53 protein-coding genes and 1 pseudogene (2 of these 54 running past the window's edge) are annotated in these 55,455 nt (G+C 64.3%); 23 read left to right on the top strand and 31 right to left on the bottom strand.

Annotated features, from left to right (window positions below; all coding sequences use genetic code 11):
* Positions 1-313, bottom strand: partial view of a LysR substrate-binding domain-containing protein gene (locus tag AC1DJH_RS15870; RefSeq protein ID WP_472125937.1) — the 5' end (the start) only. It extends 590 nt beyond the left edge of the window; the window shows 313 of its 903 coding nt (coding positions 1-313); the start codon lies at positions 311-313; the stop codon falls past the left edge of the window.
* A gap of 108 nt (positions 314-421) precedes the next feature.
* Between AC1DJH_RS15870 and AC1DJH_RS15865 the strand changes: the two genes are divergently transcribed.
* The 5 genes from AC1DJH_RS15865 to AC1DJH_RS15845 are packed head-to-tail and all read left to right on the top strand — an operon-like array spanning position 422 to position 6,608.
* On the top strand, positions 422-1,393 hold the full coding sequence (locus AC1DJH_RS15865; protein WP_478186309.1) for a tripartite tricarboxylate transporter substrate binding protein: 972 nt from the start codon (positions 422-424) through the stop codon (positions 1,391-1,393).
* A gap of 14 nt (positions 1,394-1,407) precedes the next feature.
* Positions 1,408-3,552, top strand: coding sequence for an acetate--CoA ligase family protein (locus tag AC1DJH_RS15860; protein ID WP_472125933.1), 2,145 nt, complete (start codon positions 1,408-1,410; stop codon positions 3,550-3,552).
* The gene (locus AC1DJH_RS15855) at positions 3,549-4,337 is read left to right on the top strand and encodes an enoyl-CoA hydratase/isomerase family protein (RefSeq protein ID WP_478186295.1); all 789 of its coding nucleotides are present in this window, start codon (positions 3,549-3,551) and stop codon (positions 4,335-4,337) included. The genes AC1DJH_RS15860 and AC1DJH_RS15855 overlap by 4 nt, the downstream gene beginning before the upstream one ends.
* A 5-nt stretch (positions 4,338-4,342) precedes the next feature.
* On the top strand, positions 4,343-5,782 hold the full coding sequence (locus AC1DJH_RS15850) for an aldehyde dehydrogenase family protein (RefSeq protein ID WP_472125927.1): 1,440 nt from the start codon (positions 4,343-4,345) through the stop codon (positions 5,780-5,782).
* Between the two features lie 13 nt (positions 5,783-5,795).
* Complete coding sequence (locus AC1DJH_RS15845; protein ID WP_472125924.1) at positions 5,796-6,608, top strand: enoyl-CoA hydratase; 813 nt, start codon at positions 5,796-5,798, stop codon at positions 6,606-6,608.
* A gap of 24 nt (positions 6,609-6,632) precedes the next feature.
* Here the strand turns inward: AC1DJH_RS15845 and AC1DJH_RS15840 are convergent, their stop codons facing one another.
* A complete protein-coding gene (locus AC1DJH_RS15840; protein ID WP_472125921.1) occupies positions 6,633-8,273 on the bottom strand; it encodes an alpha-amylase family glycosyl hydrolase in 1,641 nt (546 codons plus the stop codon).
* Between the two features lie 32 nt (positions 8,274-8,305).
* On the opposite strand from AC1DJH_RS15840, the gene AC1DJH_RS15835 reads away from it, so the two are divergent.
* Positions 8,306-9,970, top strand: a complete 1,665-nt coding sequence (locus AC1DJH_RS15835; RefSeq protein ID WP_472125919.1) for an alpha-amylase family protein — start codon at positions 8,306-8,308, stop codon at positions 9,968-9,970.
* A 523-nt stretch (positions 9,971-10,493) separates the two neighbouring features.
* On the opposite strand, the gene AC1DJH_RS15830 is transcribed toward AC1DJH_RS15835, so the two are convergent.
* Positions 10,494-11,960, bottom strand: a complete 1,467-nt coding sequence (locus tag AC1DJH_RS15830; protein ID WP_478186294.1) for an aminotransferase-like domain-containing protein — start codon at positions 11,958-11,960, stop codon at positions 10,494-10,496.
* Positions 11,961-12,324: 364 nt separating this feature from the next.
* Between AC1DJH_RS15830 and AC1DJH_RS15825 the strand changes: the two genes are divergently transcribed.
* Positions 12,325-12,561, top strand: coding sequence for a hypothetical protein (locus tag AC1DJH_RS15825; protein ID WP_478186293.1), 237 nt, complete (start codon positions 12,325-12,327; stop codon positions 12,559-12,561).
* Positions 12,562-12,752: 191 nt separating this feature from the next.
* On the opposite strand, the gene AC1DJH_RS15820 is transcribed toward AC1DJH_RS15825, so the two are convergent.
* From AC1DJH_RS15820 to AC1DJH_RS15790, 7 genes are all read right to left on the bottom strand, one after another.
* On the bottom strand, positions 12,753-13,091 hold the full coding sequence (locus tag AC1DJH_RS15820; RefSeq protein WP_478186292.1) for a hypothetical protein: 339 nt from the start codon (positions 13,089-13,091) through the stop codon (positions 12,753-12,755).
* 585 nt (positions 13,092-13,676) lie between these two features.
* The gene (locus AC1DJH_RS15815) at positions 13,677-14,105 is read right to left on the bottom strand and encodes a DoxX family protein (RefSeq protein ID WP_472126215.1); all 429 of its coding nucleotides are present in this window, start codon (positions 14,103-14,105) and stop codon (positions 13,677-13,679) included.
* A 42-nt stretch (positions 14,106-14,147) separates the two neighbouring features.
* The gene (locus tag AC1DJH_RS15810) at positions 14,148-16,397 is read right to left on the bottom strand and encodes a xanthine dehydrogenase family protein molybdopterin-binding subunit (protein ID WP_478186291.1); all 2,250 of its coding nucleotides are present in this window, start codon (positions 16,395-16,397) and stop codon (positions 14,148-14,150) included.
* Positions 16,394-16,855: a (2Fe-2S)-binding protein gene (locus tag AC1DJH_RS15805; protein ID WP_307611284.1), complete on the bottom strand. Its 462-nt coding sequence runs from the start codon at positions 16,853-16,855 to the stop codon at positions 16,394-16,396. The genes AC1DJH_RS15810 and AC1DJH_RS15805 overlap by 4 nt, the downstream gene beginning before the upstream one ends.
* Positions 16,852-18,516, bottom strand: coding sequence for a GMC family oxidoreductase (locus AC1DJH_RS15800; protein WP_472126206.1), 1,665 nt, complete (start codon positions 18,514-18,516; stop codon positions 16,852-16,854). The genes AC1DJH_RS15805 and AC1DJH_RS15800 overlap by 4 nt, the downstream gene beginning before the upstream one ends.
* A gap of 183 nt (positions 18,517-18,699) precedes the next feature.
* Positions 18,700-19,524, bottom strand: coding sequence for a pirin family protein (locus AC1DJH_RS15795; RefSeq protein ID WP_478186290.1), 825 nt, complete (start codon positions 19,522-19,524; stop codon positions 18,700-18,702).
* A gap of 63 nt (positions 19,525-19,587) precedes the next feature.
* Positions 19,588-20,505, bottom strand: a complete 918-nt coding sequence (locus AC1DJH_RS15790; protein WP_478186289.1) for a LysR substrate-binding domain-containing protein — start codon at positions 20,503-20,505, stop codon at positions 19,588-19,590.
* A gap of 218 nt (positions 20,506-20,723) precedes the next feature.
* On the opposite strand from AC1DJH_RS15790, the gene AC1DJH_RS15785 reads away from it, so the two are divergent.
* From AC1DJH_RS15785 to AC1DJH_RS15775, 3 genes are all read left to right on the top strand, one after another.
* Complete coding sequence (locus AC1DJH_RS15785) at positions 20,724-21,581, top strand: SDR family NAD(P)-dependent oxidoreductase (RefSeq protein ID WP_472126198.1); 858 nt, start codon at positions 20,724-20,726, stop codon at positions 21,579-21,581.
* Positions 21,582-21,583: 2 nt separating this feature from the next.
* Positions 21,584-22,327, top strand: coding sequence for an SDR family NAD(P)-dependent oxidoreductase (locus AC1DJH_RS15780; protein ID WP_478186288.1), 744 nt, complete (start codon positions 21,584-21,586; stop codon positions 22,325-22,327).
* Positions 22,328-22,661: 334 nt separating this feature from the next.
* Positions 22,662-22,865: an antitoxin VbhA family protein gene (locus AC1DJH_RS15775; RefSeq protein WP_472126192.1), complete on the top strand. Its 204-nt coding sequence runs from the start codon at positions 22,662-22,664 to the stop codon at positions 22,863-22,865.
* Between the two features lie 77 nt (positions 22,866-22,942).
* On the opposite strand, the gene AC1DJH_RS15770 is transcribed toward AC1DJH_RS15775, so the two are convergent.
* The gene (locus AC1DJH_RS15770; RefSeq protein WP_472126189.1) at positions 22,943-23,167 is read right to left on the bottom strand and encodes a hypothetical protein; all 225 of its coding nucleotides are present in this window, start codon (positions 23,165-23,167) and stop codon (positions 22,943-22,945) included.
* 302 nt (positions 23,168-23,469) lie between these two features.
* Here AC1DJH_RS15770 and AC1DJH_RS15765 point away from each other — a divergent pair, with 302 nt between their 5' ends.
* From AC1DJH_RS15765 to AC1DJH_RS15755, 3 genes and pseudogenes are all read left to right on the top strand, one after another.
* Positions 23,470-23,646 (top strand): hypothetical protein, encoded by a 177-nt coding sequence (locus AC1DJH_RS15765; RefSeq protein ID WP_478186287.1) that lies wholly within the window; start codon positions 23,470-23,472, stop codon positions 23,644-23,646.
* A 2-nt stretch (positions 23,647-23,648) separates the two neighbouring features.
* On the top strand, positions 23,649-23,909 hold the full coding sequence (locus AC1DJH_RS15760; protein WP_478186286.1) for a LexA family protein: 261 nt from the start codon (positions 23,649-23,651) through the stop codon (positions 23,907-23,909).
* A 32-nt stretch (positions 23,910-23,941) separates the two neighbouring features.
* A pseudogene (locus tag AC1DJH_RS15755) lies at positions 23,942-25,240 on the top strand (Y-family DNA polymerase).
* A gap of 104 nt (positions 25,241-25,344) precedes the next feature.
* On the opposite strand, the gene AC1DJH_RS15750 reads toward AC1DJH_RS15755, so the two are convergent.
* The 3 genes from AC1DJH_RS15750 to msuE are packed head-to-tail and all read right to left on the bottom strand — an operon-like array spanning position 25,345 to position 28,095.
* Positions 25,345-26,457: a methionine synthase gene (locus AC1DJH_RS15750; protein WP_236749287.1), complete on the bottom strand. Its 1,113-nt coding sequence runs from the start codon at positions 26,455-26,457 to the stop codon at positions 25,345-25,347.
* A 28-nt stretch (positions 26,458-26,485) separates the two neighbouring features.
* On the bottom strand, positions 26,486-27,469 hold the full coding sequence (locus AC1DJH_RS15745) for a DUF1852 domain-containing protein (protein ID WP_478186285.1): 984 nt from the start codon (positions 27,467-27,469) through the stop codon (positions 26,486-26,488).
* A gap of 44 nt (positions 27,470-27,513) precedes the next feature.
* Positions 27,514-28,095: an FMN reductase gene (msuE, locus tag AC1DJH_RS15740; RefSeq protein WP_086914295.1), complete on the bottom strand. Its 582-nt coding sequence runs from the start codon at positions 28,093-28,095 to the stop codon at positions 27,514-27,516.
* 123 nt (positions 28,096-28,218) lie between these two features.
* Between msuE and AC1DJH_RS15735 the strand changes: the two genes are divergently transcribed.
* A complete protein-coding gene (locus AC1DJH_RS15735; protein ID WP_478186284.1) occupies positions 28,219-29,136 on the top strand; it encodes a LysR family transcriptional regulator in 918 nt (305 codons plus the stop codon).
* Between the two features lie 40 nt (positions 29,137-29,176).
* On the opposite strand, the gene AC1DJH_RS15730 is transcribed toward AC1DJH_RS15735, so the two are convergent.
* The 5 genes from AC1DJH_RS15730 to AC1DJH_RS15710 are packed head-to-tail and all read right to left on the bottom strand — an operon-like array spanning position 29,177 to position 35,472.
* Complete coding sequence (locus AC1DJH_RS15730; protein ID WP_478186283.1) at positions 29,177-30,037, bottom strand: isocitrate lyase/PEP mutase family protein; 861 nt, start codon at positions 30,035-30,037, stop codon at positions 29,177-29,179.
* A gap of 14 nt (positions 30,038-30,051) precedes the next feature.
* Positions 30,052-31,245, bottom strand: coding sequence for a 2-methylaconitate cis-trans isomerase PrpF (gene prpF / locus AC1DJH_RS15725; protein ID WP_472126180.1), 1,194 nt, complete (start codon positions 31,243-31,245; stop codon positions 30,052-30,054).
* Between the two features lie 23 nt (positions 31,246-31,268).
* Entirely contained in the window at positions 31,269-33,896 is a 2,628-nt protein-coding gene (acnD, locus tag AC1DJH_RS15720) for a Fe/S-dependent 2-methylisocitrate dehydratase AcnD (protein ID WP_478186282.1), read from the bottom strand.
* Positions 33,897-33,916: 20 nt separating this feature from the next.
* Positions 33,917-35,080, bottom strand: a complete 1,164-nt coding sequence (prpC, locus tag AC1DJH_RS15715) for a bifunctional 2-methylcitrate synthase/citrate synthase (protein WP_472126177.1) — start codon at positions 35,078-35,080, stop codon at positions 33,917-33,919.
* On the bottom strand, positions 35,077-35,472 hold the full coding sequence (locus AC1DJH_RS15710) for an acyl-CoA thioesterase (RefSeq protein WP_086914300.1): 396 nt from the start codon (positions 35,470-35,472) through the stop codon (positions 35,077-35,079). The genes prpC and AC1DJH_RS15710 overlap by 4 nt, the downstream gene beginning before the upstream one ends.
* A 120-nt stretch (positions 35,473-35,592) precedes the next feature.
* Here AC1DJH_RS15710 and AC1DJH_RS15705 point away from each other — a divergent pair, with 120 nt between their 5' ends.
* A complete protein-coding gene (locus AC1DJH_RS15705) occupies positions 35,593-37,005 on the top strand; it encodes a short-chain fatty acyl-CoA regulator family protein (RefSeq protein ID WP_086928896.1) in 1,413 nt (470 codons plus the stop codon).
* A 149-nt stretch (positions 37,006-37,154) separates the two neighbouring features.
* Here the strand turns inward: AC1DJH_RS15705 and AC1DJH_RS15700 are convergent, their stop codons facing one another.
* Positions 37,155-38,564: an amidase gene (locus AC1DJH_RS15700; RefSeq protein ID WP_478186281.1), complete on the bottom strand. Its 1,410-nt coding sequence runs from the start codon at positions 38,562-38,564 to the stop codon at positions 37,155-37,157.
* A gap of 193 nt (positions 38,565-38,757) precedes the next feature.
* On the opposite strand from AC1DJH_RS15700, the gene AC1DJH_RS15695 reads away from it, so the two are divergent.
* Entirely contained in the window at positions 38,758-39,312 is a 555-nt protein-coding gene (locus AC1DJH_RS15695; RefSeq protein WP_478186280.1) for a TetR/AcrR family transcriptional regulator, read from the top strand.
* A gap of 100 nt (positions 39,313-39,412) precedes the next feature.
* Here the strand turns inward: AC1DJH_RS15695 and AC1DJH_RS15690 are convergent, their stop codons facing one another.
* On the bottom strand, positions 39,413-40,348 hold the full coding sequence (locus tag AC1DJH_RS15690) for a LysR family transcriptional regulator (protein ID WP_478186279.1): 936 nt from the start codon (positions 40,346-40,348) through the stop codon (positions 39,413-39,415).
* A gap of 205 nt (positions 40,349-40,553) precedes the next feature.
* Between AC1DJH_RS15690 and AC1DJH_RS15685 the strand changes: the two genes are divergently transcribed.
* Positions 40,554-41,327, top strand: a complete 774-nt coding sequence (locus AC1DJH_RS15685) for an SDR family oxidoreductase (protein WP_478186278.1) — start codon at positions 40,554-40,556, stop codon at positions 41,325-41,327.
* A gap of 274 nt (positions 41,328-41,601) precedes the next feature.
* Here AC1DJH_RS15685 and AC1DJH_RS15680 read toward each other — a convergent pair whose 3' ends face one another.
* From AC1DJH_RS15680 to AC1DJH_RS15670, 3 genes are all read right to left on the bottom strand, one after another.
* Positions 41,602-42,456: a hypothetical protein gene (locus AC1DJH_RS15680; protein ID WP_478186277.1), complete on the bottom strand. Its 855-nt coding sequence runs from the start codon at positions 42,454-42,456 to the stop codon at positions 41,602-41,604.
* An 835-nt stretch (positions 42,457-43,291) separates the two neighbouring features.
* Positions 43,292-43,564, bottom strand: a complete 273-nt coding sequence (locus AC1DJH_RS15675; RefSeq protein ID WP_478186276.1) for a hypothetical protein — start codon at positions 43,562-43,564, stop codon at positions 43,292-43,294.
* Between the two features lie 79 nt (positions 43,565-43,643).
* Complete coding sequence (locus AC1DJH_RS15670) at positions 43,644-44,468, bottom strand: helix-turn-helix domain-containing protein (protein WP_478186275.1); 825 nt, start codon at positions 44,466-44,468, stop codon at positions 43,644-43,646.
* Positions 44,469-44,581: 113 nt separating this feature from the next.
* Here AC1DJH_RS15670 and AC1DJH_RS15665 point away from each other — a divergent pair, with 113 nt between their 5' ends.
* Positions 44,582-44,950, top strand: a complete 369-nt coding sequence (locus tag AC1DJH_RS15665; protein WP_478186274.1) for a nuclear transport factor 2-like protein — start codon at positions 44,582-44,584, stop codon at positions 44,948-44,950.
* Positions 44,951-44,977: 27 nt separating this feature from the next.
* Here AC1DJH_RS15665 and AC1DJH_RS15660 read toward each other — a convergent pair whose 3' ends face one another.
* Positions 44,978-45,313, bottom strand: a complete 336-nt coding sequence (locus tag AC1DJH_RS15660; protein WP_478186273.1) for a hypothetical protein — start codon at positions 45,311-45,313, stop codon at positions 44,978-44,980.
* A gap of 123 nt (positions 45,314-45,436) precedes the next feature.
* Positions 45,437-46,129 (bottom strand): response regulator transcription factor, encoded by a 693-nt coding sequence (locus tag AC1DJH_RS15655; RefSeq protein ID WP_478186272.1) that lies wholly within the window; start codon positions 46,127-46,129, stop codon positions 45,437-45,439.
* Between the two features lie 130 nt (positions 46,130-46,259).
* Here AC1DJH_RS15655 and AC1DJH_RS15650 point away from each other — a divergent pair, with 130 nt between their 5' ends.
* The 4 genes from AC1DJH_RS15650 (at position 46,260) to AC1DJH_RS15635 (ending at position 50,383) form a co-directional block, all read left to right on the top strand.
* A complete protein-coding gene (locus AC1DJH_RS15650; RefSeq protein WP_478186271.1) occupies positions 46,260-48,290 on the top strand; it encodes a sensor histidine kinase in 2,031 nt (676 codons plus the stop codon).
* 165 nt (positions 48,291-48,455) lie between these two features.
* Entirely contained in the window at positions 48,456-49,481 is a 1,026-nt protein-coding gene (locus tag AC1DJH_RS15645; protein WP_478186270.1) for a tyrosine-type recombinase/integrase, read from the top strand.
* Positions 49,482-49,593: 112 nt separating this feature from the next.
* Positions 49,594-50,055: a hypothetical protein gene (locus AC1DJH_RS15640; protein ID WP_472115333.1), complete on the top strand. Its 462-nt coding sequence runs from the start codon at positions 49,594-49,596 to the stop codon at positions 50,053-50,055.
* Positions 50,056-50,110: 55 nt separating this feature from the next.
* Positions 50,111-50,383, top strand: coding sequence for a hypothetical protein (locus AC1DJH_RS15635; protein WP_478186269.1), 273 nt, complete (start codon positions 50,111-50,113; stop codon positions 50,381-50,383).
* A gap of 36 nt (positions 50,384-50,419) precedes the next feature.
* Here AC1DJH_RS15635 and AC1DJH_RS15630 read toward each other — a convergent pair whose 3' ends face one another.
* Entirely contained in the window at positions 50,420-51,067 is a 648-nt protein-coding gene (locus tag AC1DJH_RS15630) for an ATPase (protein WP_478186268.1), read from the bottom strand.
* Positions 51,067-51,414, bottom strand: a complete 348-nt coding sequence (locus tag AC1DJH_RS15625) for a type II toxin-antitoxin system prevent-host-death family antitoxin (protein ID WP_435442227.1) — start codon at positions 51,412-51,414, stop codon at positions 51,067-51,069. Before AC1DJH_RS15625 ends, AC1DJH_RS15630 begins: the two co-directional genes overlap by 1 nt.
* Positions 51,415-51,594: 180 nt before the next feature.
* Between AC1DJH_RS15625 and AC1DJH_RS15620 the strand changes: the two genes are divergently transcribed.
* Positions 51,595-51,825, top strand: coding sequence for a hypothetical protein (locus AC1DJH_RS15620; RefSeq protein WP_478186267.1), 231 nt, complete (start codon positions 51,595-51,597; stop codon positions 51,823-51,825).
* 40 nt (positions 51,826-51,865) lie between these two features.
* On the opposite strand, the gene AC1DJH_RS15615 is transcribed toward AC1DJH_RS15620, so the two are convergent.
* The 3 genes in view from AC1DJH_RS15615 to AC1DJH_RS15605 are tightly spaced (at most 7 nt apart) and all read right to left on the bottom strand, a layout consistent with a single transcriptional unit that may run on beyond the window.
* Entirely contained in the window at positions 51,866-54,319 is a 2,454-nt protein-coding gene (locus AC1DJH_RS15615) for a PepSY domain-containing protein (protein ID WP_478186266.1), read from the bottom strand.
* Positions 54,320-54,326: 7 nt separating this feature from the next.
* The gene (locus AC1DJH_RS15610) at positions 54,327-55,052 is read right to left on the bottom strand and encodes a hypothetical protein (protein ID WP_478186265.1); all 726 of its coding nucleotides are present in this window, start codon (positions 55,050-55,052) and stop codon (positions 54,327-54,329) included.
* 2 nt (positions 55,053-55,054) lie between these two features.
* On the bottom strand, positions 55,055-55,455 hold the final stretch of the coding sequence (locus tag AC1DJH_RS15605; RefSeq protein WP_478186264.1) for a TonB-dependent siderophore receptor. 2,092 nt of this gene lie beyond the right edge of the window; the window shows 401 of its 2,493 coding nt (coding positions 2,093-2,493); its start codon lies beyond the right edge, outside the window; its stop codon occupies positions 55,055-55,057.

The raw sequence follows: 55,455 nt of genomic DNA, 5'->3' as shown, positions 1-55,455 counted from the left end.
GTTGCCGCGAGAGCGAAGGCAGCACGCCCACATGCACGGTGCCGGTCAGCACGCCGGCCGCCTCGCTCGCGGTGGTGTCGAGCTGGTGCACCTGGTCGAGCACGCGCTTGACCTCCGGGTACATGCGCTTGCCGAAGTCGGACAGCGTCATGCCGCGCCCGGTGCGCTCGAACAGCCGCCCGCCCCACGCGGCCTCGAGCATGGAAATTTGCCGGCTCACCAGCGACTGCGCGGTGTCCGACGCAATGGCCGCGCGCGACAGCGACTGCATGTCCGCCACGAGCAGGAAAGTGTCCAGCTGCTTGAGTTTCATGGTTTCACTTTAATGGAAACCTGAAATCCATTCATTCTTCTTTCTGGAAACGAGCGCGCGTCCTAACCTCGGCGTTGCAAACCATAAAAGGAGACAAGCTTGAAACTCATGCACTCGCTGTGCGCGGCGCTGGCCCTGCCGCTGCTGCTGGCCTCGCCCCTGTCGCACGCCCAGGACACGGCCTACCCCAGGCAACCCGTTACCCTGGTCGTGCCGTTCCCGCCCGGCGGCCCGACCGATTCGATGGCTCGGCTGCTGGCCCAGAAGCTCGGCGACAGGCTGGGGCAGCAGGTCATCATCGACAACCGGGGCGGCGCCGGCGGCGGCATTGCCGCCGAACTGGTGGCGCGCGCACCGGCCGACGGGCAGATGCTGTTCTTCGGCACCACCGGCACGATGGCCATCAACCCCAGCCTGTACAGGAAGCTGCGCTACGACCCGGTGAAAGACTTCGCGCCGGTCAGCCTCATGGCCACGACCATGAACGTGCTGGTCGTCAGCCCGCAGGTGCCGGCGAAGAACCTGGCCGAACTGGTCGCGCTGGCCAAGGCGAAGCCGGGCGAGCTCACCTACGGCTCCGCCGGCAACGGCAGCTCCAACCACCTGTCGGGCGAGCTGTTTCGCAGCACCGCGGGCATCCAGATCAATCACATTCCGTACAAGGGCTCCGCGCCCGCGCTCATCGACCTGCTGGGCGGGCGGCTGTCGATGATGTTCGACACCATCGCCCAGCAAACGCAGAACCTCGCCGCCGGCAAGGTGCATGCGGTGGCCGTGACGGGGCCCAGGCGCTCGCCGCTGCTGCCCAACGTGCCGACGGCGCAGGAGGCCGGGCTCAAGGGCTTCGACGTGGCGATCTGGTACGGCGTGCTGGCGCCGAAGGCCACGCCCGCGCCGGTCATCGACCGGCTGCAGCGCGAGATCGCCGCCATCATGGCCGCCGACGACATGAAGAAGCGCATGGAGGCCGACGGCGCCGAGGCGCGCAGTACCACGCCGGGCGAGTTTGCCGCGCTCATCAAGAGCGACACCGCCAAGTGGGCGCCGGTGGTGAAGAACTCCGGCGCCAGCCTCGACTGAATCGCACGCTCCCCATGAATTCCATGCTCGATCCTCGCCTGAAGACGGCGTTCTCGCCGCAACGCATCGCCGTCGTCGGTGCCACCGAAGACCGCAACAAGGTCGGCGGCCGGCCCCTGCACTACCTGCAGCGCTTCGGCTTCCGCGGCGCCATCTACCCGATCAACCCGAAGCGCGAAACGGTGCAGGGCTTGCGCGCGTACCCCTCGCTCGACGCGCTGCCGGAGGCGCCCGACGTGGCGATCGTGGCGGTCGGCCAGGAGGCCGTGGCCGGCGTGATCGACCAGTGCGCCGCGCGCGGCGTGGCCGCGGCCATCGTCATGAGCTCGGGCTTCGGCGAGACCGGCGCCGCCGGCATGGCGCTGCAGCATGCGCTGGTTGCGCAGGCGCGCCGCCTCGGCGTGCGCCTGGTCGGGCCCAACGCGCAGGGCGTGGCCAACTTCCAGACCGGCGCGGTGATGAACTTCAGCACCATGTTCATGGAGGTCGCGCCGCAGGACGGGCCCGTGGCCATCGTCAGCCAGAGCGGCGCGGCCAGCGTGATGCCGTATGCGATGTTGCGCGAGCGCGGCGTGGGCGTGCGCTACCTGGTCGCCTCGGGCAACGACGCCGATGCCTCGGTGTGCGAACTGGCGCTGGCCGCCGCTGCCGACCCCGACATTCGCGTGGTGCTGATGTACATCGAGTCGTTGGGCGACCCGGCGATGCTGGCCGAGGTGGCGCGCGTGGCCGGCGCGCGCGGCGCGGCGGTAGTCGCGCTGAAGTCGGGCCGCAGCGCGCACGGCGCGAAGGCGGCCGCGTCGCACACAGGTGCCATCGTCAACGACGACGTGGTGGTCGACGCCTTTCTAGAGCGCCACGGCATCTGGCGCGCGAGGGACGTGCACGGCCTGGTCAACGCCGTCGAGCTGTACCTCGCGGCGCCGCCGCGGCCTGCCGAGCGGCTGGTGGTCATGAGCCATAGCGGGGCGGTCGGCGTGCTGTGCGCGGACGCGGCCGAGTCGCTGGGGCTGCCGCTGGCGGAACTGGGCGCGCCGGTGGTGAAGGCGCTGGCCGCGATCATGCCCAGCTTCGCGACGGCGCAGAACCCGGTCGACCTCACGGCGTCGCTGATGACCAAAGGGGGCATGTACGCCGACACGCTCGGCGCGCTGGCGGCCGACCCGCAGGCCGACATGTTCCTGGTCGGCGTGCCGGTGGCCGGCGAGGGTTACGACGTGCCGGGCATGGCCCGCGACACGGCGCGCTTCGCGGCATCGCGCGGCAAGCCGACGGCGGTATCGGCGCCGCAGGCGTCGGTACGCGAGGCCTTCCGTGCCGCCGGCGTGCCGGTGTTCGCGCACGAGACCGATGCCATCGACGCGCTGCACCAGTGGAGCCGGCACGGCGCGCTGCTGCGGCAGGCGGCGGCGCGCAGCGCCCTGGCTGGCGCCGTGGCAACGGTGCCTGCATTCCCCGCGATGCATCCAGCGGCCGGGGGCGACGAGCCGCTGCTGAGCGAGGCCGACAGCCTGGCGCTGATTGCCGAAGCCGGCATTCCCACCGTGCCCTACCGGCTGTGCCGCAACGCCGACGAGGCGGTGCAGGCATGGCGCGCCCTGGGGCCGGACGTGGTGGTCAAGGCCTGCTCGGCGCGCATTCCGCACAAGAGCGAGCACGGCCTGGTCTTCGTCGGCCTGCAGACGGCCGAAGCGGTCGTCGATGCCTGGACCCGCTGCACGCAAAAGGTCGCGGCCATGGGCGTGCCGCTGGACGGCGTGATCGTCGCGCAGCGCGTGCGCGGCCGCCGCGAGTTCGCGCTCGGCGTCCGGCAAGACCCGCTGTTCGGCACGGTGGTCATGGTGAGCGACGGCGGCAAGTACGTGGAGGCGCTGCGCGACTTCGTCGTGCTGCTCCACCCGTTCTGCGAGGCCGACGTGCTCGCCAAGCTTCGCAGCCTGCGCATCGCGCCCGTGCTGGCCGGTGTTCGCGGCGAGAACCCGGTCGACCTGCAAGTGGTGGCCCGCGCGGCGGTGGCGCTCGGCGCGCTGGCCGCCGCGCACCCGAAGGCGATCGCGTCGATCGACCTGAATCCGTTGATCGTCGGCGACGAAGGGCAGGGCGGCTGGGCCGTCGACGCGGTGATCGAGCGCGCCGGCACGCAAGGAGCATGGGCATGAATGACACGGTTCTTGTACAGCAGCGCGACGGCATCGCCGTCGTCACGCTCCACCGCCCCGCGGTGATGAACGCGGTCGACCCCGAGCTGCGCCAGGGCCTCACCGACGCGCTGCGAGCGCTCGACGCCGACCCCGCCGTGCGCGCGCTGGTGCTCACCGGCAGCGGCGAGCGCGCCTTCTGCGGCGGCCAGGACCTGGACGAGTCGGCCACCATCGACACCCACACGCTGGCCGGCTGGCTCAGCCGCCAGCATGCGATGTACCAGGCGGTGCGCGACGTGACCAAGCCGATCGTGGCCGCGCTGAACGGCACGGCGGTCGGCGCGGGCTTCCAGATGGCGCTGATGTGCGACCTGCGGGTGGCGCATGCCACGCTGCGCATGGGGCAGCCCGAGGTCAGGGCCGGCCTGGCGAGCGTGGTCGGCTCGTACCTGATGTCGCTGCAGATCGGCCATTCGCTCAACCAGCAGCTGTCGCTCACCGGCGAGCTCATCACCGGGCAGCGCGCCTTCGAGCTGGGGCTGGTCAACGACCTGGTCGAGCCCGCCCAGGTGCTGCCGCGCGCGCTGGAGCGCGCGAGCGCCTTGGCCGCATTGCCGGGCGCCGCGCTGCGCACGACCAAGCAGCGCTTTCGCGAACGCACGCAGCCGGGCTTCGAGGAAGCCTGCAGCGCGGGCATTCGCTACCAGCTCGAGTGCTACTCGACCGGCGAGCCGCAGCGCGTGATGCGCGAGTTCATCGCGCGGCGCGACGCGGCCCGCACCCCGACCCCCCCCAACGAATGACCCGCATGACAAGACACACCCACCTCTTCATCGGCGGGGCCCTGGTGCCCGCGCACGGCGAGCACGACCTGCCCGTGCTCGACAGTTTCACGGAGGCGAGCTTCGCCTCTTACCGCAGCGCGTCGGCGGCCGACGTCGACGCGGCAGTGGCCGCCGCGCGCGGCGCGTTCGAAAGCTGGGCCGCGACGCCCGTGGTCGAGCGCATCGCCGCCGTGCGCCGGGTGGCCGCGGCGCTGCGCGAGCAGGGCGAGGCCCTGGCCATCGCCATCTCGCGCGAGGTCGGCATGCCGCGCAAGCTCGCAGCCCGCATCCAGGTCGGCGCGCCCCTCGCGGCGTGGGACATGTACGCCGACCTCGCGGCCGAATTCGAATGGACATCGCGCATCGGCCACTCGCTGGTGCAGCAGGTGCCCACCGGCGTGGTGGCCTGCATCACGCCGTGGAACTATCCGCTGCACCAGATCACCGGCAAAGTCGCGCCCGCGTTGCTCGCGGGGTGTACCGTGGTGCTCAAGCCTTCGGAGCTCGCGCCCACGAGCGCCTTCCTGCTGGCCGAGGCCGTGCGGCAGGCCGGGCTTCCGCCCGGCGTGTTCAACCTGGTGCACGGCGTGGGCGCAGAGGTGGGAGACGCACTGGTGCGCCACCCCGGCGTCGACATGGTGTCGTTCACCGGCTCGACGCGCGCCGGGCGCCACATTGCATCGGTGGCCGGCAGCGACATCAAGCGCGTGGCGCTCGAGCTGGGCGGCAAGTCGGCCGCGCTCGTGCTGCCCGGGACCGACCTGGCGCTGGCCGTGAAGGCGACGCTGGCCGGCTGCATGCTGAACTCGGGCCAGACCTGCTCCGCGACCACGCGCCTGCTGGTGCCGCGCGCGTCGCTCGCCGAAGCCGAAGGCATCGCGCGGGAGCTGCTCGCCGGCTACCGCATGGGCGACCCGGCGGACGGTGCCACGCGGCTCGGCCCGCTGATCTCCAGGGCGCAACAGCAGAAGGTGTCGGGCCTGATCGACGAGGCGCTCGCGGCCGGCGCGCGGCGCATCGAAGCCGACACCCCGGTGCCCGCGCATGGCTTCTTCGTGCCGCCCACCGTGCTCACCGACGTCGAGCCCGGCATGGCCGTGGCACGGGAAGAGGTCTTCGGCCCGGTGCTGGTGCTGATGGCTTACGACGGCATCGACGCCGGCATTGCCTTGGCCAACGGCACCGACTACGGCCTGGCCGGCGCCGTGTGGGGCCCTGTCGCCGCGCAGACGCTGGCGGTCGCGCGCCGCCTGCGCGCCGGGCAGGTCGACATCAACGGCGCGCCCTTCAACCCTGCGGCGCCCTTCGGCGGTTTCAAGAAATCCGGCATCGGGCGCGAGAACGGCCGCTTCGGCATCGAGGAGTTCCTCGAGCCGGTCTCCCTGCAGTTGCCGCCGGCCTTCATGGCGTTCACCCCCACCTGATTCGACACACCCCATGACTTTCCAACAGATCATTTACCAGGTCGACGGCCCCGTCGCCACCATCACGTTCAACCGGCCGGGGCAGATGAATGCCCTGACCAAGGTGCTGGAGGCAGAGCTGCGCACCGCCATCGAAACCGCGGGGCGGGACAAGGCCGTGCGCGCCATCGTGCTCACCGGCGCGGGCCGCGCCTTCTGCGCGGGCATGGACATGGAAGAGCTCGCCGTGCTGCCGCCCGAGGACATCCAGGCCGAGGAATGGATGCGGCCCTACGACATGAACCGGCGCGCCGACTACCAGACGCGGTACACCTACTTTCCCGCCGCGCCGAAGCCCATCATCAGCGCCATCAACGGCGCGGCCGCCGGCCTGGGTTTGATCATGGCGCTGTACAGCGACTTCCGCATCGCCTCGGACAAGGCGGTGTTCGCCACCGCCTTCGCCAAGCGCGGGCTGATCGCCGAGCACGGCATCGCCTGGATCCTGCCGCGCATCGTGGGGCATGCCAACGCCACCGACCTGCTGCTGACCTCGCGCAAGATCGACGCGGCCGAGGCCCTGGCCATGGGCCTCGTCAACCGCGTCGTGCCGGCGGACGAGCTGTTGGCGCAAGCGCAGGCGCTGGCCGCGACGCTGTCGAGCGAGGTGTCGCCCCGCTCGGTGCGCGTGATGAAGCAGCAGCTGTGGGAGGCGCCGTGGCAGACCCTGGGCGAGGCCGTGGCGCTCGCGAATGCCGAGATGGTGCAGAGCATTCGCAGCGAGGACTTCACCGAAGGCGTGCAGCACTTCGTGGAGCGGCGGCTTGCGCGGTTCACGGGGCGCTAGCCGCGTGGAGCTGCTCGCTCCCCACTATTCATTGGCACAGGCCAGCACCACGCCTTCAAGCGCCTGCAACGTCAGCAGCCCGCCCTGAAGGCCCGTTCGCTCGGGCCGGGTGCTCGCGAGCACGTCGGCTTTAGCACCGACCACCGACCCATCGACGTCCCGCGGCGCCTCCGCGAAGTTCAGCAGCACCACGAGCCGCCGCTGCGCGAAGGTGCGCGCATACGCCACGACGTCCGCACCCGCGTCCACCGGTTCCCATGCGCCGGCGTGCAACGCGGGCTCCGCGCGCCGCAGCGCGATCAACCGGCGGTACAGCGCGAGCATCGACGCCGCATCGGCCTGCTGCAGCTCGACGTTGTGCGTGGCCCAGTCGTCCGCCAGCCGCAGCCAGGGCCTGCCCTGGCTGAACCCAGCGTGCGCGCCGGTGCTCCACTGCATCGGCGTGCGCTGCGGGTCGCGGCCCAGGCCCTTGCCCGGCTCGTTCTTCTCGAACGGGTCTTGCACCTCATTGGGCGGAATGGGCACGTCGGTCATTCCTATTTCGTCGCCGTAGTAGAGCGTGGGCGTGCCGCGCAGGGTCAGCAGCAGCATGGCCGCGAGCCTGGCGCGCAACGGACCGACGCGACTGGCGATGCGGGGCTTGTCATGGTTGCCGAGCACCCAGTTGGGCGCCGCGCCCGGCGGCAGCGCGGCTTCGTAGTCGTGCACCAGCCGGCGGATGACATCGGCCTGCCACTGCGCGCCGATGAGCTGGAAGTTGAACGGCAGCTGCACGCCCTGCAGCACGCCGGTGCTGTCGAGCCCGTAGTACGCCATCAGGCGCGCCAGCGGCAGGTAGAGCTCGCCGATCAGCACGCGCTCGCCCTGTGCGTCGCTGAAGGCGTCGACCACGGCGCGCATCTCGCGCACGATGTCCTGCACCTCGGGTAGGTCGGCGGTGTACAGCGGCAGCAGGCTGTGCGACGGGTCGCCGCCCGGCACGAACGCCGGGTTGGCCGGGTTGTCGCGAAACAGCGCGTCCTTCACCAGGTGGTACAGCACGTCGATGCGAAAGCCGTCCACGCCGCGGCGCAGCCAGAAGCGCAGCGCCTCGTACATGGCCGCGCGCACGTCGGGGTTGCGCCAGTCGAGGTCGGGCTGCTCGCGCAGGAACGAGTGCAGGTAGTACTGGCCGGTGGCCTCGTCGAGCGTCCAGGCCGGGCCGCCGAAGTTGCTGAGCCAGTTGTTCGGCGGGCCGCCGTCCGGTGCAGGGTCGCGCCAGATATACCAGTCGCGCTTCGGGTCGTGCCGCGAAGACCGGCTCTGCGTGAACCACGGGTGCTGGTCGGAGGTGTGGTTGGGCACGAAGTCGAGAATGACCTTCAGCCCGCGCGCGTGCGCGCCGCGCACCAGTTCGTCGAAGTCCGCCAGCGTGCCGAAGCGGGCGTCGATGCCGCAGTAGTCGGATATGTCGTACCCGAAGTCGGCCATTGGTGAGGGGTAGATCGGCGAAATCCAGACGGCGTCCACGCCGAGCGACACCAAATAATCGAGCCGTTGCCGGATGCCGCGCAAGTCGCCGATGCCGTCGCCGTCACTGTCCTGGAACGAACGCGGGTAGATCTGATAGACGATGCCGTTCTTCCACCAGCTGTCGGGCGACGGGGGGTTTTGCCTGGGGTCCATGTGTGCGAGTCCTTCCCTGAAAGCAGGAATGCATGATCAAAGACCTTTGGTATAAGAACGCCGTCGTCTACTGTCTGTCGGTCGAGACCTTCATGGATGCGAACGGCGACGGATGCGGCGACTTCGAGGGCCTCACGCGCCGGCTCGACTACCTCAACGGGCTGGGCGTGTCCACCATCTGGCTCATGCCGTTCCAGACCTCGCCGGGCCGCGACGACGGCTACGACGTGGCGGACTACTACAACGTCGACCCCCGCTTCGGCACGCTGGGCGACTTCGTGGAGTTCACCCACGCGGCCGCGCAGCGCGGCATGCGCGTGCTGATCGACCTGGTGGTCAACCACACTTCCGACCAGCACCCCTGGTTCCAGGAAGCCCGGCGCGACCGCAACAGCAAGTACCACGACTGGTACGTGTGGGCCGAGCGCAAGCCGCCGCGCGCCGATGACGGCGTGGTGTTTCCCGGCGTGCAGAAATCGACCTGGACCTACGACAAGCTCGCCAGGCGCTGGTACTTTCACCGCTTCTACGACTTCCAGCCCGACCTGAACACCAGCCATCCGATGGTGCAGGCCGAGATACTGAAGATCATGGGTTTCTGGACGCAACTGGGCGTCTCGGGCTTTCGCATGGACGCCGTGCCGTTCGTCATCGCCAGGAAGGGCGCCGACGTGAAGGGCCCCAGCGAGCAGTACGACATGCTGCGCCAGTTCAGGGAGCTGATGCAGTGGCGCAAGGGCGACGCCGTCATCCTCGGGGAGGCCAATGTGCTGCCGAAGACCGACATGCAGTACTTCGGCGACGAAGGTGAGCGGCTGCACATGATGTTCAACTTTCAGGTCAACCAGAACCTGTTCTACGCGCTGGCCAGCGCCGACAGCCGCCCGCTCGCCAAGGCACTGGCCGCCACGCGGCCGCGCCCGGCCACGTCGCAGTGGGGCATGTTCCTGCGCAACCACGACGAGCTCGACCTCGGGCGCCTCACCAAGGCGCAGCGCGAACGGGTGTTCGCGGCCTTTGCGCCCGACAAGGACATGCAGCTTTACGACCGCGGCATCCGCCGGCGCCTGGCGCCCATGCTCGGCAGCGACCGGCGCCGGCTCGAGCTGGCGTACAGCCTGATGCTCACGCTGCCGGGCACGCCCGTGCTGCGCTACGGCGACGAGATCGGCATGGGCGACGACCTGGCGCTGCCCGAGCGCAATTGCGCGCGCACGCCCATGCAGTGGTCCACCGAGCCGCACGGCGGCTTCACCGCCGCGCGCAAGCCAGTGCGCCCGGTGATCAGCGGCGGCGCCTACGGCTTCGAGCACGTCAACGTGGCCGCGCAGCGGCGCGACCCCGAGTCGCTGCTGAACTGGATGGAGCGCGCCCTGCGCATGCGCAAGGAAATTCCGGAGGTGGGGTGGGGCGACTTCGAGGTGCTCGCGCACCCGTCCGCGCAAGTGCTGGTGTTGCGCTACGACTGGCGTAACAACTCGGTGCTGTTCGTGCACAACCTGTCGGAGCAGCCGATGGAGTTCGAGTTGCCGGCGCGCAAGATCGGGCCCGACGGGGCGCGGCTCACCAACCTGCTGACCGAGGCGCACAGCAACGCCGACAAGAAGGGGCGGCACTGCATGCTGCTGGAGCCCTATGGCTACCGATGGTTCAGGGTCGGCGGGCTGGGGTATCTGCTGCAGCGCAGTGAGATCTGAGCGGACCTGAATCAGCCTTTGTAGCGACCCGCCGCCCCTGTGTTGAGTTTCATCGAGTCGGCGCAGAGCGACCGACTCGATGGACTACAAGTGAGGGGATGCGCTGAGGCGACAGAGTGACCAGCGCGATGGGTTAATGGAGGATGTGCTGGGCTTCGCCAACTTTGGCGGCGGGACACTGGTCTATGGGGTGGCGACCTTTGCCGAGCGAGCTAGGAAGCATTGCCGGAGAGGCTGGCTCCCGTGACGGATCCGACGGTAACCGTCGATTGGATTCAGCAAATGATCAACAGCAACTCAGCGCTACGCATCAGTGACGTGCAAGATTGTATTTTTAACATAATTAATGATGATGCGTGGGCGCGCTGGAATGAGTGTGGCAATCTAGCTATGCAATAAGGATTATGTTAAACGATTGCGACAGAAGGGCGCCGGTGCGTTCGCGGCAGCAGCCCAAAGAGGTGGCGCGCGTGACGTTGAGAGTCAGTTGAAGGCGGCGGACCTCGGTCTGCATTGTCGCAAACTAGGGTCGCGACGAACGTTCCTCGAAGATGGGTCCCGATTTTCCAGGTGTAGATTTAAGCTGCGCGTTGGCGAGATCTCCAAGACTCCTGATAGCCCCTTCCAAGCGCGGGTCGTCGAGATACCCATAGTTAATGCGCAGATGCCGGGTATATCGGCGGTCGGCTGAAAACAAATGGCCCGGCGCTACGCCTATGCCGAGCCGAAGAGCGTCCTGGTGCAGTGCGAGCGAGTCGACACCTTCTGGCAGTGCGAGCCACAGGAAATAGCCACCCTCGGGGCGCGTCACCCGCGTTCCAGTCGGAAAGTATCGATCGATAAGTCGAAAGCATGCAGCCTGCTGGCGGCTGAGCGAATGCCGCAGTGCGCGCAGGTGACGATCGAAACTCTTGTGTTGCAGGTACTCCTGCAACGCCAGTTGCGAGGGGAGCGCCGTCGCCAGCGAGCTCATCAACTTGTTCCGACCCAAACTAGCTGCAAAGCGACCGCCCGCTACCCAACCGATGCGATATCCGGGTGCCAGGGACTTCGAGAAAGAACTGCAGTGCAGCACCCAGCCAGCCCGGTCCCAGGCCTTGGCTGGTGGCGGTCTCCGAGCCCCATGCGCGAGCTCGCCGTACACGTCGTCTTCGATCAGCGGTATGGCGCGGGTGGCGAGCATGCTGACCAGTTGCTCTTTGGCTGCGTCGCTCATGGTGCAGCCCATTGGATTCTGGAAGGTCGGCATGAACCAGCAGGCCTTCACCGGATGCTGGTCGATCACGCGGGCAAGAGAGTCGAGATCTACGCCTGTGCGCGGGTGGGTCTCAACCTCGACCGCGCGAAGACCGCGCCGCTCCAGTGCCTGCAACGCACCATAAAAGGTTGGCGTTTCGATCGCCACGACGTCGCCTGGCTGCGTCACCGATTCGAGCGCAAGATTGAGTGCTTCCATCGCCCCGCTGGTGATGACCAGTTCCGACGCAGGAACATCCATCCCGACGCTGCCGTAACGGAGGGAGATCTGATGGCGTAATAGGGCGTTTCCGGGTGACAAATCCTCGACGGTCTGCCAAGGATCCATCCGCTTGAGCGCTCGCGTGAGGCCGGCGGCAAGTTGCTCGAAGGGAAACAGCTCTGGCGACGGAAAGGCCGAACCGAGCGGGACCATGTCGCGCTCGCGAGCCTGCGCAAGGACCTGAAAGACAAGCGACGAGACGTCGACCGACATGGACCGGAGGACAGGCTCGCTGGCGGCGAGTTCGTTGGCCGACGTTTCCGCGCCCGCTCGAACAAAGTATCCCGACCGCTGCCGCGCTTCGACAAGCCCTTGCGCCTCCAGCAGGTAGTAAGCAGAGAACACGGTGGACGCACTGATGCCCATTTGCGACTTCAGTTCGCGTACGGAGGGAAGGCGATCGTTCGCTTTCAGGCTACCCGCGCGAATGCGCTGAGCGAAGTTGTCAGCGAGCTTCTCGTAGCGGTTCATGGGCATCTCCTTCTGATACGGTCGTTCGGGACTGCTCCCAAGATTGTCATATCAGACGTTGGCGTGCCCCGGAGCGACTATCGGCCTCTCCGCATCTGATACGGAAATTTTCAGCCGATCTGGTTCTGTACGTATCAGCCTGGAAGATGAACACTCGACAGCACGATGAGAGTGCTTCTGTGGTGCCGGCAGACGGCTCCGTCTTGCGACCCAGGTCTTGCGTGCATTTTGAGGCGCCCCGCGCACGACCATTTAGCCACCACAACTGTTTTGTTCGATCGGTTCTCCACTTCTTATCGGGCTATTGAACTACTCGCCGCACTCGGGCAATTCGCCGTCTGTCACGATTAATACTCTTTAAATCATGAATTCAATCCCTATCTCTTTTGTTATTTTCAAGGTCCTCGTGCTCAGCGTCGGCATGTATTTGGCCGTCAAGTGGCATTACGATCGAGGTCAGAAAGACAAGAATCAAAAGACAGCTGCAGTGTTGCTGACATCCATTAAGGTGGGCGCGGCGTTCGTCGCTTCTGCGTTCTTTGTGCTGTTCCTCACCTTTGAATTTTGCAGCAGGATGGGTCTTGACCTAACCATGCGGTGATTGAAATTTTTCGGTCGATAGCCCGAATACAGTGCAACTAAAGGCACTAGCCTTTCAGAGACGGACCTCGACACGACGGCGCGGTATTTGCCTAGCTTGCCGACGTGCGAGGCGCGAGCTTAGACAGCTTTCTAAAGTACCTCCAGATACCTTTTAAGCCGTAAACAGATTTACGAAAAATCCAAGATGCTTCACAACATCAAAGTGGTCAGCATGAAGCTTCGATAATTGCATAATTGGGTAACATAACTAACGATGGCCAAACTTGGTTCAAACTCTAGCGGAAGAGATCTCGTTTGATTTGATGCATTGAGATACTCCACGGCGTATTGCCGGACGGTACGGTCGACTGGCCAAACTGCACCGCCGTCCAACTGTTTCGCCGACAGGAAGAGCAAACGGCTCCAGGGCAGATCACCCGGCTCGACATTGCGCTGGAGGCGATACGGATTTCCCACCCCGAGCACCGGCCGTGGAAGTACCTCTGCAAGATCTGGCGAGAACTCCTGAAACGGTCCGGGCAGTTTCACGTTCGCTATGAAAAAGGAACCGGTGAGCAGCAGGGCATTACTTGGTACCGGAGCTTGATCTCAGCGAGCTCCTCGGGGCGCCGGCATAGTCGGTGCAACGATGGACGCTCAGCCCCTCAGCCAATTCACCGGGGGGCGGGAGGCAACGCCGACCAGTTCGCTGGTTGCTGCTGGCGACATAGTGAGCGGTCAGAATCTCGTAAATTCTATGTGCAACAACGACTTACGTAGATTTCGACCGAATTGCTACCAATAATTTTCGGACAAGAACTCGTAAATTTGCTCTAGATCAACGTTTCGGACTGAGCTTCAGCTGCTTCTGCTGACGCCCCAACTTCATCTGCAACTAACGTTTTCTTCGTTTTACGAAGGTGCCGCATTACGGTTTGGCGCGGCGTTTGGTCACCCGCTTTAGACTGATTGCTGCCGCTTGTCTGCGGCCGGCGAACGTCGGCTAAAGGGAACTTTGCCGCCATGAACAAGGACGACGTTCAACAAAGCTCTTGCAGAGCATGAGGACGAAGCTACGCATAGCTGGTAGGCGTGAACACCCTGCGCAGCCCGCAGATTTCGGCGGCCGAAACTTCAGCAACTGGAAGCGCGGATTAAGGCCTCCTCAGGCCACCACACGGAATTAGGTTCCTTCTCATTCGTCCATACCGCAAGCGTTAGAAAGCCGCCTGCAATCGCCAAGTTCTTCAGAAAGTTGTTCAGCTGCGCGTCGTACTGTGCAGCTCCGGCGTTCCAGAAGTCATGCGCAATGACCGCGGTTCCCAAACAGAAGAGGCCAAGGACTGGTATGACCCAACGCAGCTTCCAGCCCATGATCAAGGAAACCCCGCAGACAAGTTCAAGGGTAATCGTTGCAGGCAAGACAATCTGTGGCATCGGAAGTCCAAGACTTCCGAAGTAACCAAGAACGAAGTCGTAGTGCAGGACTTTTCGAACTCCGGCCACGATGAAGAGCAGGGCCACGAGCGATCGGGCGAGAAGGTTTAAGCGAAGATGAAGCATTAGGTACAGGTTCTACAAATGTGGAGGTGGGTTCGAAACAGCTCAGCCTGCGGGCAGGCGAGCTTTCGCGAAGGCCGCTTTGACCATGTCGGGGTTCATTGGCAGGTCTCGGATCCGCAGACCGGTTGCGTTGGTGAACGCATTGGCGATGGCCGCAGCGGTTGGTCCGGAGGACGCTTCGCCACCACCCACGCTGGGCAGTTCGGGACGGTCGAGCAGTACAACCTCGATCTTCGGAATGTCAGGGAAGCGCATGACCTGGTAAGTGGACCAGTCGCGCGTCAGTATTTCGTGATCGTCGAAACGGACGGCCTCCTTCAAGGTCCATCCCATTGCCTGAATGGCGCCGCCCTCGATCTGGCTGGTCAGCCCATCCGGGTTGATGATCAGTCCCACATCCGCAGCGATGAACAGCCGGTCAACACGAATGTCTCCGCTGACAGCGTCGACAACCACATCGGCGACCACGGCGGCGTACGCGCCGATGTTCTTGTACCGGGCGAATGCCACGCCGCGTCCTACGCCGTTCTTCTTGGACAGCTTTGATTCCTTTGACCAGCCCGCCTTCTCGATCGCGGCCTGAATCACCGCTCGCGCCCGCGAGTCTCCGAGGTGCCGCAGCCGAAATTCAGCGGCATCGGCCCCCGCCGCAAGCGCCAGCTCGTCGACAAAGCTCTCGATGGAGAACACGTTCAGGTGGGTGCCCAAGGTCCGGAGCGAACCGTTGCGGATCGGTGTTGCCATCAGAAGATGGTTGACCGATTTGAAGCGCTCGAACGCGTAGAGAGGGACAGCGTTTCGATCCCCATCGCCATAGGGTTGCGCGATGCGAAGAGGCGGCGACGGCATCGCCCCCTTTTCCATCTGCCACGCAGCGAGCAGATTGATCCCCCCCGGCTGGCCAGGACGCATCGCATGCGAGTTGCTCCAGACCTCATGGACCCAATCCACGATTCGCCCATCGTCGGACAGCGTCGCCTGCAGTTCCGTTGCCATGGCAGGCCCGAAGGGCGGGCATGAGAACTCGTCCTCGCGCATCCATTGAACTTTGACCGGATGGCCGTCGACTGCGCGCGCGAGCAGCGCGGCGTCGAAGGCCGCGTCGTCGGCGCCGTTCTGGCCGTAGCAGCCCGCACTCGGTGTGTGAATGGTGTCGACCGAGGTGACCGGCATGCCGAGCGCCTTGGCGATGTCGCCTCGCAGCGGAAACGCCCCTTGTGTGTGCGACCACACCGTCAGGTGCCCCTCCCGCAGCCATGCAACCCCACATGAAGGTGCAAGTGAGCCCTGCGACAGGTAGGGACGGCTGAACGTCGACTTAATACGTCGTCCGGTTGGAGCAGCCGTCGCTTGCCCCTTTTCACCGACAACACTCACCTCTTCTGGCCAGGATTTCAGAGCCGGGACAAGCTGCTGATCGTTCGGAAGCGCGGGGCCGCTCTGATCCCAGATTGCCGCTTTTGCCAGGGCATCCCGAGCGGCGATGGCTTGCTCCTCTCTTCGAGCCACCACCCCAAGAAAGGAGCCTTCGCGAACGACCGCCACGACCCCGGGCATTTTGCGAACAGCCGACTCGTCGATCCGCAGAAGCTTCGCCCGATAGCGTCGGGGCCGGACAACGCGCCCAAAGAGCATGCCCGGCAAGCGAAGGTCTTGGATGAATGCTTGCCCGCCTGTCAGCTTGGGCAACAGGTCGATCCGCTGCACCGATTGACCAACGATTTTGTAGAGCTCCGCAGGCTTGAGGGCAACGTCCGCGGAGACCTGGATGGCCAGGAGATCGGCCTTTCCGGCGGCCAGCTCCCAGTAGGTCAGTTGCCTGCCATTGAGCCCGGTCACCACGCCTGCAGCGACCGTCAAATCCTCGAGCCTGGCATCCAGCCGCGAAGCAGCCGCCATCATCAACCTGTGTCGCGCTTGTGCAGCGGCCACTCGGATGGCCGCTCCGCTCTGTTCGACGGACTGGCTGCCGTAGGTGTACCCCTCGTCCGGGCTGCGGGTGGTGTCAGCTGAAACGACGCGCAGGACGTCAAAGCTCACATCAAGTTCCTCAGCAGCGATCTGAGCGAGCGCTGTGAGGATGCCCTGACCCAACTCGACCTTGCCGGTGAACAGCGTGATGGTGCCAGCCGCGTCAACACGAATCCATCCGTCGAGCGCACGATTGAACTTCAGACTGCCGGTGGGCTCGGGGACGCCCTGCGCGAAAGCGGACACCGGACCGAGCGAGATCGTCGTCACGATGGCACCGACGCCGCCAAGAAATCCGCGCCTGGAAACAGCGGTGCTCATGACGACATTTCCTTGGCCGCCCGCTGGACTGCCCGGACGATACGGTTGTGTGCGCCACATCGGCACAGCGTCGACGCCAGGGACTCCCTGATGTCAGCCTCGGTGGGGTGTGGCTTCCTGTCGAGCAACGCCTTGGCCGCCATCAACATGCCGCTGGTGCAGTATCCGCACTGTGCTGCCTGTTCGTCACGAAACGCTGCTTGAAGCGGGTGCAGGCGATCGCCATCGGCGAGCGATTCGACCGTCGAGATCTTCTGCTTGCCGACCGCATCCAACGGGTACACGCACGATCGCACGACGCTGTCGCCGACGAAAACGGAACAGGAGCCGCATTGGCCCAGTCCACAACCGAACTTCGGGCCATTCAGTCCCAGATCGTTGCGCAAGATGTAGAGCAAGGGCGTGCTCCCCTCGGCTGCGACTTGATAGAGCCGACCGTTCACATCGAGAGATGTCATGAATTCCTAAAGATCAGAGAAGGCGACTTGACCAAATGAGCGCTGATGCGCTCGGCCAGCATGATGGTGGTGAGGTTGGTCGCCACCGAAGGGATGTCAGGAAAGATGGACGCGTCGACGACGCGCAGCGCTGCGATGCCGAACACCGCGCCCGATGCGTTGACCACCGCGCCTTTGTCGCTTTCCAATCCCATCGGGACGCTCGACGTGGGGTGTTGGTAGCCGGCGACGTTGGCGACGATGTTCTGCCGCAAAGTCTTGCCATCGCGTACGGTGCCATCCGGTGTCATTTCGTGATCGACCAAGCCTGTGAATGGCGCACTCCGGCCAATTTCGCGTGACAGTTGAACGGCCTCTACCATGCGGTCCAGGTCGGTCTCCTGCTCGAAAAAGTTGTAGCGGATCAGCGGCGCGGCGCGCGGGTCGCGACTGGTGAGGCGCAAGCTACCGTTGGATTGCGGCAAGGTCACAGCGCAGGCAAGCACGATGGCGGCGCCTGTCGGACTTGCCTTCGGATCGATCAGATGCGTGCCGGAGATGTGCAGATCCAAATCGTCCGTTGCGGCCTGCTGCGAGCGTGTCCAGACAATCGCGCCAGCGGCTGGCGTCATCGCAAGAGCCGGCGCCTTGAGCGCGTACACGTTGAAGAAGAACGGATGTTCCTGCAGACGCTTGCCAACGGGCAAGTCAGCCAGGGTCGCGATCCCCAACTCGTTCAAATGATCCGTCGGCCCAACACCAGATCTCATCAGGATGGCGGGGCTGCCGAGCGTGCCGGCAGACAGAATCACTTCGCCTGAGAGGATGGTTTCTCTCCCAACCAGCCGCACGCCGTTGGCGCGACCGTTCTCGATCAGCACGCAATCGACTTCAGCGCCGCCCCGGATCGTCAGATTCGAGCGGGCACGCACGTCTGCGGTCAGGTAGGCCATGCCCGTGTTGATGCGAACCCCATCGATCACGTTCAGCGGGTATGGACCCACTCCATGCTGCTGGCCGCCGTTGAAGTCGGCGACATGTGGCAACCCGACCTTTTCAGCAGCCGACACGAACGCGCGCATCGCCGGCGTGTTCTCCTCGGCGGTACGCTGACGGACAGGGAACGGACCGCTTCGTCCATGCCAAGGCTCGTCGCCCCATGCCGTGTTTTCCATCGCCCGGTAGGCACTCAGCACTTCTGGCCATGCCCATCCTTCAATCCCTCGCTTGGCCCAGCGCGCAAAGTCTGCCGGCCTGGCTCGCATCGCGACCGCAGCGTTCACTGCCGAGCTGCCGCCAATCACCCGCCCTCTGGGGATGTCGATGTCGTGCCCCAGCCGGGCCGCATCGCTGCTGTGATAGTGCCAGTCGTGCTCCGGAGAGCCAGCGACGAGGTTGGCGTTCTTGAGTAGATCTGGATAGCGGCCGGGAGCGTAATCGGGGCCGGCGTCCAGCAGTAGAACGCGTCGGTGGGCCTCGGCACTCAGACGCGCAGCGAGGACGGCGCCGGCAGAGCCGCCTCCAACGATCACGACGTCGTAGCGCTGAGTGGCTTGGAGCGCAGTCGTGGTGGTGGTGATTTGGGGTGATTCGGATTTGGCGGCAAGAGCCGATCCGCCTCCTGCCAAAGCTGCCAGCGCGCTCTGAGCCATTAAATGGCGGCGCGTCATCGCAAAAGTCATGGGTACTCCGGAAACAGGCGCCTGTCTGCGCTCAAGAACAGCCGTTAGAACAAGCGGCCTTGGTTCATGTTAGGGAGCGCAATACCGGCCAGCAAGATGGCCTTTCCGGAACCTGTGTCCAATGATTTGGACTTTCTGCGATCCAAGACCCCAGCGTTGTCTGACGCAATGCGCGGGTTCTTTTTATCCAGGCGGGTGACTCACAGAAAGAATTACGCAGTGAGCTAGAACGTCGGGAACTAAAACCACGTTCATTTGCGCGCCAGCGCTGAGTGTTATGAGTTGCCCTGCTTCCAGGGCACGGTTGTCTTCTGCGCTCACCACCTGAAGATGGCCGGAGACGACATAGATCCATGCTTTGCGATCACGCCTTAGCCCGAACTCATAGGTTGCGGCAGCACAGATGACGACATCGAGAAGTTCAACATCATCATTCTTCGAATTGACGTTGCTTCCGAGTTCATCTGTGCATGGCACAATCCGTATTCGGTGGCTAGTGTTTGCTATTACAGGCACCTCCGAATTCCGCGTGCAGCACGCATGTGCGAGTGTGCCGACCGATTTGGAAGAAGATTTAATAAAAATCTGCAATCCATGGATCGATGCTCCATCGCTTGGCGTTTGTTCGTGCACCACACTGGCACCTGAAGCGAGGCTGTAGACGTCCCCTGCCTCAAGAGCAACGGCGCCTCTGGTGGTATCCCGATTGACGAGATTGCCGCGCGAGTCCTCAAATAACATTGTGAGGATTCGAAGATCTTTATGAAGATGCGGGGCGAACGTCGATTTCGTCATGACGAAATGACTCAACATCGAAATGACGCCGTCTTTTTTGTCAAAGGAATCTTCGACAAAGTGTAGAGACGTGAAGCCAGTCCCGACGGTCCGGATGGCTCCAGCAACGACTGGCCCCAGTCTGCTTACATTTGCATCAGTCGCTTTGCCCTTAGCACTCTTACCCATCTCTGCCCCCAAACCCTGATTTTCTGAGCAGAACTTAGTGCGCAACTCGCCGTTTGGGAAGCCATCCAGTGGGCAACCATGCGTCCAACGGATGGGACGACGGACTTGTTAGGCTAGAACGATCTTTGGAAATTCTGCAGCGAGATGATCCAAAAAGACCCGCACCGAAGGCAACAATCCCTTGCGAGACGGAACCAAGGCAGTGATCGTCGCATCTCGTGCAATCCACTCGGGCAGTACTCGTATCAGTTCGCCTCTCAGCACCGCTGCTCTGGCAATGTATCCCGGCAACGCAACGATGCCCAGGCCCTGAATGGCTGCCTGCTGCAAGCTCAACATGTCATCGCTTTGCAGTCTGGGTGCAATGGGTATCACGACCTCTTCCAATTGAAGCGTTGCATGACGCAATCTCCAATGGTGCGAAGCATTTGCCCGGGCGAAGAAAACCGACGAATGCATGCCCAGCTGCAGTGGCGTCTCCGGGATTCCATTTTCGGCAACGTAATTCGACCCTGCAAATAGAAACCAGGGTGCTGGTGACAAAGTCCTCTGGATCAGGTCTGCGTCCGGCAAAGGATCGGAATGAGCACGTATTGCCACATCGTAGTTTTCCCCGACGATGTCTACGGTGCGGTCCGCAGCGTGGGCGACGATGCTCACCTTCGAATAACGGGTTAGAAACTCGGCGATCATTCCCGACATGGCGAAATGCATTGTGGCCAAACCCGCCGTGCAGCGTATGGTTCCCACAGGCTCGGCCAGCCGAACTCGTACGGACATTTCGGCTAACTCTGCCTCTCGCAATGTCGATACTGCATGGCGGTAAAACTCGCTGCCAGCCTCGGTCATGCCAAACCGTCGCGACGTTCGGCTTAGCAGGCGCACTCCTAGGTCACTCTCCAATTGCTGCATTCGATGGCTTAGGGTTGATTTCGGCATTCCCAAACTATTGCCGGCAGCAGTGAATCCTCCTCTATCAACAACGTTGACGAAGATGAAGAAATCGTTGAGATCTAAACGGCGCACGTAAATCCAGTTGCCTCAGGTGGAAGGCGCTATTGAGCTGACGCTGCAGCCAGAGCGGGTTGGCGCAGCCTCGCCAAGCCTATCGATGGAATTGGCCGATCATGATCCAACTGTGTGGACGATGCGTCTCACAATTACGGCTTGTTGGCCGAAGTTCGAAATCCTAGGATTCTCGCTGGCTCCCGCCATCTTGCGGGACTCGAATCAAGGAAAAGAGAATGAAATCAGTCAGCGGAAAAGTGGTTCTGGTCACCGGTGCTTCGTCGGGTTTGGGGCATGAACTGGCGCATCAACTTCTGGAAAAAGGGGCCCTGGTCGCCGCCACTTTCCGTAAGCAAGCGGAAGTCGACGCCTACAACGCCAAGCATGAGAAACAGGGTCTCGGTGTCCTCGCAGACGTTACCGATGATGCGGCAGTGAAGGCGGGTGTCGCCCAGGTGTTGGCCCGGTTCGGTCGCATCGACATCGTCGCGAACTGCGCTGGCGCCGGCATCATTGGCGCAGTGGAGGAATTCTCGGACGCTGAGGCTCGCCGGGTTTTCGACCTCAACTTCTTCGGTGGCCTCAACGTGATCCGGGCTGTCACACCAGCGATGCGCCAGCAGGGCTCTGGGCATGTCATCCAGTTCTCTGCCATCGGTGGATTTATCGGTTTCCCGGGCATGGGCGTGTATTCCGCAGCCAAAGGCGCAACCGACATTCTTGGCGAGGCACTGGCAGCCGAGCTCGCGCCGTTTGGCGTTGCAGTGACCGTCTTGACCATCGGGATTTTCGAAACCCAGTTCGCGGGGCGCTCGCTGGCTTTCGCTGCGAACAAGATCGAGGCTTACGAGAACACGCCTGCGGGCAAATTCCGCGGGGCGATCGGCAACCTGCAGGGCAAGCAGCCCAATGTTCCTGAGAAGGGTGCAGCGGCCATCATCAAATTGATGGAGGCCGATCATCCTCCCGTGCATGCAGCCCTCGGCGCCGACGCCATGGGCGGGATGCGCCGGAAGATGGCAAGCGTCGAGCAGGAACTGGCGTTGTGGGAAGCGAATGCGTCCTCCACCGCCCGCAACGCCGAAGGAGCCTGATCATGCGCATGACCAACAAGGTGGTACTGGTCACGGGCGCTTCGCGCGGACTTGGACTCAGCCTCGCGCGCCGCTTTGCGAGGGAAGGCGCGGCGGTGGCGCTGACCTACAACAGCGACGCGGAATCTGCAGCCCGGAATGTGCAAGCACTCGTCGCCGAAGGCGCACAGGCAATGGCCGTTGGTGGCGATGTCGGCGACCCTGAAGCAGTCAACGCGATGTTTGCCGAGGTGTTGGCACGGTTCGGCCGTATCGATGTAGTGATCGCGAACGCGGGGCGAGAGTTGATCGACACGCCGATCACGGAGATCGACAACGCGATGTTCGAATCGGTGACCAAGACCAACGTCTACGGCACGTTCTTTACTCTGAGAGAGAGTGCGCGTCACGTGCAAGATGGTGGACGGATCATCGTGATCTCATCGACTACGACCATCGTGCCCAACGCCGGCTTCACCGCCTATGCGGGCAGCAAAGCCGCTGGCCGGCTCTACGTCGAATGTCTGGCGCAAGAGCTGGGCAACCGCAACATCACGGTCAACGGCGTGGTTCCCGGACCACTGCGTGACGCCGGCGTCATCGCCAAGCTTCAGGAAAGCGACTACCAGGCATTGGCAAGTCTGTCTCCGTTCGGGCGCATCGGATCGATTGCCGACGTGGAGGGGGCCGTGCTGTTCCTCGCCAGCGACGATGCGCAGTGGATTTCCGGGCATCACCTGGTGGTGAACGGCGCGGCAAAGGTCTGATTTCGATCAAGTGATGACGGACTTCCGAAATCAGTACCGTCCGTCATCGGCACGCCTTGGCATTGCTTCCAAATCAACCTTCGCGCGAAGCGAAGGGCGGTCAGGGTGTATGAGGCATCGACAAGACTTTGATGAAATTCGAATAGCGGGCTGCGCGCATCTATGAGCGGGACCGCCATCGGGTGGCTGGGTAAATAGTCCGCGCGCTGGCAAGGTCCGCTTCTGCGGATTGCGGAAGTTCGGCGCTCCGGCCCGGACGACCGCAACCGCTGCAAAGCTGCCTCACGAACGCGTATCGTATGAAACTTGGCAACATTCGATGTGAAGGTTTCCCATGACGAACAGCCCAACTTCCAAAGTTGACAATTTTGCCGAGGCGTGCCTCAAGCGAAAGGATGCAGTGGACTTTGCGCGCGCCTCTCTCGGTCTATCAGGTTTCAAGATAACTGCAGAACACGAAGCTCATGCGCAACGCTTTGTCGATGGCGAGATAAGCTTGGAAGAGTTCGTGGGTACACCCGACAAGTCGCGCAAGTAATCGAATCAGACTTCAAGTCACCAGTCGGTACCTGACGACGGATGGTGGACGGGCTAAATGCTGTCATCTGGCTCAATTTAGCTGAACAGATCATAGAACTCTGCCACATCACTCGTGGCAGTCAGCGCCTGAAGCGGGAAAGTTTTCCAAGGTTCTTTGACCTTCATCGTGGCCAGACGAACGAGGAGGGCATCACGCATGTCCGGCTTGACTTCCTGGCGCCAGTTCAGAACCTGTCCCCAAGTGGAACTGCCGTGCAGATGCAGGGGAATGACACAGGTCCAAAAAGCTGGCGCGGCCACGACTCGGTGTTGCGCCGGTCGATCTTCCAGACGCCTTCAGTCTCGCGGTCGGTGGAGCTGATGTACCGGGTGCACATGGCTCGCATGCTACCTGCTTGAGCCATTCTCTGGCCGCCTCCTCAGGGGCAAGGACGCGGAGGTGATCGTCATGCCACAGCTCGCTGGCCACGGCCTGGAGTTCGGACTTTTCCACCATTCGCCAGCGCTGCTGCAGGCGATCGGCGCAGGCGACGATCCAAGTTTCGGCGCTCATTTCGACGGTCGGGGAGTTCATGATGGAATGCTAGCCATATACTGGATGGATGTACAGTATTCCGCCATTGGCTTCATGGGCCAGCGTCGAGCCCATCGCGCTGCCTCTGCCCGTGGTCGAAGGCAATCTGCGCGCCGGTTTCCCGTCCCCGGCCGATGACTTCGCGGTCAAGCGCCAGGACCTGAACGATCTGCTCATCACGCACCCGCTGGCCACCTTCTACTGAAGGTGAGCGGTCAGTCGATGATCGAGGCCGGCATCGGCGACGGCGACCTGCTCGTGGTGAACCGGGCCATCACGCCGGTGCACCGGCACATCGTGGTTGCCCAGGTCGATGGCGATTTCACGGTGAAGTACCTCTACAAGCGCAGCGGCCGCATCAAGCTCACGACGGCCAACCCGACCTTCCCGGAGATTACCTTCAAGGAAGGGCAGCAGCTCATCATTTGCGGCGTCGTGACTGCCGCCATCAAGCGCTTCGTGAAGTAGCTGTTCGGATTTCGGAACTCGGGAAATCCGTCATGTACGCGCTGGTCGACGGCAACAACTTCTACGTGTCGTGCGAGCGCGTGTTCCGCCCGAGCCTTCTGGGCCGGCCCGTCATCGTCCTGAGCAACAACGACGGCTGCGCGATCGCGCGCAGCAACGAGGCCAAGGCGCTGGGCATCGCCATGGGCGCGCCTTGGCACCTGATCCAGCAGTCGCTGCCGGATTCGGGGGTGGTGGCGCTCAGCGCCAACTTCACGCTCTACGGTGACATGAGCAACCGGATGATGGCGATTGCCGCGGGCCTCGGCCCCGAGCAGGAGATCTACAGCATTGACGAGTCGTTCATCGACTTGAGCGCGATGGGCGGCGACCTGGTTGCGCGCAGCCACAAGGTGCGCGAGCGCATCCTGCAGTGGATCGGCATTCCGGTGGGCATCGGCATCGGCGCCACCAAGACCCTTGCCAAGCTCGCGAACCACATCGCCAAGACGGCGGATCGAAAGCCGGGAAGCTACCCGATGGAACTGGCGCGCGTCTGCAACTTCAGCGCCTTGCCGGCAAGCGATCTCGAAGCGGTCTTCTCCGCCACCGACCTCGGCGAGGTCTAGGGCATCGGTCGGCGAGTTGGCGCGCAGTTGAAGGAGGCAGGTCTGAACTCCGTCCTCGATGTGGTCCGGCTCGATCCGGCGATGGTGCGAGGACGTTGGTCGGTGGTGCTGGAGCGCACGGTGCGGGAGCTGCAGGGGCAGGCTTGCGTAGGCTTCGAGGATGCGCCGCCTTCCAAGAAGGAGATCGCCTGCACGCGCAGCTTCGGCCAGCCGGTGACGGAACTCAAAGACCTGATCGAAGCGGTGAGCCAGTTCGCCAGCCGTGCGGCCGAGAAGCTGAGAAAGCAGGGCAGCCATGCGGTGCAGGTGCTGGCCTTCATTCACACGAGTCCGTTCCGGCGTCAGGACAGGCAGTACTCGCGTTCGATCACGGTGCCGTTGCGACGACCTACTGCGGACACGGCCTTGCTGGTGCAGGCCGCGGCGCAGGCCGTCAAGACTGCCTTCCGGCCTGGCTTCAACTACGCGAAGGCGGGCGTGATGCTGCTCGACCTGCAGGATGCCTCCGTGCATCAGGGGGAACTGGCGCTGGATGAGGAAGCACCGGACCGTAGTGCGCTGATGGCCACGATGGATCGGCTCAATGACCGGTATGGACGCGGTGCCGTCTCGCTGGCGAGTACCGGGCAATCCGATGGCCAGCGGGTTTGGCGGATGAAGCAGTCACTCAAGACGCCGGAGTACACGACGCGCTGGGCGGATGTGCCACGGGTGTTGGCTTAGCAGGTCACCGCTGAAGACTGCTTTGCAGCGTCTGCAGTCGTCTAACGAAAATCGGCGGACGCCCGCTTCCGGCCCCACTACGGTCAGTGAACAAGTTGCATCAATCAGGCTATTGTCAGCCGTTCCCGGGCCAACCTTGTTCCCTCTGCGAGCGCCTGCAGCTTGCGCCACGCTACATCCCGTCCCATCGGCGCCAGCCCGCAATTCGTGCATGGGAATAGGCGCTCCTTGGGCACGAATTCCAGCGCCCGACCGATGGTGTCGGCCACCTCCTCTGGGGTTTCCACCACGTCGCTGGCCACATCGATCACGCCCACCATCACGTCCTTGCCGGCCAGCAGCTTCATGAGATCGGGGGGCACGTGGGAGTGGATGCATTCCAGGCTCACTTGGTCGATGCTGCTTTTAGCCAGCGCAGGGAACACCGTCTCGTACTGGCGCCATTCCTCGCCCAGCGTGCTTTTCCAGTCGGTGTTGGCCTTGATGCCGTAGCCGTAGCAGATGTGCACTGCCGTCGTGCAGGTGAGGCCTTGTGCTGCACGCTCGAGCGCCTTCACACCCCAGTCGGCGGCATCCTTCATGTAGACGTTGAAGGCGGGTTCGTCAAATTGAATGATGTCAACACCGTCGGCCTGCAGCGCGAGGGCCTCCTGGTTGAGCAGTTCGGCAAACGCGAAAGCCATCTTGACCTTGTCGCCGTAGAAACGGTCCGCCACGGTGTCGACGATGGTCATCGGTCCGGGCAGGGTGAACTTCAGCTTCTTCCTCGTATGCGCGCGCGCCAGCTGTGCTTCGAAGGCATGCACGCGGCCTTTGAGGCGCAACGCGGAGACGACCTGCGGCACCATCGCGTCGTAGCGGTTGTCGCGGATGCCCATCTTCACCTTGTGCTCGAAATCGATGCCATCGACCTGTTCGAGGAAGCCGTGCACGAAGTGCTGCCGCGATTGCTCGCCGTCGCCCACGATGTCCAGACCCGCGTCTTCCTGCGCCTTGATCCACAGCAAGGTGGCGTCGGCCTTCGCTTGGCGCAGTGCATCGCCTTCGGCCATCCATTGCGGCCAGAGTTTGTTGGTTTCCGCCAGCCAAGCCGGCTTCGGCAGGCTCCCGGCAACAGAGGATTCAAAGAGCTGCGCGACACCGTTTGAACGCGGATGGCTCGACGCAGGGAAGACCGAGCTGGAGGGGAGCTGCGTGGCAGGCAAAGAATTCTTCATGAATGCGATTTGGATGTTGTTGGATTGGTCAGTGCGCGAAATCAGCAGCCCATTCCTCGAGAACGTTCTTGTACGGCTTGATGAAATTTTCCTCCGTGAACTTGCCTTGTTTCACTGCCAGCTGGCCCCGTTCCTCTCGGTCGTAGACGATGCGGGTCAATGAGTAGTCCAAGTTTCTAAGGCTGGGTTGAAAGAAACTTCCTGCTGCGGAATTGGCGTTGTAGATCTCGGGCCGATAGATTTTCTGAAACGTCTCCATGGTGCTGATGGTGCCGATGAGCTCGAGGTCGGTGTAGTCCCCCAGCAGATCGCCGACAAAGTAGAAAGCCAACGGCGCGACGCTGTCTGGCGGCATAAAGAAGCGAACCCGCATACCCATCTTCTCGAAGTATCGGTCGGTCGGGGAAAGCTCGTTCTGCCGGTATTCGGCGCCCAGGACAGGATGCCGATTGCCAGACTGGTGGTAGGTCTTGCTGCTTGAGGCGCTGATGCAGATCACCGGCGGTTTGGCGAACCATTTTTTGTAGGTATCCGAGCCCAGGAAGTGCTTGAAAAGCTTCCCATGCAGGTCGCCGAAATCAGTGGGAGTACCGAACTCGGAGCTGTCGATGTTGTGCGCCGGAAGCACGACGCTGAAGTCGTAGTCGCGGAGGTAGGACGAAAAATTGTTCCCGGCAATTCCGTCAATGCGTCTGCCGGTTTGCTTGTCAACGATGTTCGGTTTCAGTATTTCAATCAGCGGGAACACGTCACTGCCGCTCCCGGCGTCCATGTTCATCTCAACGGAGATGATTTCAAGCTCGACGCCATAGCGATCTCCCGTAGGGTTGTCCCAATGCGCCAAGCTGTTGAAACGGTTGTCGATCATCTTCAGGGTGTTGCGCAAGTTCTCCTGGCGGCTGTTCCCGCGGGCCAGGTTGGCGAAGTTGGTTGTGATGCGCGTGCTGTCCGACGGCTGGTAGTTTTCATCGAACCGGATGCTCTTGATGCTGAAGGTGAAGTGTTTGCTCATGATGGTCAGGTGCGCTGGTTTTGATTCGAAGTCCGATGCTTGTGTCAGGTCGCAACCACATCCTCAGCGTGGACCGATCGTGCAAGTTTTGCCAACCCGAGAAGGGGCAAAGCCCGTTGGACTGCGAGCTGGGCTCTCTGGATCAAAGCCACGTTCTGCAGCCGGTAGTCCGAGAAATCTTGGTCGGTCGCGTAAACACCCAACGGCAACGTGCGCGCTTGAAAAAAGCTGAACAGCGGCCGCAACTGGTGGTCGATCACCAAGGCATGGCGCTCGCTGCCGCCGGTGGCAGCCAGCAAGACCGGCTTGTCGATCAGGGCGTCCTGGTGAATGAAGTCGAAGAAGTGCTTGAACAGTCCCGTGTAGGAGCCACGGTAGACCGGTGTGGCCACCACCAGGACGTCAGCTTGCTCGACCGCGGCAAGTTCGCGCTCCACCACGTCGGGCAACTGGGAGCGCCAGACCGCGCCCGCAAAGTGCGGTGCGAGCTGGCCCAGCTCGACCAAGCGTTGCTCGCACGGAATTGCGTCGGCGATCAGATCCAGCAGATGCTCCGAAAGGGCCACGGCTTTGGAGGGGCGTTGAAGTCCGCCGGAAACTGCTACTGCGCGAAGTGGACGTGTCATTTTGGTGTGGCGATCAAGGTTTCTCAAACGTCCGGCAATCACGGAAAGGTTGAATCGTAGAGTTGACGAACCGTGAAGTAAAATGGTGTTAATTCACGCATCCATGAATCTCACTCATTTGCCATGCTGGAGCGCGCTCATCTTTCCATCGTCCAAGAAGTAGACAAGCAAGGCTCACTTACCACTGCCGCAGAGGTGCTGCACCTGACGCAGTCGGCGCTGAGCCACTCGATCCGCAAGCTGGAAGCCCAGATGGGCACCGAAATCTGGCAACGCGAAGGGCGCAGCCTGCGGCTGACGCAGGCGGGGCAGTACCTGCTGGCGGTGGCCAACCGGGTGCTCCCGCAGCTGGATCTGGCCGAAGAACGCTTGCGCCAGTTTGCGCAGGGCGAGCGCGGGTCGCTGCGTATCGGCATGGAATGCCACCCCTGCTACCAATGGCTGCTGAAGGTGGTGTCGCCCTACCTGGCGAGCTGGCCCGACGTGGACGTCGACGTGAAGCAGAAATTCCAGTTCGGCGGCATTGGCGCGCTCTTCGGCTACGAGATAGACCTGCTGGTCACCCCCGACCCGCTCTACAAGCCCGGTCTGCGCTACGAACCCGTGTTCGACTACGAGCAGGTGCTCGTGGTGCCGCGCGGCCATCGCCTGGCCAACGTGCCTTACGTGAAGCCCGCACAGCTGACGCAGGAGGTGCTGGTGACGTACCCGGTTGCCACCGACCGGCTGGACATCTACAACATGTTTCTGATGCCCGCCGGCGTGACGCCCAGGCGCCACAAGTCGATCGAAACCACGGACATCATGTTGCAGATGGTCGCGAGCGACCGCGCGGTGGCTGCACTGCCACGCTGGCTGGTCGAGGAGTACGCGCAGAAGATGGACATCGTTCCTGTGCGGCTGGGTCCGCGCGGCATCGCCAAGCAGATCTTCCTGGGCGCGCGGGAAGCGGACACCGACATCGACTACCTGAAGTCCTTTGTCGAGCTCGCACGGCAATCAGGCGGCCTTGTCGACAAGGGGCAGGCCCCGGCCCTGTGACACGGCCGTGCCGCCCCGTGACCTTCCACAGGAGGCCGCATCACGTGTAGCGCTTCTCCAGCGCGTCCCACTCGGGCTTGTTGACCAGGCGTTGGCGCTCGGCAAAGGTCGCAACCAGTCCGCTGGATTCCTGCACTTCCTTCACGTCGCGCAGCACGGTCAGTGCCTTCTGCATGCCGGCCACCGCACCCTGTAGCGCGGCATTGGCATACAGCACGATGCCATAGCCCAGTTCACCCAGGTCCGTGGCATTGAAGATAGGCGTCTTGCCGCCGATCACCATGTTCATTAGTTGCGGCTTGACCAGACGCCGGGGCAGCGCGCGAATCTCATCGGGCGTGGTCACGGCCTCAACGAAGAGGATGTCCGCACCGGCCTCGGCGAATTTCTGCGCCCGTTCGACAGCGGCTTCGAACCCGTGCGTGGCGGCCGCGTCGGTGCGAGCCATGAGCAGGAGATCAGGATCTTGGCGCGCATCGACGGCTGCCTTGATCTTGCTGACGGCCTCTTCTGTGGAGATCACTTCCTTGCCCGAGAAATGGCCGCAGCGCTTCGGCGCCACTTGGTCCTCGAACTGGATGCAGTCGGCGCCGGCACGTTCGAGCGTGCGGACGGTGTGCCGCACGTTCAGTGCATTGCCGAAGCCGGTGTCGGCATCGACGATCAGCGGCACGCTGACCGCGTCGCGGATGCGCGCTGTGTGATCGGCGATGTCCGATAGGCCCATGAAGCCCTGATCAGGCATGCCGAACCACATGTTGGTGACACCGGCGCCGGTGATGTAGATCGCCTTGAATCCCAGGTCTTCGACGACCTTTGCAGACAGCGCGTTGAATGCGCCGGGAACGATCAGGCCGCGGCGGGCCTCGACGAGTGACTTGAGCTGCTTGCGGGTGGACATTCGAGTAATTCCGATCAGAAACTGTCGCCGGGAACACGTACCCAGCCTTCCATCAATACGCGGGCGCTGCGGCTCATCAAGGCCTTGGTGACCACCCATTCGCCGTCGACCTTGCTCGCCTCGGCGCCCACGCGAAGCGTTCCCGAGGGATGGCCGAAGCGCACGGCCTGGCGCTCGCCGCCGCCGGCCGCGAGGTTTACCAGCGTGCCGGGTATGGCGGCAGCTGTGCCGATGGCCACGGCCGCTGTGCCCATCATGGCGTGGTGCAGCTTGCCCATCGACAGCGCGCGCACCAGTAGGTCGATTTCCGCGGCGGCCACTGCCTTGCCGCTGGACGCCGTGTAGTCCTTGGGCGGCGAAACGAAGGCCACCTTGGGCGTGTGCTGGCGCCTGCCAGCTTCATCGACGTGATTGATCAAGCCCATCTTCACCGCGCCGTGCGCGCGGATGGTCTCGAACATGGCCATGGCCTTGGTGTCGCTGTTGATGGCGTCCTGCAGTTCGGTGCCGGTGTAAGCGATGTCGGCGGCGTTGACGAAGATGGTCGGAATGCCCGCGTTGATCAGCGTGGCGCGCAACGTGCCCACGCCCGGCACGTCGAGGTCTTCGACCACCTTGCCCGTCGGGAACATCGCGCCACCGCCTTCACCGTCGCCTTCGTCGGCCGGCTCGATGAACTCCAGTGGCACTTCGGCCGCTGGGAATGTCACGCCGTCGAGTTCGAAGGTGCCGGTTTCCTGCACCTGGCCAGCGGTGATGGGCACGTGCGCGACGATGGTCTTGCTGATGTTGGCCTGCCAGATGCGCACGGTGCACGTGCCGTTTTCCGGAATGCGCGCCGGATCGACGAGGCCCTGCGCAATCGCGAACGGCCCGACCGCCGCCGACAGGTTGCCGCAGTTGCCCGACCAGTCGACGAACGCGCTGTCGATGGAGACCTGGCCGAAGAGGTAGTCGACATCGTGGTCCGGCCGCGTGGAGCGCGACAGGATGACAGCCTTGGAGGTGGACGAGGTGGCCGCGCCCATGCCATCGATCTGCTTGGCGTAGGGATCGGGGCTGCCGATGACGCGCAGCAGCAGCGTGTCGCGCGCGGGACCGGGCTGGCGCGCCGCCGCGGGCAGGTCCTGCAGGCGAAAGAACACGCCCTTGCTGGTGCCGCCACGCATGTAGACGGCGGGAATCTTGATCTGGGGAGCGGATGCCATTGCGATGAGGAGGGTGGTTGTCTTCAAGCGGTCGACTTGTTGGCGGCCAGGAAGTCTTGCGCAAAACGCTGCAGCACGCCGCCGGCTTCGTAGATCGACACTTCTTCCGCAGTGTCCAGGCGGCAGGTCACCGGCACCTGCAAGGTCTCGCCACTGCGGCGGTGAACGACCAACGTCAGGTCGGCGCCCGGCGCGGGTTTGCCGGCGACGTCGAAGGTCTCGGTGCCGTCCAGGACCAGGGTGAGGCGCGTGGTACCGGGCTTGAACTCCAGCGGCAGCACGCCCATGCCCAGAAGGTTGGTTCGGTGGATGCGTTCGAAGCCTTCGGCCACCACGGTTTCCACACCCGCCAGGCGCACGCCTTTGGCAGCCCAGTCGCGAGACGAGCCCTGGCCGTAGTCGGCGCCGGCCACGATGATCAACGGCTGCCTGCGGTTCAAGTAGGTTTCGATGGCTTCCCACATGCGCACGATTTGCCCCTCGGGTTCGATGCGCGCGAAGGAACCCTTCTTCTGCACGCCGTCGACCACCGCCATTTCGTTGACGAGTTGCGGGTTGGCGAAGGTGGCGCGCATGGCCGTCAGGTGATCGCCTCGATGCGTGGCGTAGGAGTTGAAGTCCTCTTCCGGCAGGCCCATCTTGTGAAGGTACTCGCCGGCGGCGCTGTCCATGAGGATGGCGTTGGACGGTGAGAGATGGTCCGTCGTGATGTTGTCGGGCAGGATGGCTAGCGGCCGCATGGCGCGCAGCGTGCGCGGCACGGCCGCCAGTGCTCCCACGCCTTCGCTGTCCCAGTAAGGCGGGCGGCGAATGTAGGTCGACTGCGGCCGCCAGTCGTACTGCGGACTCACTTTTTCTCCGCTGTCGGCATGAATCGCGAACATGGGTTCGTAGACCTTGCGGAACATCTCGGGCCGCACCGACGCCGCGACGATGGCGTCGATCTCCGAGTCGCTCGGCCACAGGTCGCGCAAGCGGATTTCCTTGCCGTCAACGACGTCCAGCACGTCGCGCTCGATGTCGAAGCGCATGGTGCCCGCGATGGCGTAGGCCACCACCAGCGGCGGCGAGGCCAGGAAGGCCTGCTTCGCATAGGGGTGGATGCGGCCGTCGAAGTTGCGGTTGCCAGAGAGCACCGCCGTGGCGTAGAGGTCGCGCTCGATGATCTCGTTCTGGATCTTCGGATCCAGCGCGCCGGACATCCCGTTGCAGGTGGTGCACGCGAAGCCTACGATGCCAAAGCCGAGCTGCTCCAGGTCGTGCAGCAGGTCGGCGTCGCGCAGGTACAGCTCCACCGCCTTGGATCCCGGTGCCAGCGACGACTTGACCCACGGCTTGCGCTTGAGCCCCAGTCGGTTCGCGTTGCGCGCGAGCAGCGCCGCGGCAATCACGTTGCGGGGGTTCGAGGTGTTGGTGCAGGAGGTGATGGCCGCGATGATCACCGCGCCATCGGGCATCAGGCCTGCGGCCTCCTGCTGCCGGACATCGGCCAGGCCCACCGCGATGTTGCGCTCCGCCAGTTGCGATGTCGGCAGCCGGCGGTGCGGATTGGAAGGGCCGGCCATGCTGCGCACCACGCTCGACAGGTCGAAGCTCAGCACGCGCTCGTAGACCGCCGTCTTCAGCGCATCGCCCCAGAAGCCAGCCGTTTTCGCATAGGTCTCGACCAACGCGACCTGCGTGTCTTCACGGCCTGTGAGCCGCAGGTAGGTGAGCGTCTGCTCGTCGATGTAGAAGAGCGCGGCGGTGGCGCCGTACTCTGGACACATGTTGGAGATGGTGGCACGGTCCCCGACCGTCAGGCCCGGCGCGCCTTCGCCGAAGAACTCCAGGTACGCACCGACCACTTTTTCCTTGCGCAGGAACTCGGTGAGCGACAGCACGATGTCGGTGGCGGTGATGCCCGGCTGGCGCCGGCCAGTGAGCTCCACGCCGATGATGTCGGGTAGCCGCATCCACGAGGCGCGGCCCAGCATCACGTTCTCGGCCTCCAGGCCGCCGACGCCCACCGCGATCACCCCCAGCGCATCGACGTGGGGCGTATGACTGTCGGTGCCCACGCAGGTGTCGGGGAAGGCCAGGCCGTCCTGCACGTAGACCACCGGCGACATCTTCTCCAGATTGATCTGATGCATGATCCCGTTCCCCGCCGGGATCACCTCCATGTTGGCGAAGGCGCGTTTCGTCCACTCGATGAAGTGAAAGCGGTCCTCGTTGCGCCGGTCTTCGATGGCCCGGTTCTTCTCGAAGGGCTGCGGATCGAACCCGCCGCACTCCACGGCCAGAGAATGGTCGACGATGAGTTGCACCGGCACCACCGGGTTCACCTGCGCCGGGTCGCCGCCTTCGGCCGCGATGGCGTCGCGCAGGCCGGCCAGGTCCACCAGCGCCGTCTGGCCCAGGATGTCGTGGCACACCACGCGCACGGGAAACCAGGGAAAGTCGCGATCACGCCGGCGTTCGATGAGTTGCAGCAGGCAGTCGTTCAGGATGGCCGGCTCGCAGCGCCGGACCAGGTTCTCGGCATGCACGCGTGCGGTATACGGCAGTCGCGCCCAGGCACCGGCCTGCAGCGCGTCGACGGCGGCGCGGGCGTCGATGTAGTCCAGTGCGGTGCCGGACAGCGGTTTGCGAAATTCTTCGTGGGGCATGAGCATGTGCATTGGATTGCTCAGTGGCGTTCTTCGATCGGCAGGAACTTCAAATCCTCGGGGCCGGTGTAGTTGGCACTGGGGCGAATGATCTTGTTGTCCACGCGCTGTTCGATCACATGCGCGGCCCAACCGCTGGTGCGCGCGATCACGAACAGCGGTGTGAACATGGCCGTCGGCACGCCCATCATGTGATAGCTCACCGCGCTGAACCAGTCCAGGTTCGGGAACATCTTCTTGACTTCCCACATGACCGATTCCAGCCGCTCGGCGATGTCGTACATCTTGGTGGTGCCCGCACCGTCGGACAGGCGCTTTGCCACGCCCTTGATCACCACGTTGCGTGGATCGCTCACCGTATAAACCGGGTGGCCGAAGCCGATCACGACCTCCTTCGCCTCGACGCGGCGGCGGATGTCGACCTCGGCCTCGGCCGGGTTGTCATAGCGTTTCTGGATCTCGAAGGCCACCTCGTTCGCACCGCCATGCTTGGGGCCGCGCAGTGCACCGATGGCGCCGGCGATCGCCGAGTGCATGTCGCTGCCGGTGCCGGCGATCACACGCGCGGCGAAGGTCGATGCGTTGAATTCGTGTTCGGCATAGAGGTTCAGCGAGGTGTGCATGGCGCGCTCCCACTCGGCACTGGGCTTCTTGCCGTGCAGCAGATGCAGGAAATGCGCGCCGATGGAGTCATCGTCGGTCTCCAGCTCGATGCGCTTGCCCTGCGAAGACCAGTGATACCAATACAGAAGCATGGAGCCCAGTGATGCCATCAACCGATCGGCAATGTCGCGCGCGCCGGGCGTGCCGTGGTCGTCCTTCTCGGGCAAGGTGCAGCCCAGAGCAGAGACGCCGGTGCGCATCACGTCCATGGGGTGGGCGTTGGCGGGAATCTGCTCCAGCGCCCGCCTCACGCTGGCCGGCACACCGCGCATGGCCTTCAGCTTGGCCTTGTAGGCGGCGAGTTCGGCGCGCGTCGGCAGCTTGCCGTGCACCAGCAAGTGGGCGATTTCCTCGAACTCGCAGACCTCGGCGACGTCCAGAATGTCGTACCCACGGTAGTGCAGGTCGTTGCCAGTGCGGCCCACGGTGCACAGCGCGGTATTGCCGGCGGTGACGCCGGAGAGAGCGACGGACTTCTTGGGTTTGAAGGCAGGTGCAGTGGTTTCGGTCGTGGTGGTCATGCTGTTTCCTTGTCCAGATAAGAGCGATTGATGGGGGCAGGGCGACCGGTGGCATCGACTGCCACCATCTCGAACACGCCCTTGAGGACTTCTTCCGCCGGGATGCCCGGCTTGTCGGCGATGCCGCTCACACAAACGGTCATCGAGCTGCGGCCGATACGGCTGACCCATCCGCGAAGGGTGAGCTGGTAGCCCACCGCCACCGGCGATAGAAAGTCCACGCTGGTCACGCTTGCCATCACGACCTCTTGCTGCGCCAGTCCTCGTGCTGCCAGAAAAGCCGCCTTGGCCATCAACTGCAGCCCTTGCCCGGCGAACAGCGTGTCGTGGTGATTGGCATGCACCGGCAGCACCAGTTCGCGCAACTCGGCTGTTCCAGTGGGTGTTGTCATGCTTCGCAATTTACGCAGAAAATGCGCTTCACAAAAGGACTGAAAGGGTGAAGACTTGCGAATCAAATTCAGCAAAATTGCAAATCTTGCGAAGATGAGTGAGCTTGGCCTGTCAACACGATGAAAAAAACGTTCATGGGGGTACGACTGCGCAAGCTGCGCGCCGAGCGCGGGATGTCCCAAACCGCTATGGCCAATGCGCTCGGGCTTTCCCCCAGCTACCTGAACCAGTTGGAGCAGAACCAGCGGCCACTCACCGTGGCCGTCTTGTTGAAGATCGACCGAGCGCTTGGGATCAACATCCAGGAGTTTTCGGAGGACGAGGAAGCGCGTCTGATCGCCGGCATGCGTGAAGCCCTGGCCGATGCGACTGAACCGGTATCGCTTCCAGAACTCAAGGAGGTGGCGTCGCAGATGCCCGCGTTGGGACGCGCGCTGATTGCCCTGCATCGGCGCAGCCTCGAGGTGCAGGAGCATCTCGAGACGATCGCGGTGCGCATGGGCGACGACCGTTCGGACATCACTTCAGCACGGGCTATGCCTTTCGAGGCGGTGCGCGACTTCTTCTTTGCGCATCAGAACCACTTCGAAGAAATCGACCGGAACGCCGAGGCATTGGCCGCTGAAGCCGGTGTGCGCGGCGCACTCTTGGCCGACTGGCTGGTGCAGCGCCTGCTTCAGCGTCATAAGGTGCGCGTGATTCAGCTGTCCGACGAATTTGGTGGCAAGCGGCAGTACGACCCCGCGCACCGTACGTTGCGCGTGTCGGCGGCACTTGACCCGGCCCAACAGGTTTTTCAGCTCGCGACGCAACTGGCACTCATTGAGCAGGCAGGCGCGATCGACTCTCTCGTCTCTGGCCACGCGTTGCTGCACGATGCGCCTTCCAAAAAGTTGGCACGCGTTGGTCTGGCCAACTACTTCGCTGGCGCGGTGCTGCTGCCGTACGGACAGTTTCTCGGCGAAGCCGAGCGGCTTCGCTACGACATCGATCTGCTGGGAAAACAGTTCGCCGTCGGCTTCGAGACGGTCTGCCACCGGCTCAGCACCTTGCAGCGTCCGGGCGCCCCGGGCGTCCCGTTCTTTTTCGTTCGGGTCGACCGAGCCGGCAACATCTCCAAACGGCAGTCTGCAACGCACTTCCACTTCAGCCGCACAGGCGGCACCTGCCCGCTTTGGAATGTCTATGAAGCCTTTGCGCAGCCGGGCCGCATCCTGCCCCAGTTGGCCTCCATGCCCGATGGCCGCTGCTACCTTTGGATTGCACGAACCGTGACGAGCAATGAAGGCGCGTACGGCTCGCCACAGCGCATCTTTTCCATCGGTCTGGGGTGTGACGTTCGCAATGCTTCCCGGCTGGTCTACGCTCGCGGACTGGATCTGCGAGACCCGACGGCGGCTACCTCGATCGGCATGGGTTGCAAGGTCTGCGAACGCATCGAATGCCGGCAGCGCGCGTTCCCGTTCGTCGGACGTTCGTTGGACGTGGACGAAAATCAGAGTCACCTAACGCCATACGGCATGACGCGATAAATTTGATCTGGCAAGCACTGACGCCCGTAGTAGTGCGTTGGAAAGCGACCGCTTGGTGGCTAAAAGCGGCCGATCTTTGGACTAGCGCGGCAGGCCGCAACCAGTCTAAAGCGGACTTCGCCACATGAAATACCGCCCTGTGCGCGAAGTCAAAGGCTCGGGTGCAAATGGCGAACGGTGCTCACCGATTCCAGCTGCGCTGCGGCGTGCAACAGCGTCGATTCCGCCAGCCAGGTCGACACCAGCTGCACCCCGATCGGCATGCCATCGCTGCTCGTCCCAAACCGGATCGACATGCCGGGCAGGCCGGTGAGGTTCAAGGGCACGGTGGAACCTTGCAGGTAAGTCGCGTCGACTTTCTGCCCGTTGATGGTGAACTCGGAGACGCCGTGTTTCTGAGCAGGGATCGGCTGCACGGGCGTGAGCAGCACGTCATAGCCTTTGAAGTAGTCGGCAAAGCCGTCCCGCAGCCGCTCGGCGGCCTGCTCTGCAGCGATGTAGTCCGCCATGGACGTGTCGGGGGTGGCGAGCATGGTCTTGGCCATCATGTAGATCTCGTCCTGGCCGCGACCTGCCGTGGCCCTTGCGAAGTCGGGCTTCATTTCCATCACGTGCAGCTTGTTGAACACATCCAGCGCAAAGTCACGCTCGAGTGCCGCAATGCGCACCGGCTCGACGACGTGGCCCAGGCTCTTGAACGCGTCTGCCGCTGCCATCACCGTTGCCGCGACTTCCGGGTCGATCGGTCCGAAACCCGGCTCGATCAACCAGCCCACGCGCAGGGGTCGAACTGGCGAGAAGCCCAGCCCAGCATTGAACGGTCCTGCGCTCGATGAGAAGGCATCTGCGCCGTCGGGCCCCGCCATGAGCGAGTAAGCCAGCGCCACATCGCGAACGCTGCGCGCCATGGGGCCGACATGCCAGAAGCGTCGCGGTGCCCGTGGCCAGATTCCCGTCATCGGAACGCGGCCGTGGGTAGCCTTGAGAGAGGTGATGCCGGTCTGGGCGGCGGGGCCCCGCACGGAGATGGCGAGGTCAGTGCCAAGGCCCAGCGGCGACATGCCGGCCGCGATCGCGGCCGACTCACCGCCGCTCGATCCACCCGGTGTGCGCTCCAAGTTCCAGGGGTTGTTCGTGCGTCCCGACAAGAGGTTGTCACTCTCGATCCAGTAGGAGAACTCGGGGAGATTGGTCTTGGCCAGCAGGATCCCGCCCGCACTCTTCAAACGCGCCACGCTGGTCGCGTCGGCATCCGGTGTGCGGCCTCTGAAGATCGGGGAGCCGCGCTGCGTCATGACGCCAGCGGTGTCGATCGAATCCTTGACCGTAAAGGGCACGCCATGCAGAGGGCCCAACTCGGCGCCTGCCATGACTGCTGCTTCCGCCGCCTTGGCCGCGGCGAGCGCGTTGTCCGCCAAGGTGACGATGGCATTGACCCGAGGGTTGACGGCTTCAATGCGGTCCAGGTGCGCCTGGACGACTTCCACCGGCGAAATCTCGCGGGTGCGAATGAGCTGAGCCAGCTGGGTCGCGTCGTGATGGATGAGAGCGGATGTCATGGAATGGTCTTTCTATCTATCAGTTGGTAGGTAACGATGCTAGGCAGCGACGCTCACGCCGTCAACAACTATCTGCCACTTGATAGAAATAAGTCGGGGCCGTAAACTGATTGGCTGAAGCCCCGTGTCAAACGGGGCAGCCACCATCCACAAGCGGAGCCGTTCCATCGCCACCACGACCCGAGAAGCCATCTTGGCGGCCGCCAGGCAGACGGCCCAGCTGCATGGCTATGCCGGCTTGAACTTCCGAGATCTCGCGGAGACAGTCGGGATCAAGAGCGCCAGCATTCATTACTACTTCCCGAGCAAGGCCGATCTCGGCTCCGCGGTGGCACAGCGCTACTGGGAAGACAGCGCTGCGGCGTTGGAGGCCCTGTCGGCCGATGCTGCAGATCCGTTGCAGAGCCTGCGCGCGTACCCGAACGTGTTTCGCCAGTCACTCGCCAACGAAAACCGCCTGTGCATGAGCAGCTTCATGGCGGCCGAATACGACGACCTGCCGGACGCCGTCAAGAAAGAAGTCCAGACCTATGCCGACGTTCACGTCACCTGGCTGAGCAAGATGCTCGTAGCGGCGGGTGTGGCAAACGCCAAACAGAGCGAAGCGCGAGCGCGTGGCATCTACGCCGCAGTGGCCGGCGCTCAGCTCGTCGCGAGGAGCCGCTCCGACATCGCGCTTTACGACGCGATGATCGAGACTTATCGGAATACCGGGCTCTTCGGCCCCTCGCTCGCGTCTACCGGCTAGATGCTTGAGCTGAGAACGCTGATCGAGGAAGTGAATGTCGCGTGGTGCTCGCAAAAGCTGTCGACCACACTCACTTCGGACCGTCGATCGACCTATCGCTTCAGCGATCGGCCGATGTCGCAATGAGCCCGTTTGCAACGCTTGGGCGTCCCGGCCAGATGCGTTCAGCCAGCGCCGACGCAAAGAATTCTGTCACCTCGCGCACCCTCGCCGGGATGAACTTCCGGTTGGGCCAGATGAGGCTGACGTCGCGGGTCTCGCCGATGAAGGCATCCAGGACGGTCACGACGTCGTGGTCACCCATTTGACTGGCCAGCGAGGCTCCATAAAACATCCCGACGCCTACGCCGGCCTGCACTGCGGAGAGGATGGTTTCGACGGTATTGGAAGACAGATTTCCGCTCACCCGTACGCTGCGCTGGCCGTGCGGTCCGTTGAACGTCCAGTTGTCGATGCTGTTGTAGATGAGGCAGTTGTGATTGATCAGGTCCTCGGGCGTTTCTGGCATGCCGCACCGCTCGAAGTAGCGGCGCGACCCGGCACAGACCAGCGAGGTGTTCACGACCCGCTTGACCACGGCGTCTAGGCTGCGTTCGGGGCTGACCCGGATCGCCAGGTCAATGCCCTCGGCGAGCAGATCCTGCACGCCGTCTCCCAGCCTGAGATCCAGCGTCAGCTTCGGATGAAGTTCCAGCAAGGCGGGAACGACGGGGAGGACGTGCAGCCGTCCGAAAGTGGACGGGGCTGCCACCCGAACCAATCCGGAGAGCTGGAGCGAACTGTTCGTCAACTCGCCATCCGCCTGCGCCATTTCCTCAAGAAGCGGCTTGGTCCGCTCAAAGTACTGCCGCCCCTGATCCGTCACGACGACGCTGCGCGTGCTGCGGTTGAGCAACTGCACGCCAAGACGCCTTTCCAGTGCGCTCACGGATTTGCTGACCGCGGACTGCGACTCTCCGATGCGTCGTGCCGCTGCGGAAAAACCGCCGGCCTCGACGACGGCTACGAAAGAAGCCAATTCTTGAAATCGATCCATGGAATTCCTTTGATCAGGAGCGGTGTGCTGCAGACGATCTATTCCAAAACAGACTAGCTGATATGAAAATTTCGTCGATTATCACTTGCTGAAAGGCTAATTACATTGCGGTGTCACCAGCCAGCGGGACCGACAGCGTCAAGGCAAAGCAACTGCAAAGGTCTGGGTGACACGACAACCAAACCATCGAACAAAGGAATCAAACATGACTTCTGCAACCAATCAGCCAGGCAAGATCGTGGCTCCGTCCCTGAACCTTTCGGGAAAAAAAGTCGTCGTGGTGGGCGGCAAGACAGGCATTGGCCTGGGGGTGGCGCAGGCCGCACGCGCAGCAGGGGCCACGGTGGTCGTCGCCAGCCGTCGCACTTCGCCGATCGAGTCGCGCCCGGACCTGGAGGGCATTTTGCAGGTTGGCCTCGACATGCGCGACGAGTCGGCCGTCCGAACAGCGTTCGATACCATAGGCCCACTGGATCATCTGGTCGTGACTGCGGCTCCGGACCTGGGGACCTGGGGCGCCTTCATGGACGCTGACATGCACGGTGTGCGGAGCTACATGGAAGGCAAGTTCCTCGGAAGTTGGGCATGCGCACGTTATGGCGCGCCACATCTTCGGGCCGGCGGCTCGATCACCTTCCTGTCGGGCGGCATGGCCACCCGTCCGAAGGTCGGTTACGCGGCTGTCACCTCATCGTTCGCTGCAGTGGAAGCACTGTCGGGCTCACTCGCACTGGAACTCGCACCCATCCGGGTCAACACGATCCGTCCGGGTTTTATCGACACGGACATGTGGAGCTTTCTGCCGGACGATCATCGCGACGGCTTGCGCCAGAAGGTGGAAGAAAGTTTTCCATCGCGGCGCGCCGGGAAGGCTTCTGACATTGGTCATGCGGCGCTGTTTCTCATGACCAATTCGTATGTGACCGGAACCGTGGTGGAGGTTTCCGGCGGCGAGAACCTGGTCCCCAGCGTCTCCTGAAATCGAAGCGAGCCTGCGGTACCGCAACCTTCTGCGCGAGGGGGGCCCAAGTCGGCAGGAGATCACAGACGGCTGCTTTGCAGCGAAAGCGGTCCTCCACAGAGGCAAGCAGAGAGGTCCGCAATCTGGCGCTCTACTGACATGCGCAAGGGCCCCGTCCGTGGATAACGCCCGGCGTCGTGTGGGTGCCCTCAAGAGACAACCAACGTCCTGAGCTCATTGCAGCAAAGCTCCCGGTTTGCAAGCTGCCCAGCCGCAGCGCTTGCGACCGTCGTCAGGAGCTTGAGTCGCCGGAGCCGGGACCTTTGCGTCCGTTCCCTCGGGCGCGCCGTGCGGCGATTGCCTTGATCACGGGGGCGTTCAAGACACCGTCTGGAATGAAGGGCTCTTCATCGTCATCCAGAGCGGCTATGTCGTGGTCATTCTCGCTGATCTGCCAGGCTGGGCGGATGTGCAAGTGGCGCTTAAGGAGTGCAAGCCTGAAATCGATCTCTGGCGTGCTCTGGCTGCTGGTTGGCAGTTGTGCGGGTACCAGGAAGAGGGCGTCAAACTTGTTGAACTCCTTAAGGAAATTCGTCAGATTCTCCGATGTTGCCGGTGTCATCCGATTGATCCTCGAGACCATGCTAACGGTGTCGCCGGATCTCAGGTCCGCTGTGATGTGATCGACGTTGGGACCAACGATCACGCCGTAGTGGTGCGGGTTACTCTTGTAGATGCCGGTAACGATCGTGACGCGCAAAGCGTCCTCGGCGTCCTCTCGGCCCCACCGGTTGTGCCACTCAGTGAAGATCTTCTTGCCCGCCTCCAAATCTCTGAACATCAAGCCCATGAATGGCGGCTGGCGGCCTGCCCATCCGTAGCAGGTACCACCCCATCGGGCCTTGTCCCAGACCGAGATGTTGATGGGTGAGACCACCTTGCGTTGCGTGTGCTTGCGCTGCGACGTGTCCATCAGCGCTTCTGGGGGCGGGCCATCGCCAGGCTTGATCGGCTCTCTGGAGATGTCGCTCTTCGCGGCAGGCCGGTTCGCCCGCCATTGCTGGTCACGCAGGCAGTCGTATTGCTTGTCATTGGCGCTAACAATAAAAGGCAATTCGCCTTGTTGCTGACCGTGAAGAGTGTGCAAGTAAGTGAATTGCTTCAGCTCACTTCCAGCTTGCGGAGAGCAGCAGGTCGGAGATGCTTATCCAAGTTCTGCAAACCTGACGTTTCAGAACCGAATGACCGAAGGTGGGCAGCGCCCAGGTGAGCCCCGCGTATCCGCTCACGGAACGACGCGTTACAGCTATCCGCCCAGAATGATGTTGCGCCTGGATCAAACGGATGGAACTTCGCATGCGCGGCTTGCTGATGCTTGAGCAAATGCAGCACTTGCTTGCGGGCTGGTCTTGCGGACTGGAAGCGCTTCGATGTTCGCCGAACTTTCAGCGGTCCAGGGCGTCCGACCGCCGATGAACCTGCTGGTCGGAGCCATGCTGCAACCGGTGCGCACGAGCCAAGCTGGGGACAAACGTAATTACTGGCCGCAATGTTGAACGCCCGCAAGGGGCCCAACGGCAGCAAACTCGTAAATCATCTCGTTAAATGGGCGATCCCGCCATGCAAACTCGTAAATTTCCTCGGGAAAGGACCCTTGAGAGCAAATTTATGTGATCGCAGGGGGCTTTAGAGCGAGATTTACGACTTTCTGACCGCTCACTGACATAGTGGCTATCTCACGCAGGTTCTGACGAGTACATCGTTTAACATAACACGCATTGCGTCTAAAAAAAGCGCGAGTCTGCCATCCTGAAAAAGCGTCGAAGCTCGCTCTCGCAGCCGAGGTTCAGGCTATCGACGCTTGCTGCGCTGTCACATGCGTTCACGAAGGTCGACGCCACGTTCGCGGCCATCGATTCGACGGGGCTCTATCCCGTCGCATTGGAAGCGTCCCAGGGTCATGCGATGGTCAGCCCCGCCCCTCAGTCTTCGCTTTCTTCCTCGTCCTCGTCTTCTTCCGCTTCTTCGGCACGGCGAACCGTCAGGAAGTTCTCGGTGTCTTCCACGAAGGCCATGGCCTTGCCGTCAGGCGCCATGCCGCGGACTTCGGTCTGCGCGCCATCGCCATTCTTGTAGTCGACCGACACCAGCGCAAAACAGGCCAGGGCTTCTTCCATCTCACCATCGTCGCCGCCGTCGTAGACAGCGACCCATCCGTCGGCGGGCATGATTTGCAGAATCTTCACTTCTTCCATGGGTTCTTTCCAAGCTCAAGACAAATTGTGTCTTCAGGATAGCCGATGAAAAAGCGCCCCGAATGGCCGTCGCATTGGCTTACGTGCGTGCCGCGCGGCGCGCCGCACGCACCGCCTCGGCCTCCCGCACCGCCGTGTCCGTGAACGCATTCGCCGGATGCATGACCTCCAGCGCAATCTCCTGCAAGGTCACGTCGACCGGGCTGCCGAACACCGTGATGGCGCTGATGAACGACAGCCTGCCAATGCGTGTGTCGATGTCCAGCGTCATGGCGGGCCCGCCGGTCGATTCGTCGACCGGCGCCATGCCGCCCGGCCAGGCCAGGGCCTCGCGCAGCAGCGACCCCAGCCCCGGGTCGCCGGTCAGGTCGAACTGGCGGCGCATCTGCACGATGAAGTGGGAGCGCCACGCAGGCAGGTGCTGCACGCGCGGCGCCATGCCCAGCGGATGCAGCATGAGGCGCACGACGTTCGTCGGCGCTTCCAACAGCGAGGCGTCGATGCCTTCGTAGAGCGCCGGCACGCCGCCGTTGGCGCGCACCACGTTCCAGTGCCGGTCGATGACGAAGGCCGGAAACGGCCGGTGCCGCTCCAGCGTGACGTCGATGATGGCGCGCACCGAGTCGAACGACGCATCGTCGAAAGGCCGATGCTCGAACACGGCCGCGAAGCCGGCGGCGGCCAGCAGCATGTTGCGTTCCCGCAGCGGAATCTCGAGCTCTTCGGCAAGCCGCAGGATCAGGTCGCGTCCGGGTTGGGCGCGGCCCGTTTCCACGAAGCTCAGGTGCCGCGTCGACACGTCGGCCTGCAGCGCCAGTGCCATCTGGCTCAGGACGCGCCGCTCGCGCCAGCCGCGCAGGCGCTGGCCCAACTGGAAGGCCGGACTCATGGCGTCGTTGTGCATGGGCGCAGCATAGGGCAGCCCATGCAAGCGGCCATGACGTGCAGGTCATCGACGTTTCCGGTGCGAAGAAGCAGAGTGGCGCGCCCTCCCCTTTTTTTCCAGAAAGACCCGCCATGCCCACACCCGAGACGCTCGAACGCTTCATTGCGCTCGTCGAAGCCAACGCCCATGCGCAGGCCGTCGAGGCGTTCTATGCCCCCGACGCCGCGGTGAGCGAAAACCAGTCGGCGCCGCGCGTCGGGCGCGACACGGCCATGGCGCGCGAGCATGCGATCCACGCCAAGGCCCGTTCGATGGCGTCTCGCTGCGTGCGCCCCGCGCTCATTCAAGGCGACCATGTCGCCATCCGCTGGGTGTTCGATTTCGAATGGCCCGACGGCACGGCCACCCACATGGAAGAGGTGGCCTGGCAGCGCTGGGAGGGCGAGCAGTTGGTGGCTGAGACTTTTTTCTACGATCCGGCGCAGCGCACGCCTCGTTGAAACGGCGGCGACAAGAAAGGCGCAGTGCTAACGCACCGGTGGACGAAGGACGGACGATTCCAGCAAGCGAAGCTGGTATGCAATCTGATGAAGCTGCTGCGCCACGGTGAGGGGCCGGGCCGCGCTCGCGCCAGTGCGAGCCCCGGGCTCCTTGCGCCTGCGTGGTTTGAGCGTCGCCTTGCGGCGCACCTGGTGCATCGCGGAATGCACGGCGGCGGACGCATCGTCGGTGGCGTCGCGCAACGCTGCGACGGCCAGTTCCAGATCGATGTCCCGTTGCCTCATGGCTTGCTCCACGAGACCCGGCGTCTTGGGCAGAGCGCTCGCCGCGCCTTTGAAATGCATCTCTTTTTCAAGCCTCAAGGAGATTGCTCCTGACCGTGCGTGTCCACCTGTCGTGCGGCCTCACGCCTGATCGGCAGGTTAAGGCGTACGTTGCGGTCGAAACTGAGCGTTTCTGAGCGCGGCATCTGCGCAGCACCTGCGTCAGGGCCGGACCAACGCCGTGGCGTGAAAGCAGTAGCCGGCATTGCGCGCGGTGTTCAGTGGCAGGGTCAGCCCGGTGGCCTCGCTGACCTTGCGCCGCAGGCGGCGAATCTGCGTGTCGAGGCGGCGCTGGTCGTAGCTCAAGAAGTGCTCGCCCAGCGCCGCCACGATCTGCTGTCGGCTGGCGATGTCGCCCGCGCCGCGCATCAGCTCGTGCAACACAGTGAGATCCTGTTGCGACAGCGCGATGGGTGGGAAGCCCGGCGCCGACAGTCGGCGAGCCCCCAGTTCGAGCACCCACGTGTCGGCCGGGAGCGTGGCGGCTTCCTCCCCCAGGCGGCGTGACAGTGCCGCCAGGGTCGCCGCGAGTTCGTCGAGGTCGGTGGTCTTGGGCAGGTAGTAGTCGGCGCCGATGTCCAGTCCCGCGACGCGATCGCGGGACCCGCCCCGCGCGGTCAGCACGACGATGCCCAGGCGCTCGCCGCGTTCACGCAACTCGCGGATGAGGGTCAGGCCGTCGCCGTCGGGCAGGCCCAGGTCCACCAGCGCGATGCCGTGGCGTCGCGGGTCGTAGCGGCGCCTGAAGCCTTCGAGCGAGCTTTCGGCATCGACGCGATAACCGGTGCCGACAAGAAACTCGCTCAACTCCTCGCGAAGCACAGCTTCGTCTTCCAGCAGGATCACATCACGCATGCGGGGAGGTTAGCGACAGCGAGCGAGGGGGACCTGAGCATTTCTGAGCGCGCAACGAGGATGGCGGGTGCACGTCGTGAAGCCGGGAAAGGCGCGGATTCTAGGCGGGCGCCGGAGATAATCCGCGCCGATGAAATGGCTTGTCTGGTGTCTGTGCGTGTGTGGCTTCATCGCTGTGTCGGGCCTCGCCGCATCGAACGCGGCCCACGCCTCGCCGCTGCTGCTGGACCCGCGCACGAGCGTTGACAGCCACGGCCACCTGTCGATGCTTCGCGATCCCGCAGGCCGGCTCGACGCCGACGCAGCGGCGGCCGCCACGGACTGGCAAGTGCTGCCCGGCGCCGTGAACGCGGGCTTCACCACCGACACTCTCTGGATCCGCCTCGACGTGCAACGGCCTGCCGCCGCGTCCGACCGGTGGCTGGTCGAGTTCGGTAATGCGCTGCTCGACGATGTGCGGCTGTACCGGCAGGCCGCAGCCGGGCAATGGCAGCAGGTGCAGCATGCGGGCGAGGACACCGGACGCGGGCAATGTCCCGTGGACGCGCGCAACGTGCAGTTGCCGCTGCTGCTCGACAGCCCATCGCCAACGCCGTTGCTGCTGCGCCTGCAGACCAAGAACGCCATGTCGACCACCATCGGCTTCGCGACCCCCGAGACCTACGGCAGCGCGGCGCGGCGCGAGTACCTCTGCTATGGACTCGGCTTCGGGTTCGGCCTGCTGCTGATCGCCTTTCACTCGCTGTTCTGGCAGATGACCCGCGACCGCCTGAGCGCCTGGTACCTGCTGTACGTGTCCAACGCGTTGCTGGTCGAGCTGCTGAGCGCGGGACTCGCGCAGCAGCTGCTCGCGATGCCGGTGTGGCTGTCCGACACCGTGCTGAGCCTGTCCATGTGCACCGCGTTGGCGATCGGCGTCCGCTTTTCCGTCATGCAACTGAACGTGGACGCGCGGTGGCCGCGCCCTTCCCGTGCCGTGCAGCATGCGGTGACCCTGCTGTGCGCCGCGGCCGCCGCCCTGGTCCTGGCCGGCCACAACGGGACGGCCATGCTCGCGATGCAGTCGGCGGCGATGCTCAGCATCGTGTGCCTGATCGGCGTTGCGCTGTGGCTGCTGCCGCGCGACGAGGGCCAGGCGCGGGCGTTCCTGCTGATCTTCGGCATCTACTACACGGGTGTGCTGGTGACCTTCGTGCGCAACATGGGCTGGCTGCCGGCCAATGTCTGGACCCAGAACGCCGCGGCCCTGGGCACCCTGCTCCACATGCTGCTGATGAGCATGCGGCTGAGCCGGCGCTACGACCAGTTGCGCCGCGACAAGGAAGCTGCGCAAGCGCGCGTGGTGCAGGTCGTCGGCAGGCAGAACGACCTGCTCGAAGAAGAGGTGCGCCGGCGCACGGCCGACCTTCGCAAGGAAATAGAGCAGCGCGAGCGGCTCGAGCTCGACTTGCGCGCCGCGCTGGAGACCGAGCGCCGCGCGAAGCAGTCGCAACTGGATTTCGTGGCGATGGTCTCGCACGAGTTCCGCACGCCGCTGGCGATCATCAGCACGACGGCGCAGCAGATCGCCAGGAACCTCGATGCGGCGCGCGAGAAGACCTTGTCGCGCTGCATGAACCTGCGCGCGGCGGTGCAACGCATGGCCACGCTCGTCGACGAGTACCTGACCGCGGACCGCATGGAGACCGGCCATGCGCGCTTCCAGCCGCGCCCCTGCGATCGGGAAGAGCTGATGCAGCTGTTCGAGGACCTGGCGGCCGACTGGCCGGACGGGCGGATCGCACTGCAGGCGGGCGAACTCCCGCCCCGCCTGGTGTGCGACCCGGGTCTGCTGCGCGTGGCGTTGCGCAACCTGCTGGCCAATGCGGACCGGCACACGCCGGCTGGCCGCGCGATCGAACTGGACATCGTGTCGCACTCGCTCGATGTGTTGCGCATTGGCGTGAACAACCCCGGCGAAGCGATTCCGTCCGACGAAGTCGCCCGCGTGTTTGAAAAGTACTTTCGCGGGCGCAAGGCGGCGCGCTCGCCCGGAGCCGGACTTGGGTTGTATCTGGTGCACCGGATTGCGCAACTGCATGGCGGCCATGCGCAGTTGGAAAGTGCCGGGCACGACGGGCCTGTCCGCTTCAGCGTGGCGCTGCCGTTGGAGCAGACCTGAGCCGAGGTGGGCCAGGCCGCTGGATTTCGACGCCGTCGAATCGATGGCAGCCAAGCCCATGGAAGTGCCGACCACAGCAAATACACTAACGGCATCGGTTCCCTATCTTGGTGAAGCAGAAACCATCTTGCTAGCAATAGAAACCTTGGCCGTTAGTGTATTTTCATGAGCACCCTTTCACTCTTCGCGCCGCACTCCGACGAAAACCATCGCCTGGCCTTCGACCGCTGGCTGGCGGACCAGCGCGCGGCGGGTTCGCTGCGACAAACGGGATCGATTGCGGTTTATCGCGACATGTGGGGCAGTTTCGTCGCGTGGTGCCTGGGCCAGTCGCCAGTTGTCGACCTCGACACGCTCGACGTGCGCGATCTCGAGGCGTTCCAGGCCGCGCGCTATGGCATGAAGGCCGCCGACCAGTCGCTCTCGCCGCGCCATGCGCTGCGGCTGCTGCGGCTCATCGATCGGGTGCTGCGCCACCACGCGGCACAAACCGGTGAGCCGCCCAACACCGCGGCGTCCGACTGGCTCGCGGTGCATCCGGACATCCGCTACGCCGAAGCGGCGCAGTCCGACCCCCTGCCCGACTTTCTCTCGGTGCCCGAGGCGCGACGGCTGATCACGTTCCTTTCCGAAGCGCGGCCGCGGCCCGGTCTTTCGGGACCGCGGCGCGACGCCCATCGCGCCTTCAGCTGGCAGCAGCTTCGCAACCGCACCGCGGTGGCATTGCAGCTGGGTGGCGGGCTCGCCCCGGGGGACGTGCGCGCATTGACGATGTTTGCGCCGGTGTCCGCGGGCGGACGTGTGCGCGGCAGGCCCTGGAAAGTCTCGGTGCCGGGCAACGGCAACCTGCCCCCGCGCGAGACACCCATCGCGCCTTGGGCCGGCGAGTTGCTGCAGCACTGGCTCGAAGTCCGCGCCGAGGCGCGCATCCTCGGCGACAACCTGCTGCCATCGACGCTCAGCGGCAAACCCTGGAGCAAGGAGGCGCACTACAAGGCGGCCAGGGCAGTGCTGGAAGAAGCAGGCGTGGAAGCCGCCGACGGCGGATCGTTCCGGTTGCGGCACACCTTTGCGCTGCGCCAGCTGCGCCGCGGCACGCCGGTCGATCAGGTGGCCAGATGGCTCGGCATCGATCCGGAGGCGATGGGCAAGTACAGCCGCGTGGTGGTCGGCCCGGCGGATGTCATCTGACGGCGGCGCGGGCGGCGGCCACGGCCCTTTGGGGCTCCCTCCTACGCCCGCGGCGCGGCGGGTCGTTAAGGTTGTCGCTTCGAAATCGAAAGCTTGCCTCCGGCACAGACCCATGAATTTTTCCGTCTCCAGTTCCCTCGTTTCCCGCACCCTCCTGATCGCCGGCGCACTCGCACTCGGTGCATGCGCCAGCAATGCGCCCACCGCGAGCACCGCATCGGGGATCGACAACCAACCCGACCCGACCATCCTGCTGGTGCCCGTGCGCATCCAGGATCCGGCCCTGGCCTCGGGATGCTGGGCCCAGTTCTATTCGAAGCGCGACTTCCAGGGCGACTTCGTCACACTGGTCGGACCGGCTCAGGTGCAGAGCATGGACAAGGGAACCGCCAGGCAGCTCAAGCGCGACATCGACAGCGTGAGCGTCGGCCCGCGCGCCACCCTCGAGGTGTACGAGCACGCCATGTTCAAGGACCGCACGGTGAGCTTTGCGCCGAACAGCCGCGAAGGCGGCCTGGTGCGCAAGCTGGGCTTCGGCGGCCGCATCGAGGCCATGAAGCTTTCCTGCAGCTGAGGCCTCGGATGAAGGCGCTGGACAAAGCTGGCACGAAGATCGCAATGCCTTCTTCATGCTTACATCCATCCAGAAAGCCATCATCCTGCGAAAGAACGGCTTCGCGGTGCCGGATGCGCCCCCCGAGCCGTCGCTGACCCAGGCTCAATCCCTGGAGCCGGCCCCGGCGATGCAAGCCTGGCACCGGGCCATCGAGGCCCTGTTTGCCGGCTACGCCGCGGCCCGCGCCGCGAAGAGCCTGCGTGACGCGCAGGAGAAAAGCCAGCTCGAGTGGTTGCGCCAGATTTCGAACGGTGCAGCGCCAAGGCTTCGAACGCAGCGCATCTGACCGCTTGAAGGCCTCAGGCCTGGCCTGCTGCGCGCCTCAGCCCCGCAATTCGAAGGCGGCCTGGACGATGGGCCTGGCCCATCCCCGCGTTGCCGCCAGCGCCACGGCGTCATCGGCTTGGGGAAAATCGATCTGCCCCCGGCTCATCTCCAGCACCAGCACGGGGTCGCCGATCTCGCCACCGGGCGGCGCTTCGGCACTGTTGTCGAACACCTGCAGCCGCGCCAGCGAAGGCATCAACTGGATCAGGTTGGCGCGAGACGCCACCCAACGCTCGCGGATCTTGTGCTCGGGAATGTCATGGCCGCCGTGCGCCACCCTCGCGCGCACACGGGCCAGGTGCTGCTCCGGCGACGCGAGCCCGCAAAAAATCATGACCACGTCGTGGGACGCCGCAGCAGCGGCCAGCATGCCGGGAATCGTGTTCGCGCCCAGGGTGGTCTCGAAGGCGTAGTTGCTGCGTTGAGCGATCGCGGCCTCGAGCCTGTCGCGCCCCAGGTTCCATGCGCGGGCATTCGCGTCTTCGGGCGCCAGCCCCAGCTGCGCCATGAGTTCGCGGGCACAGGTGTCGGGGTTGAACCAGCTCAGCCCGTGCTCGGCGAGCAATGCCCCGCCCACCGAACTCTTGCCGGCGCCATTGACGCCGGCCAGCACCAGGATGAACGGGCGCTCGGCCGCCGCCATCAGAAGGTGTCACCCGCCTTGGGGCGGCGCCCCAGCTTTCCCTTGGCCGCGAACAGGCTGCCCACCTGCTGCGCCGCGCCCGGCTGCTGCAGCACGCCGAGCCGCGCATCGAAGCGGCGGCCGAGTTCGTCGAGCACCGACTGCTCTCGCGCCTTGAGCGCCTGGGCGTCTTCCACCAGCTGGTTGTAGGTGGCCGCGGTCAGCAGCACCATCTCCACCGTCGAATGGTTGGTGACGGCCACGCTGCCGGACTCCTGCACCTGGCGCACCACGTCGCCCCAGCGGTTCTTGACGTGAGAGGCGTTTTGACGCGGCAGTTCGTTGAGGCTGGGCAGGACGGCGGCCATGGGATACTCCTTTGACGCCATTATGGCAAAAATGGCTAAATTAGCCAAATCTCTGCCACGCAACGAGGCCGCCCGATGCGCCATCTCCCACGCCGCATCGCGACCATCGCGCACGTTCCGGCCCCGCGTACGGCCGGAAGGTTTTTCCGACAGAACCAACGAGGCCTGCATGCGAATGAAATGCCCATCGAATACCTCATGGAAATCGAGAACGCGCCATTCCCCTTTCGCGTCAATGAACCGGCCGCCATCAAGCACATCGCGGTGCTGAAGGCGGTCGGGCTGGTCGAGGCGGAGATCTATCCGCCGCTGGACCTGTGCGGTCGCTTTCGCGATTACCAATCTGCCGTGGTGTCGCGGATCACGGCGAAAGGGCACGAAGAGTTGAGCCGGGAATGGGCCCAGGCCTGAGTCAGGCCCAGCGTCATCCGATTGGGCCGGTCCGGTACCTCTAGTACACGTCCCGGCGGTAGCGGCCCTGCGCGACGAGGTCGTCGAGGGCGGTGCGTCCCAGCATGTCCTCGAGCACGGCATCGACCCCGCCGGCCATGCCGTTCAGGCTGCCGCACACGTACACCACCGCGAATTCGTCGATCCAGCGGCGCAGCTCGACCGAGGCGTCGCGCAGCAGGTCCTGCACGTAGATGCGCTCGGGCTGGTCGCGCGAGAAGGCGAAGTCCGCGCGCTCTATCCGGCCTTCCGCCTGCCACTGCGCCACCTCCTGCGCGAAGAAGGCGTCGTGCGCGCGCTGTCGCTCGCCGAACAGCAGCCAGTTGCGGCCATGCCCACGCTCCACGCGCGCACGCAGATGCCCCCGCAGGCCCGCATACCCTGAGCCGTTGCCGATGAAGATGCACGGTCGCTCGTCCGCCACGAGCGCGAAGCCTGGATTGGCCACGAGCCGGAGTTCCACGTCCGCACCCGGCGCCGCATGCGCGGTGAGCCAGCCGGAGACAAGGCCCAACCCCGACGCATGGCGCGCCTGCCGGACCAGCAGCCGCAGGTGCCCCTCGGTCTGCACCGACGCCACCGAGTAACGCCGCGCTGCGACGGCGGGGCTCGGCCGCAGTTCGACCAGCGCGCCGGGTTCCCAGTTCGGCAGGCCGCCCTGCCCGGCAGCGAGTTCGATCTCGTAGAGTGAGGGGCCCAGGCTGCCCGGGTTGAGCAGGCGGCGCGCGGCCAGCGTCCACACCGAGAAGGGCTCGACGGCGTCGACCGCATCGTCCGCATCAGCCAGAAGCTCGCCGCCGGCGCCGGTCGACGCCCCCCGCAGCGCAACCAGTTGCCGCCGCCACAGCGCGAGCGCCCCGGCATCGCCGTTGTCCACCTCGACCATCGGAAACAGCGACTGCGCGCCGGCCGAGACCAGCGCGTGGTCGAGCGTGTGGCCGAAGCCGCAGAAGCGCTCGTAGTGCCGGTCGCCCAGCGCGAGCAGGCCATAGCGCAGGTGCGACAGCGCCTCGCCACCGACCTGCGCAAGCCGTTGTGCAAAGCGCCGCGCGGCGTCGGGCGGGCCGCCCTCGCCGAAGCTGCTGGCGACGATCAGCAGGCGCTGGTGCTCGCGCAACTGCGCGGGGTCGAGCCGCGCCATCGATGCCACGGTCACGGGCAGGCCGGCCGCTTCCAGGGCGGCGGCGCTGCGCATCGCGATGCCCTCGGCCGTGCCCGACTGGCTCGCGAAAGCCACCAGCACGCGCTCCCGCGCGGATGCGGACGCAGTGCCATCGGCCGGTCGCAGCGTCGCCGCGAGCGCGGTCCGACCGGCGCGCACCACGCGCTTCTTGCGCCGCCGGTCGAGGTACAGCAGCCATCCGGTCACCGAGAACACCGGCAGCATCAAGGCCGCCAGCATCATCGCGATGCGACCCGGCAGGCCGAAATAGGTGCCCATGTGCAGCGGATAGATCGCGGCCAGGAAGCGCCCGCCCGCCGACTTGGCGTCATGCCGTTCGTCCTGCGCGACGTCGCCGCCGGGCAGCTTCACCGTCATGCGGTTGCGCGCGCGTTCGTGCGCGGGCGCCGTGTCGAGCCAGGTAAACAGCACCGACGGCGCGGCGCCGGAAGGCACGCGCAGGATGACTTCGCTCCAGCCATCGGTCTCTTTCGCGTGCCGATCGAAGGTGGCCCATGCCGGTGCGATGTCCACCGCGGCGGCATCGTCGCGCGCCATGTTGCGCACGCGCGGCGCCGTGCGCGCCTGCTGCGCGGCCACGCGCGGGTATCCCGCCCATGCGTCCACGCGATCGCGCAGGCCATCGAAGGCCCAGTACAGCCCGCTGGTGGTGAACACCAGGTACATCAGCACCGCGCAGGTGCCCATCACCGAGTGCAGGCCCCACAGGAACGAGCGCCCCTTGAGCGCGGGGTCGAAGGTGAACCAGGCGCGCCAGTCGCGCACGCGGCGCGGCCAGCGCAGGTACAGGCCGGACAGCGACAGCAGCAGCAGCCCGGCGGCCAGCACGCCGGTGGCCACGCGCCCGGGTTCGCGCGGCAACAGCAGCCAGCGGTGCAGCGCCTCGACCCATTCGAAGAACTCCGCGCCGGCCAGCGGCGGCAGCGCGGTGGCCGTGTAGGGGTCTAGGTAGACCGTTTCGCCGCGCCGCTCGCCCTTCGGCGGCGCGAAGATCACGCGCGCCGCAGCACCGGGCTCCGCGAACAGCGCGAGCGTGCCGACCTGCCGTTCGGGCCACGCCTGCCGCACGGCCGCCAGCAGTTGCGGCGGCGTGAGCGGCTGCACGGCCTGCGCCGGCACATGGCGCCCGTGCGGGTTGAGGGCATCGATGATTTCCTCGCGAAACGACAGCACCGCCCCGCTCAGGCCGATGACGATCAGCACCGTGCCAGCGGTGATGCCGACGAACCAGTGCAGCTGGAACCAGAGCTGGCGCAGCGAGGGAAATTTCATCTGTTGTTCAGCGGTTGCCGGCGGCCCAGTCGACCGCTGCGTCGAACAGCAGCCGGCCCGCGGGTGAGAGGTTGGTGAAGGTGTCGTTGCCGAGGAAGAACATCACCCGGCGCGCCGGCGCGAGCGACTCGTAGTCCATGGTGGCGCCCTTCTCGTAGCCGAAGATCGCCGCCTTCTCGGGTTGGCCGTACAACGTGGCGATGGTGGTGGCGCCCAGCCCGGGCTTGCCCCAGCTCATGCCGGCCTGCTTGACGTAGACATTGGTCACGCCGGCCGGCAAGCCCGCCGCCATCGGATGCGGCGCGTTGACGAGCCACAGGTAGCGTTCTTTCGCGGCCTCGCCGAAGTCGGTGTCGTGCCGCTTGCCGGTCATGGCGAGGTCGTCGAGCAGGTCGTTTTCCCAGGTGAGCAACGGCACAGGCAGCTGGCGCCACGCGGGGTTCACGTCCTTGGCCGCGACGCTGGACGAGACGACGACAAGGTCCGCGCCGGCCGCCACGGTGGGCGCGGCCGACTGGTCTTGCAACGCCACGGCAAAACCGCGGCTCTCGAGGTGCTGCCTGAGCTTCTCGTCGACCGGCAGGCTCGGTCCGTCGCGCTGCACCAGCATCACCACGAACTTGCGTTCCTGGCCCGCCGGCTGCGCGGCATGGACGCCGGCGCCAAGGCCGCACGCGAGCACGAAGACGGCGAGGCGCCGGTTGATTCTCTCGGCAAGAGACACGGCCTTCATCTTCAGAACTCGAACGTGGTCAGGAACGAAACCTGCCGTGCATCGCCCATGGCAATGAAATAGGTGTTCGCCGCCGACGGGTAGTAGGTCTTGTCGAACAGGTTCTTCACGTTCAACTGGAACTTCACCTTCTTGCCGTACAGGCGCGTGTCGTAGGTGGCGAATGCGTCGACGGTGGTGTAGCCCGGCAACTCGAAGCTGTTGGCCGAATCGCCCGCGCGCTTGCCCACGTGGTGCGCACCGCCCCCCAGGCGCAGCCGGCCTTCGCCGCCGAACACCTGGCCGAAGTCGTACACCACCGAGACCGAGGCTGTCTGGCGCGCCACGTTCCACAGCCGGTTGCCCGCGTACAACGGGTCTTCCGTGGTCTTGGCATCGATGTAGGCGTAGCTCGCAATCGCGC

This window comes from Variovorax sp. 10N412 (genome assembly GCF_056394985.1).
This window is presented reverse-complemented; position numbering and strand designations above follow the sequence as displayed.

Bases quoted from the DNA above. Each gene is read 5' to 3' on its own strand.
- AC1DJH_RS15865 (WP_478186309.1), top strand. From the start codon at position 422: ATGCACTCGCTGTGCGCGGCGCTGGCCCTGCCGCTGCTGCTGGCCTCG.
- AC1DJH_RS15860 (WP_472125933.1), top strand. From the start codon at position 1,408: ATGAATTCCATGCTCGATCCTCGCCTGAAGACGGCGTTCTCGCCGCAA.
- AC1DJH_RS15855 (WP_478186295.1), top strand. From the start codon at position 3,549: ATGAATGACACGGTTCTTGTACAGCAGCGCGACGGCATCGCCGTCGTC.
- AC1DJH_RS15850 (WP_472125927.1), top strand. From the start codon at position 4,343: ATGACAAGACACACCCACCTCTTCATCGGCGGGGCCCTGGTGCCCGCG.
- AC1DJH_RS15845 (WP_472125924.1), top strand. From the start codon at position 5,796: ATGACTTTCCAACAGATCATTTACCAGGTCGACGGCCCCGTCGCCACC.
- AC1DJH_RS15840 (WP_472125921.1), bottom strand. From the start codon at position 8,273: ATGGACCCCAGGCAAAACCCCCCGTCGCCCGACAGCTGGTGGAAGAAC.
- AC1DJH_RS15835 (WP_472125919.1), top strand. From the start codon at position 8,306: ATGATCAAAGACCTTTGGTATAAGAACGCCGTCGTCTACTGTCTGTCG.
- AC1DJH_RS15830 (WP_478186294.1), bottom strand. From the start codon at position 11,960: ATGAACCGCTACGAGAAGCTCGCTGACAACTTCGCTCAGCGCATTCGC.
- AC1DJH_RS15825 (WP_478186293.1), top strand. From the start codon at position 12,325: ATGAATTCAATCCCTATCTCTTTTGTTATTTTCAAGGTCCTCGTGCTC.
- AC1DJH_RS15815 (WP_472126215.1), bottom strand. From the start codon at position 14,105: ATGCTTCATCTTCGCTTAAACCTTCTCGCCCGATCGCTCGTGGCCCTG.
- AC1DJH_RS15810 (WP_478186291.1), bottom strand. From the start codon at position 16,397: ATGAGCACCGCTGTTTCCAGGCGCGGATTTCTTGGCGGCGTCGGTGCC.
- AC1DJH_RS15805 (WP_307611284.1), bottom strand. From the start codon at position 16,855: ATGACATCTCTCGATGTGAACGGTCGGCTCTATCAAGTCGCAGCCGAG.
- AC1DJH_RS15800 (WP_472126206.1), bottom strand. From the start codon at position 18,516: ATGACTTTTGCGATGACGCGCCGCCATTTAATGGCTCAGAGCGCGCTG.
- AC1DJH_RS15785 (WP_472126198.1), top strand. From the start codon at position 20,724: ATGAAATCAGTCAGCGGAAAAGTGGTTCTGGTCACCGGTGCTTCGTCG.
- AC1DJH_RS15780 (WP_478186288.1), top strand. From the start codon at position 21,584: ATGCGCATGACCAACAAGGTGGTACTGGTCACGGGCGCTTCGCGCGGA.
- AC1DJH_RS15775 (WP_472126192.1), top strand. From the start codon at position 22,662: ATGACGAACAGCCCAACTTCCAAAGTTGACAATTTTGCCGAGGCGTGC.
- AC1DJH_RS15765 (WP_478186287.1), top strand. From the start codon at position 23,470: ATGTACAGTATTCCGCCATTGGCTTCATGGGCCAGCGTCGAGCCCATC.
- AC1DJH_RS15750 (WP_236749287.1), bottom strand. From the start codon at position 26,457: ATGAAGAATTCTTTGCCTGCCACGCAGCTCCCCTCCAGCTCGGTCTTC.
- AC1DJH_RS15745 (WP_478186285.1), bottom strand. From the start codon at position 27,469: ATGAGCAAACACTTCACCTTCAGCATCAAGAGCATCCGGTTCGATGAA.
- msuE (WP_086914295.1), bottom strand. From the start codon at position 28,095: ATGACACGTCCACTTCGCGCAGTAGCAGTTTCCGGCGGACTTCAACGC.
- AC1DJH_RS15735 (WP_478186284.1), top strand. From the start codon at position 28,219: ATGCTGGAGCGCGCTCATCTTTCCATCGTCCAAGAAGTAGACAAGCAA.
- AC1DJH_RS15730 (WP_478186283.1), bottom strand. From the start codon at position 30,037: ATGTCCACCCGCAAGCAGCTCAAGTCACTCGTCGAGGCCCGCCGCGGC.
- prpF (WP_472126180.1), bottom strand. From the start codon at position 31,245: ATGGCATCCGCTCCCCAGATCAAGATTCCCGCCGTCTACATGCGTGGC.
- acnD (WP_478186282.1), bottom strand. From the start codon at position 33,896: ATGCCCCACGAAGAATTTCGCAAACCGCTGTCCGGCACCGCACTGGAC.
- prpC (WP_472126177.1), bottom strand. From the start codon at position 35,080: ATGACCACCACGACCGAAACCACTGCACCTGCCTTCAAACCCAAGAAG.
- AC1DJH_RS15710 (WP_086914300.1), bottom strand. From the start codon at position 35,472: ATGACAACACCCACTGGAACAGCCGAGTTGCGCGAACTGGTGCTGCCG.
- AC1DJH_RS15705 (WP_086928896.1), top strand. From the start codon at position 35,593: ATGAAAAAAACGTTCATGGGGGTACGACTGCGCAAGCTGCGCGCCGAG.
- AC1DJH_RS15700 (WP_478186281.1), bottom strand. From the start codon at position 38,564: ATGACATCCGCTCTCATCCATCACGACGCGACCCAGCTGGCTCAGCTC.
- AC1DJH_RS15690 (WP_478186279.1), bottom strand. From the start codon at position 40,348: ATGGATCGATTTCAAGAATTGGCTTCTTTCGTAGCCGTCGTCGAGGCC.
- AC1DJH_RS15685 (WP_478186278.1), top strand. From the start codon at position 40,554: ATGACTTCTGCAACCAATCAGCCAGGCAAGATCGTGGCTCCGTCCCTG.
- AC1DJH_RS15675 (WP_478186276.1), bottom strand. From the start codon at position 43,564: ATGGAAGAAGTGAAGATTCTGCAAATCATGCCCGCCGACGGATGGGTC.
- AC1DJH_RS15670 (WP_478186275.1), bottom strand. From the start codon at position 44,468: ATGCACAACGACGCCATGAGTCCGGCCTTCCAGTTGGGCCAGCGCCTG.
- AC1DJH_RS15665 (WP_478186274.1), top strand. From the start codon at position 44,582: ATGCCCACACCCGAGACGCTCGAACGCTTCATTGCGCTCGTCGAAGCC.
- AC1DJH_RS15655 (WP_478186272.1), bottom strand. From the start codon at position 46,129: ATGCGTGATGTGATCCTGCTGGAAGACGAAGCTGTGCTTCGCGAGGAG.
- AC1DJH_RS15650 (WP_478186271.1), top strand. From the start codon at position 46,260: ATGAAATGGCTTGTCTGGTGTCTGTGCGTGTGTGGCTTCATCGCTGTG.
- AC1DJH_RS15645 (WP_478186270.1), top strand. From the start codon at position 48,456: ATGAGCACCCTTTCACTCTTCGCGCCGCACTCCGACGAAAACCATCGC.
- AC1DJH_RS15640 (WP_472115333.1), top strand. From the start codon at position 49,594: ATGAATTTTTCCGTCTCCAGTTCCCTCGTTTCCCGCACCCTCCTGATC.
- AC1DJH_RS15635 (WP_478186269.1), top strand. From the start codon at position 50,111: ATGCTTACATCCATCCAGAAAGCCATCATCCTGCGAAAGAACGGCTTC.
- AC1DJH_RS15630 (WP_478186268.1), bottom strand. From the start codon at position 51,067: ATGGCGGCGGCCGAGCGCCCGTTCATCCTGGTGCTGGCCGGCGTCAAT.
- AC1DJH_RS15625 (WP_435442227.1), bottom strand. From the start codon at position 51,414: ATGGCCGCCGTCCTGCCCAGCCTCAACGAACTGCCGCGTCAAAACGCC.
- AC1DJH_RS15620 (WP_478186267.1), top strand. From the start codon at position 51,595: ATGCCCATCGAATACCTCATGGAAATCGAGAACGCGCCATTCCCCTTT.
- AC1DJH_RS15615 (WP_478186266.1), bottom strand. From the start codon at position 54,319: ATGAAATTTCCCTCGCTGCGCCAGCTCTGGTTCCAGCTGCACTGGTTC.
- AC1DJH_RS15610 (WP_478186265.1), bottom strand. From the start codon at position 55,052: ATGAAGGCCGTGTCTCTTGCCGAGAGAATCAACCGGCGCCTCGCCGTC.